We start from the raw sequence: 55,989 nt of genomic DNA on the forward strand, positions 1-55,989 counted from the left end.
CGGGAGCGACTGGTTTGACTGGATGCTCTGGCAAGAGGCGAACCCGCAGATCATCCCCCATGACAGCTACCCCGCCTTCGCGCGCGAGATGTATCTGCGGCTTGATCCGAACTTTGACCAGTTTCTGCGCCCGGAATACATCACGCGGGACAAGACGCGCATCCGGCTGGAAGAGGTCACATGGGGTGGGGTGGTCAAGGACGGTATTCCGTCGCTCGACAACCCCGACCTGATCGCGGCAGGCGCGGCGGATTATCTGCGCGGCGACGATCTGGTCTTTGGCGTCTCGATCAACGGCGATGTCCGCGCTTACCCGCTGCGGATCATGGGCTGGCACGAAATGTTCAACGAGGTGATCGGCGGCGTGCCTGTCGCGCTGGCCTATTGCACGCTGTGCGGCTCGGGCATCCTGTTTGAAACGAAAGTGGCGGGGCGGGCAAAACCATTCATATTCGGCTCCTCCGGATTTCTTTACCGCTCGAACAAGCTGATGTTTGACCGGGGCACGAACTCCCTTTGGAACCAGTATACCGGCGCACCTGTGATTGGCCCCCTTGTGGACAGTGGTATTGCGCTAAAGCAACGCCCCGTCGTCATCACCACATGGGGCAATTGGAAAGCGTCCAACCCCACCACCCGCGTTTTGTCGCTGAACACAGGGCACCGGCGCAACTACGGCTCGGGTGTTGTCTACAACGACTACTTCGGCTCACCCGATCTGATGTTCCCCGCGCAGGTGGATCAACGCGATCACGCGCAAAAAGACTATGTCTTTGCCGTCCGTCAATTCGGTGCGGCGCGGGCCTGGCCGCTGGAGGCGTTTAAAAGGACTCCGGTGATCAACGATGCGATCGCAGACACGCCCTTGCTGCTGGTCGGGGACAGCGCAACGCGCAGCGTGCGGGCCTATGAGCGGGGTGTGCGCACTTTCACGCCCGCGTCGGGCAGGATCAAGGATCAGGATGGTGTTGAATGGCAGGTCACAGAAAGCGCGCTGATCGGGCCGGATGACACACGGCTGCCGCGCGTGGCCGGTCACATCTCTTATTGGTTTGCATGGGACAACTACATGGGGGATGCAGCGACGGTTTACGACGGCTGAGCCCTGACCACAAAAAAGGGCCGCCCGAAGACGACCCTTTTTCCGTCTGATAGCGGACTTAGCCGTTCACGCTGTCTTTCAGCGCTTTGGCGATGGTCATCTTGACCACCTTGTCGGCGTCTTTCTTGAATTGCTCACCCGTGGCAGGATTGCGCACCATGCGCTCGGGGCGCTCGCGGCAATAGATTTTGCCAACACCGGGAAGCGTAACGGCACCGCCGCCGGATACTTCCTTGGTGATCAGGCCGCAGATTGCGTCCAGCGCTGCGCCTGCAGATTTCTTGTCAGTGCCCATATCTTCGGCCAGTGCGGCGACGAGTTGGGTTTTTGTCATTGGTTTTGCCATTTTCTGGTCTCCTTCGTCTGCCCGAGAATTAGGGCCTCCTACCCGTTTTGTAACGGTATGTTGTGGGAAAACACAACGAATAGTGGCCTCTTGCAAGGGAAAATCCGCCATTTTTCGCGGTTTTCAGCCCATTTCGGTACTTTGCGTTTGATCCAGGACCAAAAATCGCAAGGCGCGATCGGCCAAAGGGGGAGGCAGCACCTTGTGATTCATCCGGAACGTAAAGTGCTTTACAGGAAGGCAGTCTCGTCAAATGCCCGCAATTTCCGGCTATGAATGCGTTCTAGAGGCATCTCGCGAAGCTGTTCCATGGCCCGGATTCCGATCATCAGATGCCGCGCGACCTGCTCTTTATAAAAGTTCGAGGCCATGCCCGGCAGCTTCAATTCGCCATGCAAAGGCTTGTCCGAGACGCACAGCAACGTGCCGTAAGGCACCCGGAACCGGTAGCCGTTGGCAGCGATTGTGGCGCTTTCCATGTCCAGCGCGACGGCACGCGATTGGCTGAGGCGCTGCACGGGTCCGTGCTGGTCGCGCAGTTCCCAGTTGCGGTCGTCGTAACTTGCCACCGTGCCCGTGCGCATGATGCGTTTGAGCTCGTATCCTTCAAGCTGCGTGGTCTGTGCCACGGCCTGTTCCAGCGCGATCTGGATTTCCGCAAGCGCCGGGATCGGCACCCATGGCGGCAGGTCCGTGTCCAGCACGTTGTCTTCGCGCAGATAGGCATGGGCCAGAACGAAGTCACCCAGCGCCTGAGAGTTGCGCAACCCCGCGCAGTGTCCGACCATCAGCCACGCATGGGGGCGCAGCACGGCGATGTGGTCCGTCGCGGTTTTGGCGTTGGATGGTCCAACGCCGATATTGACCAGAGTGATGCCGGACCCATCGGGCCGTTTCAGGTGATAGGTCGGCATTTGCGGCGTCTTGGTACTGTCGGGCAAAGGCTGATCACCCGCCGTGATCTCGGCATTGCCGGTCGATACGAATGACGTATACCCGCTGTCGGGGTCATCCAGTTGCTGGCGGGCGTAGGCTTCGAATTCGGATACGTAGAACTGGTAGTTCGTGAACAGCACGTGGTTCTGGAAATGATCCGCATCCGTTGCCGTATAGTGCGCCAGTCGCGCCAGTGAATAGTCGATCCGCTGCGCGGTGAACGGGGCAAGCGGGCTTATCCCGTCCGTCGGCTCGTGCGTGCCGTTGACGATATCGTCGTTCGTATTGCTCAGATCCGGCACATCAAACACGTCCCGCAGCGGAAAGGCCGCCGCCCCTTGTTGGGGCACGGTGATGTCGGGGTTGTTGGCGACCGCGAAATGCACCGGCATCGGCGTGTTGGAATATCCGATCTCGACCGGCTGGTCGTGGTTGGCAATCAACAGACCGATCTGTTGTTCCAGATAGTTCTGGAACAGGTCAGGGCGGGTGACCGTGGTGGCGTAAATACCGGGGTCCGCGACGTGCCCAAAGCTGAGCCGCGTGTCAACGCGGGCATAGGTAGAGGTTCGGAACCGGATTTCGGGATAAAATGCCCGAACTCGCCCTTCCGGTGCGCCATGTTCCATGGCGTTCTGGAACTGACCGCTCAGGAACTGGACCGCGTCGTCATAAAGGTCCCGCAAGCGGGCGACGGCCGCGATGGCGTCGTGAAATTCAGTGTGGCCGTGACCGGCCTGTTCTAGGGTTTTCATGTTGTTGGCTCAAGTATGGGTATGAATTCAAAGCTGCGCACATCGACCAGTCCAAGGTCAGAAATGCGCAATTCGGGGATGACGACAAGCGCCAGAAGCGAGTGTTGCATATAGGCGTTGTTGAGGGTGCAGCCACAATCCACCATGGCCTGCACCAATGCATCGGCCTTGGCCGCCACCTCGCGCGCCGGACTGTCGGACATCAGGCCCGCGATGGGCAGTTCAACCAGTGCCAGTTCTTCGCCGTCGCGCCAGATGGTGACGCCGCCACCCACCTCGGCCAGTCGGTTGGCCGCCAGCGCCATCTGGTCCCGGTCCGTGCCGACGACGATCATGTGGTGGCTGTCATGGGCGACGGTCGAGGCCATGGCCATTTTGCCCTGATAGCCAAATCCGGCGACCAGCGCATTGACGACGCCGCCTGTGGCACGGTGTCGTTCGACCAGCGCGATCTGGCACGTATCACCGTAGCTTTCGACCTTGCCATCGCTCACTGGCATGTCTCGTTTCAGCGCCTTGGTCGGGGCCTGATTTTCCACGACACCGATCACATTGGCGGTGACCGAATTGCGCCCCTCTGGTGCGGCAATCTCGAAATCTGCGGCGGTTTTGGGCGGACCCACGTGAATGGTCTGGCGCGCGCTGTCCGGCCAGTCGAGATGTGGACAATCCACAGTCAATGCTCCGTCAACCGCAACTGTCTTGCCGCGCGCAATGACGTGCTCAATCGGCAGGCTCTCCAGATCCGAAGTCAGGATGACATCCGCCCGACGCCCCGGCGTGAGTGATCCGATCTCGCGTTCCAGCCCGAAGTGGGTGGCCGTGTTGATCGTCGCCATCTGCAGCGCCACCAGCGGATCACATCCGCAGGCAATGGCGTGGCGGACAACGCGATTCATATGCCCTTCGTTCACGAGGGTGCCGGAATGGCAATCATCGGTGCACAGGATCATGTTGCGCGGGTCCAGCCCCTTTTCGGTGATCGCCGTGATCTGGGTTTCCACGTCATACCAGGCCGATCCTAGGCGGATCATCGACCGCATGCCTTGCCGCATCCGCGCAATTGCATCGGCCTCGACCGTGCCTTCGTGATCGTCCGCCGGGCCGCCAGCCACATAGGCGGCAAAGTCCGGCCCCAGATCGGGCGAGGCATAGTGCCCGCCCACCGTCTTGCCTGCGCGTTGGGTCGCCGCGACCTCGGCCAGCATTTGGGGATCACCCGCAGCCATTCCGGGAAAGTTCATCATCTCGCCAAGGCCGATGATGCCTGGCCACGCCATCGCTTCGGCCACATCCTCGGCACTGATCTCGTATCCTGTCGTTTCCATCCCCGGGGCGGAGGGTGCACAGGATGGCATCTGCGTCCAGATGTTCACGGGCTGCATCAGCGCCTCGTTATGCATCAGGCGCACGCCCTTCAATCCCAGCACATTGGCGATCTCGTGAGGGTCGGTGAACATGCTTGTCGTACCATGCGGGATGACGGCAGCGGCGAACTCGGCCGGGGTCAGCATGCCGGATTCGATGTGCATGTGCCCGTCACACAGTCCGGGGATCATGTAGCGCCCGTTGGCCTCGATCACCTCGGTTTCAGGGCCGGTGCAATAGCTGGCATCGGGCACGACGCAGGCGATGCGGCCTGCCTTGATCGCGATATCATGACCCGGCAGCGCCTCGCGGGTGTGCACGTTGACCCAGATACCGCCGCGAATGACAGTATCGGCGTGCGCGCGCCCGGCAGCCACATCAACAAGGTCCGGGGCGGTGTCTGGCCAGCTTGGAAAAGGAGGGGAAGAAAGGTCGTGTTCCATGACCCAATATTTCACCGAGCCCAAGGGGCTGCAAGCGATATTCCCGCAACAAGGCAGGGAACTGCCTGAGGGGTTCAGCCGTTGTCCCGCATGACAGAGGCCACGCATATCCCCGACAGCCTGATCTGGTACGCCGATGACCAGCCCGGCATCAGGCGCAAACGGGCGGGCCGTGGGTTCAGCTATGTCGCCCCAGATGGGACGCGCATCGACCAACGCAGCGAACGCGCCCGGATCGAGGCACTGGCGGTGCCCCCGGCCTACGAAGATGTCTGGATCAGCCCACGGCCCAACGGCCATCTGCAGGCCACCGGATATGACGCACGCACCCGCAAACAGTACAGGTATCACCCCGACTACAGCGCCTTTCGGGCGCGCACAAAATTCGACGACCTCGCCCGCTTTGGTGCGCATTTGCCCGTGATCCGGCGGCGCGTGCATGCGGCCCTGACCGAGGCACGCGGGGACGAGGAATTCGCTATCGCAGCCGCCCTGCGCCTGATGGACCGGGCATCCCTGCGCGTTGGCACGCCTGATTATGCGACCGACAACCAGACCTATGGGGCGACAACGTTACGGGCGCGTCACCTGCGTCTGGATGGCAACTTGATCAGGCTCGACTACACGGCCAAAGGTGGTCAGCGGGTGCGCAAACGGTTCAACGACCGCACCCTGATGCGGGCATTGGAAAAGATGGACGACCTGCCCGGTGGCGCGCTCATGCAATATGAGGACGCAAATGGCACCCTGCGCCAGTTGGGCCCGGAACAGGTCAACAGGTGGCTGCGCGGCATCACCGATCAGGACGGGCTGACGGCCAAGACGTTTCGCACATGGAACGGATCGGCAACCGCCCTTGATACCGTTCTGCGCAGCGAGACACCCGTGACGATCACCCAGATGGCCGAAGCCGCAGCCAAGGCCCTGCACAACACCGCCACGATTGCGCGCAACAGCTACATCCACCCGGATGTGATCGCCTTGGCGGGATCAGACGAAAAGCTTGACGTGCCCGACACGCCAACTGGCTTGCGCCAAAGCGAACGGGCCTTGCTGGCGCTTCTCACTTGACCCCGCGCGCCCGTCACGTGACGGTCAGCGCATGGATTACGACACGATAGATGCAGATGGATTCGGGCGCGGATTGCGGGGGATCGGGCTGAACCTGCTGGTACGGGATGTAGGCGTCGAGGTGGCTTTTCTCAAAACTGTGTTTGGCATGAAAGCACACCAGCCCACCGCGGACTTTGCCATCATGACGTACGGGGATCAGGTGTTTCAGTTGCATAGCGACGGGACGTATCATGCAAACCCTTTGCTGGGATTGGTGCCCGAAAACCCACCGCGCGGAGGCGGTATCGAGATCCGACTCTATGACACGGACCCCGAAGACGCTTGCACGCTGGCAGAAGCCGCAGGCGGAACGATCCTGCAGGAACCGACAGACAAACCCCATGGCCTGCGCGAAGCGTATATCCTATGTGAGAACGGATATGCATGGGTGCCATCGCGGGCAAAGGATGCCGAATAGGTCGACTCCCACATAGGAATCAGGGTTGATCCGCGCGGTCGCCGCCGTGCAGGCTTGCCTCAGACACAATCGGAGAACGCCCCCATGACCCTCACAGACATCCGCCCCAACATGGACCACTGGCAGGAACGTGTGGACCTTGCCGCCGCGTTCCGCTGGACGGTGCGCCTGAACATGCACGAGGCTGTGGCAAACCACTTTTCCCTGTCGATCAATGAGGATGGCACTCGGTTTCTGATGAACCCCAATCAGATGCACTTTTCCCGCATCAAGGCGTCCGATCTGATTGTCGTCGATGCTAACGACCCGGCCAGTATGGAGGGCCCGGATGCACCCGATCCGACGGCGTGGGGGCTGCATGGCGGTATGCATAAATTCTGCGCCCATGCGCGATGTGCGATGCATGTGCATTCGCCCTATGCCACCGCGCTGGCCGCGCTGGCCGACAGCACCTTGCCCCCGGTCGATCAGAATGGCTGCATGTTCTATGACCGCGTGGTTGTCGACGGTGACTATGGCGGGCTTGCCTTTGAGGAAGAAGGCGAACGCTGCGCCAGGATGTTCGACGACCCGAAAAAGAAGGTCATGGTCATGGGTAATCACGGCATCATGGTGCTGGGCGACACGGTGGCCGACACGTTCAACCGCATGTTCTATTTCGAACGGGCCTGCCAGACTTACATGCTGGCCTTGCAGACGGGCAAGCCGCTGCGCCTCATTCCGGACGATATCGCGGAAAAGACGGCCCGCGAAATCGAGGAATATCCCGAACAGGACGAACGCCACCTGTCAGAACTCAAGGCCATTCTGGACGAAGAAGGTTCGAACTACGCGAGTTGAGGTGTCTGTCAGGCCTTGCGGAAAGCCAGCAGAAGCGCGGTGTCACGCGCATGGGGGCCTGTCGCATGGTCGGCGTAGATTGCGACTTCGGTCTCGCTCAGCGCATCGATCCGCGGGGCGAGGTCTGCCATCTTTGCGGCGAATCCGGCAGTGACATAGTGCTGCGTGTTGACCGACAAAACGATCCAGCCGCCGGGGCGAACGGCGGACAGCACCGCATCGATACCCTCGGCCCCCACATGACCGCTGGTGAACGTCCCGGAACTGACCGCACCCTGATACAAGCCGTCGCGGAGCGGAATCCCCTCAAGAATATTGGCGGTGAAAAGGTGGCGATACTCACCCTTGGCACGCGCCTGTTCCAGCATCTCGGGTGAGATGTCGGTGCCGTCCACCGGGCGAATGCCCCGATCGGCAATGGCCGCCCCGCACAGACCCGTACCCGCACCCACATCAAGTACAGGACCAAACCCGCCCATCAGCGCATAGTGCCGTGCGACCTCAAGATGCAGGACATATCCATTGGCGATGGCAAAGCCATGGTCATAGCTGTCCGCCCACGCCGCATACAGCGCGACCGAGTCCTCGGGCGTTTGAAGCGCGTAGGCGCGTTCCAGATCAGGATCATCAGACATACGGCAATTAGGCGGAATGGCGCATCTGATGGCAAGGGGCTTGTCCACGGGCGCACCAATTGGCACCTATGTCCCATGACAAAAACACTCCTTTCCTTCGGGCACGGGTTTTCGGCGCGCAGCTTGAGCAGACTGCTGTTGCCGCAGGGCTGGCGGATCATCGGCACCACCCGAAGCGCAGAGAAAGCCGAGGCGCTGGCCGCGACCGGCGTCGAACCGGTGATCTTTCCGGGTTCGGATATGGCGGACGCAATTGCCGGGGCCACGCACTTGCTGATCTCTGCCGGGCCGGACGCAGAGGGCGACCCGGTGCTGCGCGAGGTCGGTGATCTGATCCGCGCGCACGCAAATCGCTTTGAATGGGCCGGATACCTGTCCACGACCGGTGTATACGGCGACCATCAAGGGGGCTGGGTCGATGAAACCGCCCCACTGACCCCGGCGACAAGGCGAGGACAATGGCGCGTCGAGGCAGAGGCGGCGTGGTCCGCCATTCCCGGTCTTCCACTACACATCTTCCGCCTCGCCGGGATTTATGGCCCCGGGCGCGGCCCCTTTGCCAAGGTGCGTGGCGGGACGGCACGCCGGATTATCAAGAAAGGGCAGGTGTTTTCCCGCATTCACGTCGATGACATCGCCCAGGTGGTCGCCGCCTCAATCGCGCAGCCCAATCCGGGCGCGATCTACAATGTGTGCGACAACGACCCTGCCCCGCCGCAGGACGTGATCGGGCATGCCGCAGAGCTGCTGGGCCTGCCACTGCCCCCCGCGATGGATTTCGAAACGGCCGAAATGACGCCGATGGCACGCAGTTTTTATGCCGAAAGCAAACGGGTCAAGAATGACAGGATCGGGGACGAGTTGGGCGTCACGCTGATCTATCCCACCTACCGCGAGGGACTGGCCGCACTTCTGGCCGAAGAAACGACGTAGGTCAGGCAGAAATCCGGGGGCGCGTCACCCGGTAGATCGCTGTACCCAGCACGCCAAAGACAACCAGCAGGCCCAGCGCAGTTCCGGCATTCACCACATAAAACATCGCCCTCTCAGGCAGTTCCATGTTGTTGAGGAATGGATAGGGTAACCCGCTGGTCACTGACCCGGCAGGGCGTTCATTGAACCGCTGCACGAACAATTCGGCCCATGCCACATAGGCCGCGATGATCGCCATCAGCGGCAGGATAGCCCGCCAGACCCGCCGGAACACCGCGCCGATGAAAAGGGCATCAATGATCTGCAGCGCCGGGCCCAGTCCGTGCAGATAGTATTCCAGCCACCAGATGATCGGACCACCGTTGTTCACCAGGGCGGGATCCGTGAAATAGAGGCGCCAGTAGAGAAACACGACCATCACGTTCAGCACAGCGGCGGACATTGCAGTCACCTCGTGCCGGCGCGTGATCCGATGTTCGCTGAGCGCCAGCATCCGGCTGGCGGCGTAAAAGGACAGGAACAGCGCCCAGATCGTGAGGTATCGGAAAGGTCCACCCGGGCCGGTCCATGACCCGAACAGGATCTGATACAGGCAATATCCAGCGGCCAGAAGAAACACGAGCCAACGGTAATAATGGACGGGGCGGCTGTGGATGTTCATGCCCGCAGGGTGGCGCACTGGGGCCGTTCGCGCAAGCGTCAGGCGCGCGCCTCACCAAGTGACGCCACGCCAAGCACGCTCAGCACTTTGGCTTCGATCTGTTCGGCGTTCATGCCCGCAACCGCGTACATATCCGCGGGGTTGGCCTGATCGATGAACGTGTCCGGTAACACCATTGAGCGGTATTTGAGGCCGCGATCAAATACGCCCTCCTCTGCCAGCAGTTGTGCGACGTGACTGCCGAAACCGCCCACGGCCCCTTCCTCGATGGTGATCAGTGCGTCGTGGCTTTCGACCAAATCAAGGATCAGGTCGCGGTCCAGAGGCTTCGCAAAACGTGCATCGGCCACAGTTGGCGTGATCCCCTTGGCCGACAGGTTCTCAGCGGCTTTTTCCACTTCGGACAACCGGGTGCCAAAGCTGAGGATTGCAACGCCTTTGCCTTCCCGGATTATGCGCCCTTTGCCAATTTCGAGGGGCGTGCCGCGATCAGGCATTTCGACCCCGGTGCCTTCGCCACGCGGAAAGCGGAATGCGATAGGGCCGCTGTCATGGGCCGCAGCCGTGGCGACCATATGCGCCAGTTCCGCCTCATCCGCAGCGGCCATGACGACAAATCCCGGCAGGTTCGCAAGGTAGGCGACATCGAATGCCCCTGCATGGGTGGCCCCGTCTGCGCCAACAAGCCCAGCGCGGTCGATAGCAAAGCGCACAGGCAAGCGTTGGATCGCCACATCATGCACCACCTGATCGTAGCCGCGTTGCAGGAAGGTGGAATAGATTGCGCAGAACGGTTTCATCCCGCCAGCCGCCAACGCCGCGGAGAAGGTGACCCCGTGTTGTTCAGCAATGCCTACGTCAAAGCAGCGGCTGGGATAGCGTTCGGCAAAAAGGTTAAGGCCCGTGCCATCAGGCATCGCGGCGGTCACGGCGCACACCTTGTCATCAGCCTGTGCCTCTTTGATCAGGTGTTGAGCAAACACCGACGTATAGCTGGGCGCGTTGCTGGGAGATTTCTTTTGCGCGCCAGTCACCACGTCGAATTTAGCCGTCGCGTGCCCCTTGTCGCGCGCAGTTTCAGCAGGCGCGTATCCCTTGCCCTTCTTGGTCAGCACATGGATCAGAATTGGCCCCGTCGCGCGCGCCTTGACCGTACGCAGAACCGGCAGCAACTGATCCATATCATGCCCGTCGATGGGGCCGAGATAGCTGAAACCCAATTCCTCAAACAGGGTCCCGCCCACGGCCATGCCCTTGAGCATCTCCTTGGCCCGTTTGGCACCCTCGCGGAAGGGTTCGGGCAGCATGCTGACGGCGCCCTTGGCCGCGGCCTTGAGGTCGTGAAACGGGTTCTGTGCGTATAGGCGCGACAAATAGGACGACATCGCGCCCACAGGTGGGGCAATCGACATTTCGTTGTCGTTCAGGATCACGATCAGGCGTTTGCCAAGGTGGCCGGCATTGTTCATCGCCTCGTAAGCCATGCCCGCGCTCATTGACCCGTCGCCAATCACCGCAATCGCGTCACCCGTGCCCTCAGGTGGTGTGCCGCCCAGATCACGTGCCACGGCAAAGCCTAAGGCTGCACTGATCGAGGTCGAGGAGTGGGCCGCGCCAAACGGGTCATAGGGCGACTCAGAGCGTTTGGTAAAACCGCTCAGCCCATCCTTCATCCGCAGGGTGCGGATACGGTCGCGCCGCTCGGTGAGGATCTTGTGGGGATAACACTGGTGGCCCACGTCCCAGATCAACTTGTCCCGGGGGGTGTCGAATACCGCGTGCAAGGCGATAGTCAGCTCAACCACACCCAGACCCGCACCAAGGTGCCCGCCAGTCACCGACACCGCCGAAACCGTTTCGGCCCGCACCTCGTCCGCGATCTGGCGCAGCTGCGCATCCGAGAAGCGTTTGAGGTCGGCAGGGCGCTGCACCGTATCCAGCAGCGGGGTCTTGGGGGCGTCAGTCATAATTGTCTTTCACGTCTTGCGGGTCACGACAAAGCGGGCGGCATCCCGCAATATGTCTGCTTTTCCCTGATACACACTTAAGGCATCACATGCCTCAGTCACCAGCGCATCGGCGCGACGTATCGCCTCGTCCAGTCCCAAAAGGGAGACGAAGGTTGCCTTACCCGCGTCCGCATCCTTGCCTGTGGCCTTGCCCAGCGTGGCCGCATCGCTGGTCACATCGAGCACATCATCAGCAATCTGAAAGGCCAGACCCAGCGCACGGGCATATGCCTGCAACGGGGCAAGATCGGCCTGCGCCATGCGCGCACCAGCGGTGGCCGACCATTCAATCAACGCACCCGTCTTGCCACGCTGCAAGGCGGTGATCTCGCCCAAGGTGAGCGGAGTGGTCACGGTTTCCGCCGCGATATCGAGCGCCTGGCCCATCACCATGCCTTGAGGGCCCGAGGCGCGGGCGAGGGACAGCGCGAGATCAGCGCGTACCTCGCCACTGCCCACACGCGGATCGCTGACCATTTCGAAGGCGAGCGTTTGTAGCGCATCGCCTGCCAGCACCGCCGTGGCTTCGTTCCATTTGACATGCACGGTGGGCGCGCCGCGACGCAGATCGTCGTCGTCCATGCAGGGCAGATCGTCGTGGACCAGCGAATAGGCGTGCAGCGCTTCGATTCCCGCCGCGGGCCAGATCGCAGCCTCGGCAGTGATCCCATGCAAACGCGCGCTTTCCAGCACCATGAACCCGCGCAGACGTTTGCCACCATTGGTCGCGTGCGCCATGGCCCGGATCACCGGCAGATCGCCCATGTCGCCAAGAACGGAATCAAACTGCGCCTGAATGGCGCGGCCTGATTCTTTCAGATGGTCGTGGAACACGTTCAGAGATCGCTGACCGGCTTCAAACCGGTGGGGTTGCCGTCGCCATCCAGCGTGATCGCGGCCACCTTTTCCTCGGCCTCTTTCAGCTTGGTCTCGCAGCGCGACTTGAGCGCAGCCCCGCGTTCATAAAGCGTGATCGAAGCATCCAGCGCCACGTCACCCCGTTCCAACTGGCCCAGAACCTGTTCCAGTTCGGCCATCGCCTCTTCAAAGCTCATTTCATCTACGGGGCGGTCTGTCATGCGGCGGCCTTTATCAGCGATTGAACGTGGGCGCGGGCGCAAGCCGCCAGCGCGTCGAGATCATAGCCACCTTCCAGCACCGACACCACCCGGCCCTTGCACAGCGTTTGTGCAGTTTCCGTGATCATGTCCGTCAGGCGCGCAAAGGTGTCGACACTCCAATTCAATTGCGCCAGCGGATCATCCTGATGGGCGTCAAACCCGGCAGAGATCAGGATCAGATCGGGTTTGTGTCCGATCAGCGCGGGGATCACCTGACGCTTGTACTCCGCAATCGCATGTGCCCCATCCGTGCCTGGTGCGAGGGGTAGATTCAGCACCGTGCCATGCGGCCCACGATCCGACGCCGCGCCCGTTCCCGGCCAAAGCGGCATCTGCTGGCTGGTCACAACCAACGCACGCGGATCGTCCTGCAACAGCGCTTGGGTACCATTGCCGTGATGTACGTCGAAATCGACCACCGCCACGCGGTCCAACCCGTGCATTTCAAGCGCATGTTTGGCCGCAATGGCGACATTGCCAAAGATGCAGAACCCCATGGGCAGTTTCTGTTCGGCGTGATGCCCCGGCGGGCGCATGGCGACAAAGGCGTTTGTGACTTCCTCGTCCAGAACCATGTCGACGGCTTTGACCGCCCCGCCCGCCGCGCGCCAGATGGCGTTTTCAGACGTTGGGCACAGGAAAGTTTCGGCATCGGTTTCGCGATCAAGACCGGCATAGCCGTGCGTCGGTATCCTGGAGCGCACAAAGTCGATGTAGCTTTGCGGATGGCAGCGCGCTATGGCGGCATCATCGGCCAGCGGCGGGTCCACCCGAAGAAGGTCAATGTCCTCAAGGGCGCGCTGGACATAGGCCAGACGCGCCACTTGTTCCGGCATGCCCGGCGGGTTGACGTGCAACAGGCCGTCAGCATGGGTGAGAAGAGCCGTTGTCATGGTGTCATCATTCCAAAAACCGGGATCAGTCCGGCGCCAGCATATAACCCGCCCCGCGCACCGTTTGCAGATAGCGGGGCTGTTTCGGGTCGGTTTCGATCTTGCGGCGCAAGCGCGTGATCTGCACATCGACCGCGCGTTCCTGCGCCTGTCCGCGATCACGACCCAGGTCCTCGACCAGCTTGGCGCGGGTGATTGCCTCGCCCGGTTGGGCGGAAAAGATCTTCATCAGCTGCATCTCGGTCGCGGTCAGGCGCACAAGGTCTTCGCCCTGCCACAACTCGCCGCGCTCCATGTCATAGCGGATCGGACCGAGAGTCAGGATTTTTGGCGTCGCCTCATCCTCGGGAATGTCCGGGACGCGGCGCAGGATCGCATTGATGCGCAGCAGCAGTTCTTTGGGCTCGAAAGGTTTGGGCAGATAGTCATCCGCTCCGGCCTCAAGCCCCTCAATCCGGTTTTCGGTGTCACCCTTGGCTGTCAGCAGCAGGATCGGGGTTGCATGGGTTTCGCGCAAGGCGCGGCACAGGCTAAGCCCGTCCTCGCCCGGCATCATCACGTCCAGCACGATCATGTCGAAATCGAGGCCCGCCAGAATGCGGCGCGCATGTTCTGCACTGCGGGCGGCAGTGACCAGAAAGCCGTGGCGCATCAGGAACTTCTGCAGCAGCGTCCGGATCCGCTCGTCATCATCCACGATCAGCAGATGGGCATCAAATGTGGTCATGTGCCGCTCTCCTTCAGACGTGTGTAGGCGCGTTGCATTTCGCTGTCCATCATCGCCTCAAGCACTTGACGGAAACCTGCCACTGCCTCGGGACCCGCATCGCGGAAGGCGGCACGCATGCGTGCCCGCTGGGCATCCGACAGGCGGCCTTCAAGGGCGCGCCCCTCGTCCGTCAGGTACAAATGCCGCTCGCGCTTGTCGATGCGACCCACGCGGCTTTCGACCAGACCGTCAGAGATCAGCGTGCGCAGGACCCGGTTCAGCGATTGCTTGGTGACCCCAAGGATATTGAGCAGGTTGTTGACCGTGGTGCCCGGCGCGCGGTTGATAAAGTGGATGGCGCGGTGATGCGCGCGTCCGTACGCCATGTCGGCGAGAATGCGATCGGGGTCGGCGGTGAACCCGCGATAGGCAAAGAACATTGCCTCGATCCCCTGGCGCAATTGTTCGTCCGTCAGGAACAGCAGGTTTTCCCCGCTGATCGCGGCACTTGGGCGTCCGTCGGCCATGCTGTCCCCGTTACTTTACTGATCGTTTTGCGGGCAGTTTAAGTCAGCCTTGTTGACATTCCAAGGGCGAAGCGATATCGAATCGCAGGTTTTGCGCAACTTTATGTCCGTTACGGCCCTAATTGCGCAATTTTCGCAAATTGGGAGGCTAAGATGGCTGGCTATGATGATCGCGACGGTAAAATCTGGATGGACGGCCAACTGGTCGACTGGCGCAGCGCCAATGTCCACATTCTGTCCCACGCCATGCACTATGCCAGCTCGGTCTTTGAAGGTGAGCGCGCCTACAACGGCAAGATTTTCCTGAGCCGCAAGCATTCCGAGCGGCTGCACTTTTCCGCCGGAGAGCTGGATTTCCAGATCCCCTATACCGTGGACGAGATCGAGGCCGCCAAGCAGGAAGTGCTGACCGCTCAGGGCCTGACGGACGCCTATGTGCGCGCCGTTGCATGGCGCGGCGCAGGCGAAGACATGGGTGTTTCATCCGCCCGCAACCCGGTCCATCTGGCCATCGCGGCCTGGGAATGGGGCAGCTATTATGGTGACGCCAAAATGAAGGGCGCCAAGATCGACATCGCCAAATGGAAACGCCCAAGCCCAGAGACCATTCCGGTTCATGCCAAGGCCGCAGGTCTTTACATGATCTGCACCACTTCCAAACACGCCGCCGAGGCCAAGGGCTGTTCAGATGCGCTGTTCATGGATTATCGCGGTTATGTGGCTGAATGCACCGGTGCGAACATCTTTTTCGTTAAGGATGGTGAAGTGCACACGCCCAAGGCCGACGTGTTCCTGAATGGCCTGACACGCCAGACCGTCATCGGTATGTTAGAGGATCGTCAGATCAAGGTGCACGAGCGGGTCATCATGCCGGAAGAACTCGAAGGGTTCGAGCAATGCTGGCTGACCGGCACCGCCGCCGAAGTGACGCCCGTAGGCCAGATTGCAGACTACAACTTTGAAGTCGGATCGATCACCCGCGACATTGCCGAAGGGTACGAAAAGATGGTGCGTGCATAGGTCTCGTGGACTTTGACGCATTTGCCGAGGCGTGGGAGGCCGCATGGAACTCCCACGATCTTGACCGAATTCTGGCCCACTATTCCAACACTGTAACCTTCCGGTCGCACAAGGCGATGCGGCTGGTCGGCACCGGAGAATTGCAGGGCAAGGCTGCATTGCGGGACTATTGGGCCAAGGCACTGGCCGCGCAACCTGACCTGTCCTTCGTAGTGGTCGATGTGCTGCACGGGCACGGAATGATGGTGATCACCTATCGCAACCAGCACGACGTGCTGGCGGCGGAAACCCTGCGCTTTGGGCCGGATGGTTTAGTGGTCGAGGCGTCGGCGTGTCACGCGCCTGTACGCTAAGGCTGTCGCCTGTAAGACCAGCAAAGTTGGGGGCCGTATCCACTGTCACCCCAACGGCGCGCAGATCATCTATGGCGGCCCTACTATTGGCATCAGGTCCTGGGCCGGGCTGGCGCAGGATCACCCGCTCAATGCGTCCGGGATGGCGCAGTGCTGCGTCCAGATAGACATGTGCGTCATGCTGCCCGGTATCCCCGATCAGCACAAAGGGCAGTGTCGGGTTCGCCGCCAGCAGCGTGTCGATGGCCGCCCCCTTGTGATCACCATGGGTGCCGGTAATGAACTGCGTTTCCGACAGCCCCAGATCGCGCAGAAACATTGGTGCCCGCAGCAATCCGTGACGTTCAAAAATTGCGCGCAAAAAGTGAAACAGGTTCCATGGCGAGGAACTGACGTAGAACACCGGGTTGCGCCCGTCATGCAGGTGGTCAATCAGCGCTATGCTGTCGGCAAAGATTTCGCGGGTCAGTGCGTTGCCGGTCAACGAGGTCCAGAGGTTGCGCGCGAGCGAGTAGGCCCCCGTTTCAAGCATCGTGTCATCGATGTCCGAAATAATCCCGCGCCTGGCATCGGGATGGGGCACTTGCGCCTCAAGCTGTGCTGAGACGCCTGCAAGATCGACAAGGTCGGCAGTGTGCGTGATCCAGCCTATGTCCTGTGACTGGCGTGGCAGGGTGAGGGTGAAATACCCCTCTTCATCGGACAGCGCAGTGACCCCGGCGGCGCGGACCTGAACGCCCCCGACCTCATCCGTGGCAAACAGCGACAACATCTGGCGAAAGTTCGTCCACCGGCTTTGATCCGGTTTGGGCTGACCCCGGCGCTGCGCGCTGAGCACGCGGCCCCGCAGGATGATCGTGTCTGGCGTCGCATAGCCGAGGTAGGGTTCGATCAAGGGCTGCTGTGCCTGTCGCCGCTTCAGGCGGTCAACCAGACGTTCGATGGGGTGCAACACGCGGGCGAGAGTTGTTTTGATGCTCATGCAGGCTCAATGCGCCACAGGGTCGTTTGTTCCGTCTACCCTTTGGGGTCGGTCACCTGCCGTGCCTTGCGTCGGTCCATCCCCAACTGCCGTTCGCGCCAGATGATCAGAATGCCGCCCAGCACCACCAGCGTCGCCCCGGCGACCATGTTAAGCGTCGGCACCTCGGCAAAGACGAAATAACCGATGATCGCCGCAAAGATCAGGGATGAATAATCAAACGGGGCAAGCATTGACGCCCCGCCAAAGCGATAGCTGGAGGTGACGAGGATTTGCGCCACGCCCCCCACCAGACCTGCGCCAATCAGCAAAGCGATGTTGAAAGTCGACGGGATCACCCAGCCAAATGGCAGGCTCAACAGGCTGAGCAAGGTAGCCGTCAGTGAAAAGTAGAACACGATGGCGGCTGTGTGTTCTGTCTTGACCAATGTGCGGATGTGAATCTGCACGAAGGCGCGCAGGATCGATGCCCCCAGCACACAAAGCGCACCGATGGTCCCGGCAGTGCCGAGCATATCGGCATCGACACTCAAGCGGGGCCAGATCACGATCATCACCCCCACAAGGCCCAGCGCGACGGCGCTGATGCGGAACAGGCGCACTGTTTCCCCTAGCATCACAGCCGCCAGAATGACCGTAAACATCGGCGTGGCGTAACCGATGGCCGTTACTTCGGGCAGCGGCAGCAGGCCCAGCCCGGCAAATGTCAGAGCCATAGCCGTGGTGCCGAAAAGCCCGCGCCAGATGTGACCGGCAAGGTTCACCGGAATTAAAGCCTCGCGCAGATCACCGCGGTGCCAGATCCACGCAAGAATGATAGGCATGGCAAAGAATGAGCGGAAGAACACGGCCTGTCCGGCCGGCACGGTCTGCGTCGCTTCCTTGATCATCGCCGCCATGACCATGAACAGAAACACCGCCATCAGCTTCAAAGCGATGGCGGTGCCCGGTTTGTTTTGTGTCGTTGGCGCAAGCATGTCCCGAACCCATGGGCCGTAGATGCACGCTTGGCAACCGTCAATTGATGGCGGCAACACCCAAAGGCACGCTGAACTTCAGGCACCAGATGTAGATTTCATTATAGTCCGCAGGGTCCACGCCCGCAGGCACCACAAAGGATTGCTGGCCGTTAAGCGATTTCAGCAGGCCCATGCCGGTGGCAGTGTCGTATTTGCCATCCTTGCCAAAGCCCACTCGTGGGTCGGGCGCGCCGTCGAGGCTGAAGTCTTCGCCCAGCACAACGGTATGGCTGCCATCGTCATTCTTGATGACTTCCACGCCGCCAGTCGTGATGTGATCGGATGCACCGACAAAGGTGCCCGAGGCGACGCTGCCTGCATTTGCCGAAACAGCAGCGAAAGAGATAAAGCCCGCGAGGGCGATGGCGAGGATGTTTTTCAGTATCGAGATCATGTCGGTGTCCTTTGTCGGGTTCGGGGTTGGTATGACAAACATCTAGCGTAAGGAACCGAACAGTACAAAACACGTTTATGTGAGTTCTGGACTAACCAGTTCCGAACGCTATATTAGGGCGCAAGCAGATGGAGAAACACCGATGGGCCGCCCCCGTTCCTTTGATACCGATGACGCCATAGAAAAAGCGATGCAGGTCTTTTGGACCCACGGCTATGAAGGTGCGTCGCTGCCTGACCTGCTCGACGGGATGGGGCTGACCCGTGGAAGTCTTTACAAGGCGTTTACCGACAAAAAGACGCTCTTCCTGAAAGTCCTCGACCATTACGAGGGTAAGGCCGTGCGGGCGGGCGTCACGCTGTTGACCGACGCGGGCATTCGCGACGGCGCAGACCGCATCATGGCGATGTTCACCAATTCATACCGCACCGTAACCGAAGGTGACCGGCGCGGATGTCTGCTGTGCACCGCCGCTGCTGGGCCCAGCATGTATGACGACGAAATCGCGGCTGCCGTGTCACAAGGGCTCGGCGCGCTGCGCGATGGCATCGATGTGGCACTGAAAGCATCGCCAAAGCACGCAGGCTTGTCAGAAGAGGATCGCGGCGCATTGGCCGACATGCTGATCGCCCAATACATAGGGCTGCGCACAATGGCGCGTGCCCGCATCGACGCGGATACGTTACGCAATGCAGTGCGGTCCGTCGGAGTGATGCTGGCCTAGCCGATCGGGCCGCGCACGCCGCCGGTCTGTCCTCGGTCCAGAAGCAGGTGATCAAGGATCACGCAGGCCATCATCGCCTCGCCCACCGGAACGGCGCGGATACCCACGCACGGATCGTGACGGCCTTTGGTGATGATTTCGGCCTCTTGGCCCGATTTGGTGATCGTCTTGCGCGTCTGCAGAATGGACGAGGTCGGTTTCACCGCGAACCGCACAACGACGTCCTGCCCTGTCGAAATACCGCCAAGGATACCACCCGCATGATTGGACGAATATTCAGGGCCATCTGGCCCCATCGCAATCTCATCCGCATTTAATTCACCCGTCAGCATGGCCGCCGACATACCTTCGCCGATCTCAACTCCTTTGACGGCATTTATGCTCATCATTGCTGCCGCCAGATCGGTGTCCAGCTTGCCATAGATCGGCGCGCCAAGACCTGCAGGCACATTGCGCGCAACGATCTCGATCACCGCACCGACGCTGCTGCCCGACTTGCGCAGACCATCCAGGTACTCCGCCCAAGTTTGCGCAGCTTTGGCATCCGGCACCCAGAACGGGTTCTGGTCGATCTGGCCCCAGTCAAAGGCGTCCCGATCAATCTCGTGCGCGCCCATACGGGTCATGTAACCCTTGATCTCGATTCCGGGTACCAACTTGGCCAGTGCCGCACGGGCCAGACCACCTGCGGCCACACGGGCAGCGGTTTCGCGGGCAGAGGACCGCCCGCCACCACGATAGTCGCGAATGCCGTATTTCTGCCAATAGGTGATGTCGGCGTGGCCGGGGCGGAATTTCTCGGCGATGTCGCCGTAATCTTTCGAACGCTGGTCAGTGTTCTCGATCATCAACTGGATCGGCGTACCGGTGGTCTTGCCCTCGAACACGCCGGACAGAATACGCACCTCGTCCGCCTCGCGCCGCTGCGTAGTGTATTTGTTCTGGCCCGGTTTGCGCTTGTCCATCCACTGCTGGATGAACGCCTCGTCAATTTCGACACCCGGCGGGCAGCCGTCGACCGTCGCGCCAAGGGCAGGCCCATGGCTTTCGCCCCAGGTGGTGACGCGGAATAGATGGCCAAAGCTGTTGATCGACATCGGCAGGCTCCTTGCTCGGTCCCCGTCTAGCGGTGCGGCATCATCGGCTCAAGGCGTTTTCCGCTTGCGGGCGATGTGCGCCCGCTTTACCTTTGCCCTACCTCGGGGTGCTGGAAACAGCTGAGATGCACACGCGCGAACCCGTTGAACCTGAACCGGTTAGAACCGGCGGAGGGAAGGTTGAGCATTTCATCCTCTTTCGCCGTTCGACGCATAGAAAAAAGGATGACCCATGCGAAGAACACTCATCATGGCTGGCATTGTGCTGGCGTCCCAGGCCGCCGCTGAAACACCCGTTCTGACGGTATATGCGGGCGACTATTTCACCTCTGAATGGGGTCCCGGTCCCAAAATCGAAGCGGGTTTCGAGGAAATCTGTGACTGCGATCTGCAGTTTTCCACGGGCGATCTGATGCCCCGTCTTTTGCTGGAAGGCGAGAGGACCAAAGCGGATGTCGTGATCGGTCTGACCACGGATGTCACCGCGAAAGCACGTGCAACGGATTTGTTTGCACCCCACGGCCAGAACACCGCGGACCTGACCCTGCCTATCGCGTGGGACGATGACACGTTCCTGCCGTTCAATTACGGGCACACCGCTTTCATCTATGACGAAACCCGCATCGATACGCCCCCGGCGAGCTTTGAGGATCTGCTTGCGATGGACGACGACATCAAGATCGTCATTCAGGACCCGCGCACCTCGATCTCGGGCCTTGCGCTCGTCTTGTGGGTGCATGCGGTCTACGGCGATGAGGCGGACGCAGCATGGGCCCAACTCGCCCCCAAGATCCTGACCGTGACCAAGGACTGGTCGGCCAGCTACGGTCTATTCACCGATGGCGAGGCAGACATGGTCCTCAGCTACACCACTTCACCCGCCTATCACATGTTCGCAGAAGAGGATTTCAACAAGAAAGCCGCGATCTTCCCCGAAGGGCATTATTTCATGGCCGAAACCGTGGGAAAGGTTGCGCAAACGGACGTGCCCGAATTGGCCGACGCCTTCATGGATTACGTGATGAGCACGGATTTTCAGGCGATGATCCCGACAGCGAACTGGTCCCTGCCCTCGGCTTTGCCGCAGGATCAGTGGCCCGAAGGCTGGGCGCAACTGCCGCTCCCTGAAAAGGTGCTGTTCTATTCCGAGGCCGAAGCTGCGCAGATACAGGGTGAGGCCATCGAGACATGGCGCGCAACGCTCAGCCAGTAAAAACCGGAACGATCACGGGGCCAGTTGCGGCGGGAACAGTCTTTGCGCTGATCCTTGCCGCGCTGGTGGCCGTGGCCAGCAAAGCGACGTGGCCTGTCAGCTTTGGTGTCGCGGACTGGGCGGCGCTACGGTTCACCGTCTGGCAGTCGTTCCTGTCGGCGCTGTTCAGCGTGATTTTTGCCATCCCTGTGGCGCGCGCACTGGCACGGCGACGGTTTTCCGGACGCAGCGTGCTGGTTACGTTGCTGGGCGCCCCTTTTATCCTGCCGGTGATCGTGGCAGTGATGGGCCTGCTGGTCGTGTTTGGACGCGCGGGATGGGTCAGTCAGTGGCTTGGGCTGCTGGGCCTGCCACCGCTGTCGATTTACGGGCTGCAAGGCGTTGTTCTGGCGCATGTCTTTTTCAACATGCCGCTGGCCACCCGCCTGATCCTGCAAGGCTGGCAGGCTATTCCAGCCGAACAGTTTCGCCTGGCTGGGCAGTTGGGCCTGCCCCCGATGGTAATGTTTCGCACACTGGAATGGCCGGTGCTACGGCAGGTGGTGCCCGGTGCCTTTGCCCTGATCTTTGTCATTTGCCTCACCAGCTTTGCCGTCGCGCTCACTTTGGGCGGCGGGCCGCGGGCAACGACCATTGAACTGGCGATCTATCAGGCCTTCCGCTTTGAATTCGATCTGGGGCGGGCCGCTGTCCTCAGCCTTTTGCAATTGGTTGTGGCCGGATCAGCGGCAGTGGCCGCCCTATGGATACTGCCACCGATCACTGCGCAAATGGGCCGCGACCAGCCCGTGCAACGCTGGGATGCGCAAGGCACTGGACTGCGGCTGCTTGATGCGGCGTGGATCGCGATGGCATCCGCCTTTTTGCTGATCCCGCTGGGGGCCATCGTTGGATCAGGTGTTGTCGGTCTGGCACAGATGCCCGTGCAAGTCTGGCACGCGGCCTGGACGTCGATCTGGGTTGCGACCCTGTGCACCACCGTGCTGGTGGCGCTTGCGCTTCCGATCTCGGTCTGGCTGGCGCAGACGCGCTGGGGCGGGGCGGAGGCGCTCACGCTGATCGGGCTGGCCGCCTCCCCCTGATGATCGGGACGGGGTGGTTCATTTTGATCAACCCCTTTGCCGCGCCCGCGGACCTCGCTCTTGTTGTCACGGCACTGGTCAACGCAACGATGGGCCTGCCCTTTGCTGTGCGCATCCTGATTCCTGCGATGCGGCAAGTGATGAACGACTATGGGCGGCTCAGCGCCGGTCTGGGCCTGTCGGGCGTCGCCCTTTGGCGCATCGTCATCCTGCCACGTGTGCGCACGCCACTGGGCTTTGCCGCGGGCTTGTCGGCGGCGCTGTCCATCGGGGATCTGGGCGTTGTGACCCTGTTTGCCGACAATGACCGGGCGACATTGCCCTTGCAGATGTACCGCCTGATGGGCAGTTACCGGACAGATGCAGCAGCAGGCGCAGCCCTTTTGCTGCTGACCCTCGCGTTGGGGATGTTCTGGATGTGCGATGCATGGGGGCGACGACATGCTGAAGGTTGACGGGCTGCACATCACGCAAGGCGCATTTGAGCTTAGCGCCACCTTTGAGGTCGCCAAAGGCCAGCGTGTGGCCGTCATCGGCCCGTCAGGTGCGGGCAAGTCGACACTGCTGAACGCGCTTGGCGGATACATCGACAGCATCGGAACCATCCGTGTCGATGGACAGGATGTCAGCACGGCCGCGCCTGATCAGAGGGGCATCGCGATGCTGTTTCAGGACGGCAACCTGTTTCCCCACCTGACGCTGTCGCAGAATGTGGGCCTTGGCTTGCGTCCGGCGCTGCGCCTCGACAGCGAGGAACAGGCGAAAGTCGCAGCCGCACTCGATAGCGTCGGACTGGCCGCGTTTGGATCGCGCAAGCCCGGCGACGTGTCAGGCGGGCAGCAAAGCCGCGCGGCTCTGGCCCGTGTTCTGGTACAGGGCAAGCCCCTGCTCTTGCTTGATGAACCCTTTGCGGCCCTTGGCCCTGCGCTGAGGGGCGAGATGCTGGACCTGACCAGCACCGTGGCGCGTGAAACCGGCGCCACAGTGCTGATGATCACCCACGCTCCCGAAGATGCCGAACGCGCAGCGGATCAAGTGATCTTTGTCCATGACGGACGTGCCGAGGCACCCCGCCCGGTGGGCGAGATCATGTCCAACCCACCGGAGGCTTTGCGCGCCTATCTAGGCCGCTGAGCGCAAGGCGCGCCGTGTTTCAAGGATACCAAGTGCCGCTTGCGCCGCCTCGCGTCCTTTGATCACGAAATGATCGCCATAAATGCCCATGTGATGCGCGGTTTCCTGAAACTGGTGCGGCGTCAGCGACACCGACAGGACAGGCACGCCGGTCTTGAGGCCGACCTGCATCAATCCGTCGACCACAGCGGAGGCGACGAAATCATGGCGATAAATGCCCCCGTCCACCACAAGGGCGGCACAGGCGATGGCGTCATATCGCCCCGTTTCAGCGAGGGTCTGTGCCATCAATGGCATCTCGAACGCACCGGGCACGTCATAGCTGTCGACCTGCGCGGGCAGGATCAATTCGGTAAAGCCCTGATATGCGCGGTCGACGATATCGGCATGCCAGCGGGCTTTTACGAATGCGAAGCGGGTGTGTGTCATTGCAAATCTCCTTTAGGTTCAGACACGTCACCCAAGGCGATTGCGTGCAGTGGCACACGCCTGTCCGGCGCGCGCCTGCACGTTCTCTTTCATCCGGACTGTGACCGTCGGCTCAGGCCTCTCACCTGATCTGCTAGACCCTCGCCACTGGCGAAGCGCTCGCGGGCTCGCAGGTCGTGCCTACATACCGCCGGTGGGGAATTCCGCCCCGCCCTGAGAACAGCAGCAGGTTGCCAAGCCGCGCGCGCAGAGGCAAGAGGGACGCGACGTAGAATGGACAAGACCGATGCACCCCAACCCCGTTTTCCATGACCAGACCGCACAGGCGAACCTTGCCTTTGCACATGCGCGGGCTTTCGGCATTCTGGCGGTGAACGGCGAGGCCGGGCCGCTGATGGCGCATGTGCCATTTCTGATTGATGAGGATGCGAGCCACCTTCATCTGCATCTTGTGCGCTCCAACTCGATCGCACGGGCGCTCAAGGCCCCGATGGCGGCGCGGATCGCGGTCAGTGGCGCGGATGGCTATGTCTCTCCTGACTGGTACGAAGTGCCCGATCAGGTGCCCACATGGAACTATGTCGCCGTGCATCTGACAGGAACACTGGAACTGCGCCCCCATGAGGAAATGCGCGCGCTGCTGGACCGCCAGTCGAAACACTTCGAAGATCAACTTGAACCCAAGCGCCCGTGGAAAACCGACAAGATGACGCCGGAAGTGCTCGATCGGATGATGCGCCAGATCGTGCCCTGCCGGATGAAGATCGAGGGCGTCGATGGCACATGGAAACTGAACCAGAACAAACCCGACGATGTGCGCCTGCGCGCCGCCGACTATATGGATGCCTATGGGATGGGCAGCGAAACGCGCATCCTGGCCGGGCTGATGCGTGGGGCCGATAGACAGGACTGAACACTCTGCTACGCTGAACCGAAATCAGACAGGATACGACATGAAGCTCTACTACTCGCCCGCCTCCCCATTTGCGCGCAAAGTCGTTGTTTTACTTCACGAACTGGACAAAGCGGATGCTGTTGAACTGGCGCAGGTGACCACCACGGCACTGGACTCGGATGCGAGCCTGACGGCAGCCAATCCACTGGCCCGGATACCTGCGCTTGAGCGGCCAGAAGGCGTGACGCTGTATGACAGCCGGGTGATCACCGCCTATCTCGATGACCTGTATCAGGGCGGCCTTTACCCGACCGGCGCGCGCCGTTGGGAAACGCTGACGCTCGAAGCCACGGGCGATGGCATCATGGATAGCGCTGTGTCCATGGTTTATGAAGTTCGCCTGCGCGATGAGGCGCAACAGTCGCAGGACTGGATCGAAGCGCAGTGGAGCAAAGTCGACCGGGGTCTGGATGCGCTGAACACCCGCTGGATGAGCCATCTGTCGGGGCCCATCGGCGCTGGCCACATTTCAGTTGGCAGTGCGCTGGGGTATCTGGATTTTCGGCACGGGCCGCGTGAATGGCGCAAAGGGCGTGAAGCACTGGCGGGCTGGTATGACGGGTTTGCAGCACGCGCATCGATGACCGCAACAGCGCCCTGACCGGGATTGCGCAAGAAAAATGACGCGCGGGGCGTCACGTCTGCGAAAAAACGACTCCCCGATTGGCCCGCGCCCAAACACAGTCGGACGCTTTGCGCACTTTCGAAGTTGAAAACCGACAGCCCGGTCCGTGAGTCTTAACAAAGGGTTAAACAAGACCCCTGCGACCACGTGTGCCAGATTGCACGCTGGACGTGGCCTACGGACAGCGCTAGATAGCTTTTCAATGTCGGTGGCGCGTTTCGCGCGACCTGATCTGTCATTGACCCTTTGTGGTCGCTTGGAAACTGGAGAAGTCCCCGTGTCCCACGCAGAAGAAGAACATGACGGCGACCGCCGCGATTTCCTGTACTACGCCACTGGCGGTGCGGGCGTCGTGGTCACAGGTGCAGCCGTATGGCCGCTTGTGAACCAGATGAACCCCTCTGCCGACGTGCGTGCGGCCAGCACGATGCGCGTGGATGTGGCTGACTTGCAGCCGGGCTCGCAATTGCGGGTTCTTTTTCTGGGCAAACCCGTCTTCATCCGCCGCCGGACAGAAGACGAGATTGCCGAGGCGCGCGCAGTTGAACTGGCCGATTTGCCCGACACATCGTCGCGCAATGCCAACGCCGAAGGCACCGACGCCCTTGACGTGAACCGCAGCATTGACGAGGCGGGCGAGTGGCTCGTTATGACCGGCGTTTGCACGCATCTGGGGTGCATTCCACTGGACAATGCGGGCAATTTCGGCGGCTGGTTCTGCCCCTGCCACGGCTCGCACTACGATATTTCCGGGCGCATCCGCCAAGGTCCCGCGCCTGAAAACCTGCCGATTCCGCAGGCAGAGTTCGTCGATGACACCACAATCTTGCTTGGTTAAGGGAGAAAACGACCATGGGTGGAATTCCTCACGACCACTATGAACCAAAGGCGGCCTGGGAAAAGGGCCTCGCCAAGCGGTTGCCAATCGTTGGCCTGATGTACGACACGCTGATGATCCCAACCCCCAAGAACCTGAACTGGATGTGGATCTGGGGCATCGTGCTGACGTTCTGCCTTGCGTTGCAGATCATCACCGGGATCGTTCTGGTGATGCACTACACGCCGCACGTCGACCATGCGTTCTCCTCGGTTGAACACATCATGCGCAACGTGAATGGCGGGGCAATGCTGCGCTATCTGCACATGAACGGCGCGTCACTGTTCTTTGTCGCTGTATATGCACATATTTTCCGCGGTCTCTATTACGGTTCCTACAAGGCGCCACGCGAGATCACGTGGGTGATTGGCATGCTGATCTACGTTCTGATGATGGGCACCGCCTTTATGGGCTACGTGCTGCCATGGGGTCAGATGTCGTTCTGGGGTGCCACCGTGATCACCGGCCTGTTCGGTGCGATCCCGTTCATCGGTGAGGCGCTTCAGACCTGGTTGCTGGGCGGACCCGCCGTGGACAATGCCACGCTGACCCGCTTTTTCAGCCTGCATTATCTGCTGCCCTTCGTCATTGCGGGTCTTGTGATCCTGCATATCTGGGCTTTCCACACCACGGGCAACAACAATCCCACGGGTGTCGAAGTACGCCGTGGCTCGAAAGAGGAAGCGGCGAAAGACACGCTGCCCTTCTGGCCCTATTTCGTGATCAAGGACCTGTTCGCGCTTGCCGTGATCCTCGTCGTGTTCTTTGCGGTTGTCGGCTACATGCCCAACTATCTGGGCCACCCGGACAACTACATCGAGGCCAACGCGCTTGCGACGCCTGCACACATCGTGCCCGAATGGTACTTCCTGCCGTTCTACGCCATCCTGCGTGCCTTCACGGATGAGGTTTGGGTCGTGCAACTGGCAGGCTTCCTGACCGGTGGCATCGTGGACGCCAAGTTCTTTGGTGTGGTTGCGATGTTCGGTGCGATCGTTGCGATGGCGCTGGCGCCATGGCTCGACACATCGTCGGTCCGCTCGGCCCGCTACCGCCCGATGCTGAAGTGGTGGTTCTGGCTGTTGGTTGTCGACTTCTTTGTTCTGATGTGGGTCGGTGCACGGCCAGCCGAAGAGCCATACAACACGATCTCGTTGATCGCGTCGGCCTACTGGTTCGCCTACTTCCTCGTGATCCTGCCGCTGCTTGGCGTGATCGAGAAGCCGGATGCGCAACCTGCGACCATCGAAGAAGACTTTGCCGCACACTATGGTGGTGGCGATGCGGGTGCAGCCCCATCGACACAACCCGCGGAATAAGGAGAGACTGCAAATGTTCAAGAAACTTGCAGCAAGTGCGGTGGTGGCAGTCATGCTCGCCACCGGAGCCTCGGCCGCTGGCAAGGCGGGCGGTCATGTGGAAAACGTCGACTTTTCCTTTGACGGTCCGTTTGGGTCCTACGACCAGAACCAGTTGCAGCGCGGTTTGCAGATCTACACCGAGATTTGCGCCGCCTGTCACGGTCTGAAATTCGTACCCCTGCGCACGCTGAGCGATGAGGGCGGCCCCGGGCTGCCTGAAGATCAGGTGCGGGCCTATGCCCAGTTCTATGAGGTGTTCGACGCCGAACTGGACGATTTCCGCCCGGCAAACCCCAGCGATCATTTCCCTGAGTCCAACCTGGAAAACGCCCCTGACCTGAGCCTGATGGCTAAGGCGCGGGCCGGTTTCCACGGTCCTTATGGTCTGGGCATCAACCAGTTGATGAACGGGATCGGTGGCCCTGAATACATCACAGCCCTGCTGACCGGGTACACCGGCGAAGAAAAAGAAGAAGCAGGTGCGATTCTTTACGAAAACACCGTCTTCCCCGGTGGCTGGATCGCCATGGCACCTCCGCTTTATGGTGATGACGTTGAGTTTGCAGATGGCCATGCAACGGACTTGCAGCACCTGTCCGAGGACGTGTCTGCGTTCCTAATGTGGACAGCAGAACCCAAGCTGGCGGCGCGCAAACAGGCAGGTTTTGTCGGCGTTGTGTTCCTGACCATTCTGTCGGTGCTTTTGTACCTGACGAACAAACGCATTTGGGCACCGGTCAAGGCGCGCTACAAAAAGTAGACGCAGCTCTGCATACGAATTTTGAGAAAGCCCTGCCTTTTTGCGGGGCTTTTTCTTTGCCCGCCCGACGTGCCGATGGCGATGGAGATGGCGATGGTATCAGGCGATGAGCTGTGTGCCTGAATTGGACAGAATCCGCGTTGTCACGATCTGCCCTTCGACCTGCGGTGCGTCCAAACGAACCTCGGCAAAATGTTCGGTGCGGCCCATCGTCGGGTTTTCCATCAGGATGCGGTGCGTTTTGCCAACCTGTGCGTTCAGGTGCTTTTCTACCTGGGCCTGCCCAGCGGCGCGCAACCGTGCCGCCCGATCCTTGATCGCTTTGCCATTCACCTGCGGCATACGCGCAGCTGGCGTGCCCGGGCGTGGCGAGTAGGGGAACACGTGCAGCCAGGTCAGATCACACTCCGACACCAACGCCAGAGACTGCTGGAAATGCGCCTCTGTTTCCGTCGGGAACCCCGCAATGATGTCAGCGCCGAACGTCATGTCCGGGCGCAGCCTGCGCGCCTCCTGTGCAAAGCGGATCGCATCATCGCGCAAGTGCCGCCGCTTCATCCGTTTCAGGATCAGATCGTCGCCATGCTGCAAGGACAGATGCAAATGCGGCATCAGACGCGGTTCGGTGGCAATGGCTCGCATCAGGGCTGCGTCCACCTCGATTGAATCGATGGAGCTGATACGCAAGCGCGCCAGATCGGGCACCAGTTTGAGGATCCGCAGCACCAGATCACCCAATCGCGGTTCTGAAGGCAGATCAGCGCCCCACGAGGTCAAATCGACCCCGGTTAGCACCACCTCGTTGAATCCGCGATCCACCAGACGCTTGATCTGATCCACCACCACGCCCGCAGGAACCGAACGCGAATTGCCGCGCCCATAGGGGATGATGCAGAAGGTACAGCGGTGATCGCACCCGTTTTGAACCTGCACATACGCCCGGCTGCGGGTGCCAAATCCGTCGATCAGATGACCGGCCGTTTCGGTGACCGACATGATGTCGTCCACCTGTACGGGCTCTGTGCCGAAATCACCTGCGAGGCCTGCCCAAGTGCTGGCTTGCATCTTTTCGGTATTGCCGATGACGACGTCCACTTCGTCCATAATAGCGAACGTCTCGGGTTCGGTCTGGGCCGCACAGCCCGTCACGATCAGCTTGGCGTCCGGGTGTGTGCGGCGCAGTTTGCGAATGTCTTGACGGGCCTTGCGCACGGCCTCTGCGGTCACCGCGCAGGTGTTGATCACGACGGCATCCTGCATGCCGGCCTGCGTGGCCAGCTCCTCCATCGCCTTGGTCTCATAGGCGTTCAGGCGGCAGCCGTGATTAGAGAAAACAGGCGCGTTCATAGCGAGTCGAGAAAGCTTTGGGTCAGCACACCGTCAAAGACATGCGCAGTGGGCCCGGACATCCAGACACCGTCATCCCGCCAGTCGATGCTGAGCGTACCCCCATCAAGGTCAATGCGCACAGCACGTCCGGTCAGCCCCTTGCGGGCTGCCGCCACGGCGACAGCACAGGAGGACGAACCAGAGGCCAGCGTGATCCCTGTGCCACGCTCCCAGACGCGCATACGGATGTGGTCGGGGCCAATCACCTGGGCGAATTGCACATTAATGCGTTCGGGAAACAGCGGATGAACCTCGATCCGTGCGCCTTCGGTGGCCAGATCAACGGCAGTCACATCATCAACAAAGAACGTGCAATGCGGATTGCCCATACCCGTCGCAACCGGCGCCCCGTCGATGGGCAGGGCCAGCGTATCGACGTCATGCGCCAGCGGGATGTCTTGCCAGTCAAGCAGCGGCACGCCCATGTTGACAGATGTCACCCCATCCGCGGTGCGGACCGCCTGCAAGGCGCCACGCCCGGTGACATCAATGCTGAGCGTGTCGGCACCGCTCAGGTCCATCTCACGCGCTGCGATACAGCGGGTGGCGTTGCCACAGGCCGCCGATTGCGAGCCATCCGCGTTGTAGAAGGTGATTGTCAAATCGCGCCCTTCGGTGATCACCGCAAGCTGGTCAAATCCAACCCCGCGATGCCGATCCGCAAGCGCCTGCAACAACCGTTCTGTCACGGCAACGGGCCGCACACGTGCATCCACAACGACAAAGTCGTTGCCCAGCCCGTGCATTTTCATGAAAGGCCAATCAGAGAAGGAAGGTTCATGCATTGCGCGCATATAACGCCACGCATTTGGGGAATCCAGTATGTCGCAGAAAAACAGGACAGAATCGGCTTGACCCGACGGACTGCCCTTTCTAGATAGGCCGCCTAGTGGGGCCGTTAGCTCAGTTGGTAGAGCAGCTGACTTTTAATCAGCGGGTCGCAGGTTCGAACCCTGCACGGCTCACCATTTTTCTCAACGACAGATGCACCGCAGTGTTCGTTTATGTGATCGCCCTCGCTGCGCTCGTGACGATTTTCCAGTGAGTCCTGACCCTTAGTCGCAAATGTGGCACCCACGTATTTAAGTTTTTTGTACGCAAACCGCTCTGGTCGTTTGGTGCCACCGCGCGCGCTTTGTGTCTCTTTTCTTGCAATCATAGGCAAGATACAGGACACTTTTTTGGCGCGCGTTAAAATTCATTGTCATTCAGCGACATCCAGCCACGTGCACACAAAGTCAGGGAGGCACCGTTCCGTGCAGAGCGACAAGAAACGTATCGACACGATGGAAGAACTGGCCGTCGCAATCGGCGTATCTCGTCCAACCCTGTCACGCTATTTCCAGGACCCGGAGCGCGTCAGCCGCACCTCGCGGGACCGTATCGCGCAAGGTCTTGAGCGTGTTGAATATGTTCCGAATTTTTTTGCCACACGTCTCAATCGCAAATCGACCGGCATGATCGGGGTCATCATCCCCTATCTGAATGATCTGTTCTTCACCAAGCTACTCGAAGCCATTGAACGCGCCGCGATGGAAGCCGGATTTACAGTCATCACCCAGTGTTCGCATTCCGACCCGCTGATCGAAGCGCGTGCCGCCGAGACATTCATGTCGATGAGCGTGGATGGCGCCCTTGTTGCCCCGTTGGGCAATCACAGCGACATGAAAGTGCACGACCGCCTGCGATCCCGCCTGCCCTTTGTGCTGTTCGATTCGCGTCCAAAAAACATGCCGGACGTCGATTTCGTAGGGACAAACCACGACCAGAGCACGGGGCTTGCCACGGAATATCTGTGCCGCGTCGGTAAGCCACCCGTCTTTCTTGCCATGCCGCGCGTGAACTTCAACGCGATGGAGCGCGAGCATGCCTATATCGCGAAAATGGACGAGTTGGGTCATGAACCGCAGATCATCGGCACGGAAATGATACAGGACAACGGTCTGTTTGAGGCTCATGGAGAGGCGGTTCTGGACAGGGAGTTCGCTGCGGGACGGCTGATCGATTCCTCCATCCTCTGCGTAAACGATCGGGTGGCTATTGGCGCGTTGCGCGCGGCTGCGTCACACGGGCTGGAACCCGGCAGCAAGCGTGTCGGTGGGTTGCGGATCATGGGCCACGATGACTACCCACTGTGCCCTTACACGGTGCCCAGCCTTACCACCGTCGCTCAGAACGTGGACGAAATCGGGCGCACGGCGGTGTCTCGCTTGGTGGGGGCAATACACGCAAAAAAATCGCCGGAAGAACAATTCGTAAAACTGTTCGATGGTGAAATCAAAGTGCGCGGATCCGCCTGACCACGTAAACACTCGGTGGCATCGACGCCTAAGTATTTGAAGCGCTTTGGGTGAACACGCGTCAATATTATCAAACAGGCCCGGCTTTGATCGCCGGGCACAACTGAATCTGGCCTACTCGGCCATCTGGCGATCCACCTGCTGTTCCTCGTTGATCATCGCCTGAAGCTGCCGACGGAACCGCAACTGCCCGCCATCAATGGGCAAATCGATGTGTGGCGACGTTTTGTTGGCCATGCCGATCTGCACTTGATTCAGTACGTCGCGGTCTTCTTCGAACGCGTGTTGGACATCCTCGCTCATCATCTGCGACAGGGATTCGTCATCCGCGCGAATATTGCGCAGCTGGAACCAATAGTAACGCGTCTGGGACTCGGTCACCGGCGTCATAAAGTTGTAGCTGTCCATGATGAACGTCTTGTCATGCAATGGCCCGTCCGGCCCACCCGTGCCGGCTGGCGTGAACACCGCTTTGATCAGCGCATGGCTGGGATAGCGCACTTCGTAGTGCTGCAGTCGGTCGCAATTGCCGTCGAACTCAACCACTTTCTTGTAAAACGGGGCCGGTTCATGATCCATCATCCAGCGGTGCACGATCACACCTTCGTCGGTTTTGGTCACGCGCAACGGCGTATCCTTGGTGGCATCGGTGGCAAAGCTGCTTTGGTGGACCCAGGCCACATGCGTCGGGTCCAGCAGGTTGTCGCACATCAAAAGATAATTGCAGTCCAGTTCCATCGCCGCACCGCGATTGATGCCCCATGCCGGGTTGTCGTAGTTTTCGATTTCGAAGATATCGTTTGGATCAGCCAAGGCCGGATTGCCCATCCAGATCCAGACCAGCCCGTATCTCTCGTGCAGTGGATAGGCATGTACGCGCGCCTCGGATGGGATGCGCCCGGTGCCCGGTGCCCAGACGCATTGGCCCGCGCAATCAAAAGTCAGCCCGTGATAGCCGCATTCGACCGTGTCGCCCTTGATCCGCCCTTTGGAGAGCGGCAGCTTGCGGTGCGGGCAGGCGTCCTCCAGCCCGACCAACTCGCCACTTTCGAGGCGAAAGATGCAGATCTTTTCGCCGAGTACCGTGATTTGCTGAAGATCACGCATTACCTCGTGATCCCATGCGGCGACGTACCAGGCGTTTTTCAGAAACATGATTTACCTCGACAGAATGCCCGGCAGGTTTAACCCCTGTTCGCGGGCACAATCCAGTGCCGTGTCATATCCTGCATCGGCGTGGCGCATGACGCCCGTGGCCGGATCGTTCCACAGCACATTGGCGATGCGCCGGTCTGCATCCTCTGTCCCGTCACAACAGATCACCATGCCCGAGTGCTGCGAAAAGCCCATGCCGACCCCACCACCGTGATGCAGCGACACCCAGGTAGCGCCCGAGGCGACGTTCAGCATGGCGTTCAGCAGGGGCCAGTCGGACACCGCGTCCGAGCCGTCCTTCATCGCCTCCGTCTCGCGGTTGGGCGACGCGACGGAGCCGGAATCAAGATGATCGCGCCCGATCACAACCGGAGCGGAGAGTTCACCGTTGCGCACCATCTCGTTGAAGGCGAGGCCCAGCTTGTGCCGCACGCCCAACCCAACCCAGCAGATACGTGCGGGCAACCCCTGAAACGCGATCCGTTCACGCGCCATGTCGAGCCAGTTGTGCAGGTGCGGGTCGTCCACCAGTTCTTTGACCTTCGCGTCGGTCTTGTAGATGTCCTCGGGATCGCCGGACAGCGCGCACCACCGAAATGGCCCGATGCCACGACAGAACAGCGGGCGGATATAGGCAGGCACAAAGCCGGGGAAGGCAAACGCGTTTTCCAGCCCCTCCTCTTGCGCGACCTGCCGGATGTTGTTGCCGTAATCGAGCGTGGGCACGCCTGCGTTCCAGAAATCGACCATTGCGGCGACCTGCACTTTCATCGACGCGCGGGCGGCCTGTTCCACGGATTTGGGGTCACTTTCCTGTTTGGCGCGCCATTCGGCGACACTCCACCCTTGCGGCAGATAGCCGTGGATCGGGTCGTGGGCGGAGGTCTGGTCGGTGACGATATCTGGCCTGATCTCGCGCTTGACCAGCTCGGGGAAAACATCCGCCGCATTGCCGATCAGCGCAACGGATTTGGCCTCACCCGCCTTGGTCCAGGCGTCGATCATCGACAGCGCGGTGTCGAGATCATGCGTTTTCTCATCCACGTAGCGGGTGCGCAGGCGGAAATCAGCGCGGGTCTCGTCACACTCCACCGCCAGACAGCAGGCCCCGGCCATGACTGCGGCGAGCGGCTGTGCGCCACCCATGCCACCCAGCCCGCCAGTTAGTATCCAGCGCCCGGTCAGGTTGCCATCATAGTGCTGACGCCCGGCTTCCATGAACGTCTCGTAGGTGCCCTGCACGATGCCTTGCGTGCCGATATAGATCCAAGACCCGGCGGTCATCTGGCCGTACATCGCCAGCCCGCGCTTATCGAGTTCGTTGAAATGGTCCCACGTTGCCCAATGCGGCACGAGGTTGGAATTGGCGATCAACACGCGCGGCGCATCTTTGTGGGTGTTGAACACACCCACCGGTTTGCCCGACTGCACCAGCAGGGTCTGGGTGTCTTCAAGGTCTTTCAGGGCCGCGACGATGCCATCAAAATCCTCCCACGTGCGCGCCGCGCGCCCGATGCCGCCATAGACAACCAATTCGTGCGGGTTCTCGGCCACGTCTGGATGAAGGTTGTTCATCAGCATCCGCATCGGGGCCTCGGTCAGCCAGCTCTTGGCTGTGATCTCGGAACCTGTCGGGGGAAAAACATCGCGGACGTTGTGGCGCGGGTTGTTCATTGAGTCGCTCCTGCGGTTGGGACGAGGGAAGCAAGTGTTGTCAGAATGCGAGTAAGGTGGTGGCGCAGCGCATCAGCCTTGGTTGGGTCGTAGGTCCACGGCGCATGTTCCGCCTCAAGGTAGGTGGACTGGGCGAGCTCCAACTGGATCGCATGCACGTTATCTGCCGGTCGACCATAGTGGCGCGTCGTCCAGCCGCCCTTGAACCGGCCGTTCAGAACGCATGTGTAGCCCGACGCTGTTTTGCAGATGTCGTTAACAGCCTGCTCGATTTCCGGCGCGCAGGTCTTTCCCCGATCTGTGCCGATGTTGAAATCAGGCAGCGTGCCATCAAACAGGAATGGAATACGCGACCGTATGGAATGGCAGTCGAACAGGATTGCCACTCCGTGCAAGTCGCGAATGCGCGCGATCTCGGTTTCAAGCGCGGCGTGATAGGGCGTGTGAAACGCACTCAACCGCGGAGAAATCGCAGACTCAGTCGGCGGTGTGGTCCAGATATTCTGCCCGTCAAAATCGGTCAGAGGCACCAGTGTCGTCGTGTTCTGGCCGGGATACAGGCTGACGCCCGCAGGATCACGATTGGCATCAATGACGTAGCGGTGAAAATTCGCACGTACTGTCGTGATGTCCGGCAACAGACCGGCATAAAGCCGGTCAATGTGCCAATCCGTATCTGCCAGGGCGCGCCCGGCTTCATTCAGATCAGCGGCAGTGTCGGGTGGCACATGAGTTCCCGCATGGGGGAACCCGAGGATGATCGGGCTGGACCCTTTGCGCACCGAAACGGGGGTCATGCGACGTCCCCCCTGACGAATCCGGGCAAATCCACTGCAATACACAACGATCCAGTCGCAACCATCCTTGCGGCGGCCTCGATACAAGGAGCCATATAGCGATCCTCGGCGATTTCAGGGACGTCGCGGCGCAGCACGGCGATGACGGATTGAAGCGGCGCACTGGTCGGCAAGGGCGCGCGAAACGCGATCCCTTGGGCTCCACAAATCGCCTCGACCCCAAGAATGACGTTTAGGTTGGCGTTCATCCGCTCCAGCCGACGGGCGGCATGGGCCGCCATGCTCACGTGATCCTCCTGATTGGCCGAGGTCGGCGTGCTGTCTGTGGTGCAGGGGTTGGCCAGATGCTTGTTTTCGCTCATCAGCGCTGCCGTCGTCACCTCGGCAATCATCAGCCCCGAATTCAATCCGGGATTCGGCGTCAGGAACGGGGGCAGGTCAAAGGACAGGGTCGGGTCCACCATCAGCGCGACACGGCGCTGCGCGATGGCCCCGATTTCCGAAATCGCGATGGCGATCTGATCGGCGGCAAAGCCCACGGGTTCAGCGTGAAAGTTTCCGCCCGACACGATCAGATCATCATCGACCAGCACCAGCGGGTTGTCGGTGACAGCGTTCGCTTCGATTTCAAGTGTCTGTCCGGCAAAGTGCAGCAGGTCCATCGTGGCGCCAGTGACCTGCGGCTGGCATCGGATGCAATAGGGGTCTTGGACGCGTGTGTCGCCGGCGCGGTGGCTTTCGCGGATTTCAGACCCTTCCATCAACGCCCGCTGTGCGCGGGCCACTTCGATTTGCCCCGCATGGCCGCGCAATGTGTGAATGGCGTCTTGCAATGGCGCGGTTGAGCCCATGATCGCATCCGTGGACAGCGCACAGGTGATCACGGACGTCGCTGCATTGGCCCATGCCCCCCACAGACCGACCAGCGCGCAGGCGGTCGAGAATTGCGTGCCATTGATCAACGCCAAACCTTCCTTTGGGCCCAGAGTGATGGGCGACAATCCGGCCCGTGCCAACGCTTGCGCCGCTGGCAGACGCTGCCCCTCATGAATCGCTTCCCCTTCGCCCATCATCGCTGCCGCCATGTGGGCAAGCGGGGCCAGATCGCCAGAGGCCCCGACAGACCCTTGCGAGGGGATGACCGGCAGAACATTCTTCTCCAGCATTGCCTCGATCAGCGCGACGGTGGTCATGGCGACACCAGATGCACCGCGCCCCAGCGACAACAGTTTCAGCGCCATCATCAGGCGCGTGGTTGCGGCGTCCAAAGGCTTCCCCACGCCACAGCAGTGAGACAGGATCAGGTTGCGTTGCAGTTGTACGACATCGCGCGGGGCGATTTTCACGCTCGCCAGTTTGCCAAAACCTGTGTTGATGCCATAGACCGCCACGTCCCCGGCAGCGGCGCGGGTGACTGCATCTGCAGCAGCCTGAATGCCCGCATGTGCAGAGGCATCAAGCGTGACAGCCCCTTGCCCGGACCAGATGGCGCGCAATTGTGCTAGCGTGGCCACCCCGGGCGTGAGGATCATAGCACCCCCTGAATATGCGGGCATGCAGCGGATTGAACCCGATGCGATAGGCCAGTTCAGCAGGCTCAGAAACGTCCCAGACACATAGATCGCCCTGCGCACCCGCGACGATCCGCCCGCAATCCGGCACGCCCAGCGCAGCAGCAGCATGCGCGGTGACGCCCAGTAACGCCTCAAGCGGGGTCATACGAAACAGGGTGCAGCCCATGTTCATCGCCAGCAAGAGCGAGGTCATTGGTGAAGAGCCGGGGTTGCAATCCGTGGCCAGGGCCATGGGAACTCCATGGGTGCGGAAGGCATCAACCGGCGGGCTCTGCGTTTCACGCAAGGTGTAGAATGCGCCTGGCAGCAGCACGGCAACGGTGCCGGATTTTGCCAATGCGCGCGCGTCCTCTTCGGTTGCGTATTCCACATGATCCGCGCTGAGCGCGCCGTAGTGCGCCGCCAGTGCAGTGCCGCCGGTATGTGACAGCTGTTCAGCGTGCAGCTTGACTGGCAGGCCAAGGGACACCGCCGCATCGAACACCCGCGCGATCTGGCCTGTGTCAAAGGCGATCCCCTCGCAGAACCCGTCCATTGCATCCACCAGCCCTTCGGCGAACGCAGCGCGCAAGACGGGGATGCAGACGGTGTCGATATACTCATCTGCGCTGCCTGCGAATTCAGGGGGATCGCGTGTGCCCCAAGGAAACTGGTACGAACCTCAATCGGGCGAACCTGCGCGATCCGGCGGGCGACACGCAACATCTTCAACTCGGTTTCTAGGTCAAGACCGTACCCCGACTTGATCTCGATCAGCGTGACCCCTTCGGCAATCAGTGCATCGACGCGCGTGAGGGCATCATTCAGAAGATGGTCGATGCTCGCAGCCCGCGTGGCCCGCACGGTCGAGATGATCCCGCCCCCCGCTTTGGCCACTTCGGCGTAGCTTGCCCCGTTCAGGCGTTGCTCGAACTCCGCCGCGCGGTTGCCTGCGAACACGACATGGGTGTGGCAGTCGACCAGCGCGGGCGTTACCAACCGACCGCCAAGGTCATGAGCGGTATGGCTGGAAAACACATCCGGCACCTCGGCCAGTGTCCCGACCCACCGGATCGTCGACCCCTCAAGCGCAATTGCGCCGCTTTCGATCAAGTCGAAATCGTCGTTGGAGCGCAGCGTTGCGATCTTGGCGTTGGTCAAAAGCATGGGCACGACTCAGTTGCGATATACCTCTTTTAATGTTTTTATGTGCGTACATAATAATCTGTCAAGCGAGGCGGTGATGCAAACGATCTGGGCGGAAACGGCCTTGTTGCCGGATGGCTGGGCGTCGGCTGTTCGGGTGGACGTGCTGGATGACGGGCGGATCGGTGCCGTCACAAAACAGGTGGAGCCGACGGGCACACGCGTGCCGTGCCTGTTGCCCGCCCCGGTCAATGTGCACAGCCATGCGTTTCAGCGGGCGATGGCAGGATTGACCGAAAGGCGCGGACCACACGCCAGCGACAGTTTCTGGACATGGCGGCAGCTTATGTTCCGTTTTCTGGACCGTCTGACACCGGATCATATCGAGGCGATCACCGCGCTTGTCCAGATGGAGATGCTGGAGGCCGGATACGCCACCAACACCGAATTCCACTATCTACACCACCGGCCGGGCGGCGTGCCTTACGACAACCCTGCCGAGACATCGGTCCGCATCTGCGCTGCCACTTCCCTCACCGGGATCGGTCTGACCCTGCTGCCTGTTCATTACGAATTCGGAGGGTGCGACGGGCGTGGGCTTGGCCCGGGACAAATACGGTTCGGCAATACGCTGGACCAGTTTCAAACCCTGCACGAAGCGGCATGTGACGCTATGCAACACCTGACGCCGGACGCAAATCTGGGCGTCGCACCGCATTCGCTGCGTGCGGTCAGCGCGCAGGATCTGGCGACATATGCGACACTTTTCCCCAACGGCCCGATCCACATGCACCTTGCCGAACAACGCGCAGAAGTAGAGGAAGTCGAGCACCATTGGAACGCCCGCCCTGTCACATGGGCGCTGGACAACATGGACCTGTCCGACCGCTGGTGTCTGATCCATTGCACGCAGATGACACCGGACGAAACGAGCCGGCTGGCGAAATCCGGGGCTATCGCCGGTTTGTGTCCGATCACCGAAAGCAGTCTGGGCGACGGCATCTTTGACGCTGTGCGGTGGTGCGACGCGGGCGGTACCTTTGCAATCGGGTCCGACAGCAACATCCGCATCGCGCTTGGCGAGGAGTTGCGCACGCTGGAATACTCCCAACGCTTGCGCGACGGATCGCGGGCGGCATTGGCGACGGCTGATACATCGACCGGACGGCGCATGTTCGATGCGATACTGCATGGCGGAGCGCGGGCAGCAGGGCGTCAGACCGGACAGATCACGGCAGGATTTTGGGCCGACCTGATGACGCTCGATACCACGTCCGAGCACTTGTACGACCGCGCTCAGGATGCCACGCTGGATGCATGGATTTTTGCGGGCGACGATCGTCTTGTGAAAGACGTATGGGCGGCGGGGCGGCACATGGTGCAAGACGGAACACATATCAAAAGGGCGCAGATCGTGGCCGCCTACAAAGGCACAATTGATGCGCTGAAGGATGCGATATGAACTCGCTTGTTTTTCGTAATTGGCAAAGCGTGCAGGACGAGGTGTTGCGCCGCATTCGGACCCGTATGTGGAAGCCTGGGGAGCTGATCCCGAACGAGGCTGATCTTGCGCAGGAATTTGGCTGTGCGCGCTCGACTGTGAACCGCGCCTTACGCGCCGTGGCAGAGGCGGGCCTTCTGGATCGGCGGCGCAAGGCAGGCACGCGCGTGGCGGCCCAACCCGTCGCAAAGGCCACACTCAACATTGCCGTGATCCGGCGCGAGGTCGAGGAGCGGGGCCGCAAGTACAGCTATCAGCGTATCACCCGTGATCTGCGCACCCCACCGCTGGACGTGAGCGCGGCCATGCGCACACCTGCGAAAACCGCGTTGATGTATGTGCGTGCGCTGCACCTTGCGGATGACGCACCCTATGCACTGGAAAGCCGCTGGATCAATCCGCACGTGGTTCCGGGCGCACAGAACGAGCCGTTCCAGAACGTCAGCGCGAATGAGTGGTTGTTGCAGAATGCGCCATATACCCACGGCGAGATTTCGTTTTCCGCCCTTGAGGCAGAGGCTGAGGACGCAGCCGTTTTAGCCTGTGCGCAGGGTAGCGCCCTGTTTGCGATTGATCGCCTGACCTGGGATGACGACGCGTCGGTGACCAAAGTGCGCCTGCTGTTTGCCCCGGGTCACCAGATGCGCACGGTGCTTTAGTACGGCAATCCGACATAGTTCAGAGCCATGGCCGCCTGCGCCTCGGCGCTGTCACGCAGCAAGGCCAGTTCGGCCAGTTGCATCTTTTTGTCGAAATCCGTCTGGTCAGGATAGTGGTGCATCAGGTTGGAAAACCACCAGCTGAACCGTTGCGTTTTCCAGACCCGCGCCAGCGCCTTTTGCGAATAGGTGTCTATGCCGTGGCTGTCGCCGTCCGCATAAAACTGCCGCAAACCCTGATTGAGATAATGGACGTCAGACGCTGCCGTATTGAGACCCTTGGCCCCGGTCGGTGGCACGATATGCGCCGCGTCCCCACACAAGAACAACCGCCCCCACCGCATCGGTTCAGTCACGAAACTGCGCAACGGCGCGATGGATTTCTCGATACTTGGGCCTGTCACCAGTGTCTGCGCGGCAGCGTCCGGAATACGGCGGCGCAATTCGTCCCAGAACGCGTCATCGGACCAGTTGTCCGGACTGTCCCCGTTTGCACACTGGATATAATACCGGCTGAGTTGCGCATTGCGCATCGAACACAAAGCAAAGCCACGGTCGGAATTCGCGTAGATCAACTCGTCATTGACCGGTGGTGTTTCCGAAAGAACGCCCAGCCAGCCGAAGGGATAGACCTTTTCATAATCGGTGCGCACGGAGTCTGGTATCGTTTTGCGACTGACGCCGTGAAACCCGTCGCATCCAGCAACGAAATCACAGTCAATGCGCGTCGTCGCCCCGTCCTGTTCAAATGTCACATAGGGTGCCAAGGTGTCGGCATCATGGATCACGACGTTGTCGACTTCGAACCGCGTGTCACCACCCATCGCCTCACGCGCCTCGTAGAGATCGCGAGTCAATTCGGTTTGCCCGTAAACGACAACAGTCGCATCCGTATGTTTCGAGAAATCGACGCGAAACATATCGCCGTCATAGGCAATCAGCGTGCCGTCATGCACAAAACCTTGGGCCTTCATGCGGGCATCGACGCCCGCCTCGCCCATCAGTCCGACAAGGCCGCGTTCAAGCACGCCGGCGCGGATACGGCCCAGCACATAGGCGCGCGACTTATGCTCCAGAACAACAGTGTCGATCCCCGCCTTGTGCAGAAGCTGGCCAAGTAACAGCCCGGATGGCCCACCGCCGACGATCACAACTTGCGTACGCATGTACCCTGCACATCTCCCTTTGCCAGACGCTACACGCCACCTTCAAACCGGCGCAACCTCGAAAGCGCTATGTCAGCTTTCCGGGGCGCACCCACCCGCGGCGATCCGGTCATCGATGTAGTGATCTAGAGCGGCAAGCCGATCACCGTCACCCGCTGGGGGAATAAAGTCACGCAGGATGCCCTGCCAGATCCCTGTCGCACGCGTGGTTGCGTCGACGCTCCCGCGTTCCTCCCACGTGCCGATATTGGCAAAATCAGCGACAAGCGGTTCGTAGAATTCGGTCTGATACCGCTCCATCGTGTGTGCCGCACCGAAAAAGTGACCGCCCGGCTGCACCTCTTCCAACGCATCCATCGCAATCCCGCCCTCATCCGCCGCAGTGGCCGTACAAAGCTCGGCCATCATCTGAAGCACTTCGACATCTGTGATCAGCTTTTCGTACGAGACTGTCAGCCCCCCTTCGAGCCAACCCGCGGCATGCAGCGTCACGGTGGCCCCGGCAAGCAGACAGCCCCATGTACCGAATTGCGTTTCATTGGCGGCCTGCACATCGCCAAGGTTCGCCGCCGACCCGGAGGCGCACCGCCACGGCAGACCGATGTGGCGCGCCAGTTGTCCAGCGGCAAGCGACGCCTTGAAATGCTCAGGCGTGCCAAAGATCGGCGCGCCGGATTTCATATCCACATTCGAGGTGAAGGTGCCGTAACAGACCGGCGCACCGGAGTTGATCAACTGTCCAAGGGTGATCGCGGCCAGCGCCTCGGCATGGGACAGGGTCATGGCCCCCGCCACAGTGATCGGCGCCATCGCCCCCATCAGCGTAAACGGAGTGATGATCGCCATCTGGCCCGCGCGCGCGAAATCCATCACCCCTTGGGCCATCGGAATGTCGAGCTGACGAGGTGAGTTGGTGTTGATGATGGTGTAGCAATGCGAATGCGCGGCGAAATCACTGTCCGAAATGCCACGCGCGATCTGCAACATCTCGAAGGCTTCGCGCACCTGCCCTGCCCCACGGGCGTAGATGAACGGCACCTTGTCCGTCAGTTCCATCTGTCCCTTCGTCATCGCATAATGCCGCAGGTGGATCGGCACATCCTGCGGTTCGACCAGTGGCGGTATCATGTGCAGGACATCAAAGTGCTGGGTCAGCGTGATCAGTTCGCGAAAATCCTGTTCCGTGCCCGGCCGGCGACCCCGTTCCAAGTCAGTCGCGTGCGGGCACCCGGCGCCGGGTTGAAACACCATCGAACCAAGCTCCATCAGCAGATTGCGGTCCGGGTTGCCCGCGATCAGGGGGAACGATTTGGGGGCCGTGGCAAGTGCGGCTTTAACCATGTCGCGCCCGATATGCACCATTTCTGTGGTTTCATCGACGCGCGCACCACCTGTCTTGAACGTGGCACGAGCCTGCCGGTGCAGCACCTTCACGCCCAGCCGTTCAAGCACATCCAAAGCCGCATCATGGATCGCGGCAATGCGATCGTCCGAGAACACGTTCATCGGTGGGAACGGGTTGCGCAAATTGCGGTAATCCGTGTGGCGCGTCTTGCTGGGGGTGCGCCGCGCCCGCGTCTTTTGGGGCGTCTGCTCATCCTCTCATAGCTTTGCCCGCGGGGTCATAAGGCGAGGCGGCGATGACCTTGGCGGCGCGTTCCACCCCCACGATGTGAACCTTCAGGTCAGTCCCTTCACCGCTGTGTTCGGTGTTGACCAGCGCCATGGCCAACGACTTGCCAAGCGTATGCCCATAGCCCCCCGAAGTGACAAAGCCGACCTTTTCGCCATCTTTCCATACCGGCTCATAGCCCGACGCATCTGCACCGTCCGCGTCGATATCCAGCGTCACCTGCATCTGCGCAGGGCCATTTCCGTCCCGTTCAGCCACTGCCGCTGCCTTGCCGACAAAGTCCTTGTCCCAGTCGATCCAGCGATCCATGCCCGTCATTCCGGGCGTATAGCCTTGGGTAAATTCCGCAGACCAGATGCCGAATGACTTTTCCAGCCGCAGGGAGAGGAGGGCGTTAAAACCAACCTCGACCATTCCCTGATCCGCGCCAGCGTCCAGCAGGGTTTTGCGCAGGGTGATATGATCGCCCATACGGCAGTGTATCTCGTACCCCATCTCGCCTGTGACAGAGAGCCGCCCAACCTTGCAGCGCAGCATCCCGATGTCGAAATCTGCACACCCCATAAAGGACAGATCGCCCACCGGGCCATCCGTCAGTTTTTCGATCACGGCCTTTGAGTTCGGCCCCGAAAGGGAGAATCCAGCCACTTCTTCGCCCAGATCGCGCACCGTGACCCCGTCCATTATGTGATCGTCAAACCAGCGCATGTGCCATGTGCGCAAGTAGTAGCTGCCCATGATCCACCATGTGCCGTCGCCCCAGTTGAAGACTGTAAGATCGCCCTTCAACCGCCCATCTTCGCCCAGCATCGGGGCCAGCCGTGCGCGGCCCGGCTTGGGCAAGCGCGAGGCCATGACGCTGTTCAACCAGGCTTCGGCATTTTCGCCCGACACTTCGAAGCGGGAAAAGCCGGTGATGTCGAGCAGGCCAACCTTTTCGCGCACTGCCTTGCACTCAGCAGCCACGATGTCGTGGGCGTTTGAGCGTTTCAGCGACGGCGTTTCCTTGAACCCTTTTGGGGCAAAGTAAAGTGGCACCTCCAGATCCCAGCTTTGGCCCCACTGGCACCCGGCGGCCGTCATATCGGCATAGGCAGGGGCAGTTTTCAGCGGGCGGCCCGCGGGCAATTGCTCGTTCGGATAGGTCATCACGAAGCGACGGGAATAGAACTGGCCCGTGGTTTCCTTGATGTACTGCTTGTTCTCGGCCCAAACGCCGTAGCGGGCGATATCCATGCCATAGACATCCGCCTCTGGTTCACCATGGATCATCCATTCGGCCAGCGACTTGCCCACACCGCCCCCTTGCAGGAACCCGGCCATAACCGCGCAGGCCGACCAGTATCCGCGCTTGCCCGGCACAAGGCCGACCAGAGGATTTCCGTCGGGTGAGAAGGTGAAGGCCCCGTTGACCCACGTCTTGACCCCGACATCCTGCAAGGCCGGGTAGCGCTCGAACCCCATGATCAACTCTTTTTCGATGCGGTCCGGGTCTTCCTGCTGCAACTCAAACCCGTACTCCCACGGCGCGCCATCCATGTTCCAGTGCTGGTGGTCGATCTCGTAGATGCCCAGCAGCACACCTTTCTGGTCCTGACGCAGATAGGTGAACCCTTCGAGATCGACGGTCATGGGCACTTCGAAGTCGATGTCCTCCAGCGCCGGGATCGTGTCGGAGATCAGGTAGTGGTGGTTGAGCGGAGAAACCGGCAGTTCGATCCCTGCCATGCGCCCCACCTGCTTGGCCCAGAGACCGGCGGCATTGACCACATGTTCGCAGGTCACGGTGCCCTTTTCGGTCACAACCTCCCAGCCCTCAAGCGTTTGGTTCAACTCCAGAACCCGGTTGTGTTCTACCACCGTCGCGCCGTGTTTCTTGGCCGCCCCGGCATAGGCATGCACCGTGCCCGTGGTGTCGATGTACCCCTCGCGGTCCGCCCACATGCCGCCCAGCAGACCGTCGCCAGACATGATCGGGTTCAGCTCCACTGCCTCTTCGACAGTAACAAGGCGACAATCCTCGATCCCGATGGATTGGAATGTGCGGTAGGCCGATTGCAGCCACTCCCAGCGATCCGGGGTTCCGGCCATGGTCAGACCACCGGTCATGTGCAATCCGATGTTCTGGCCGGATTCGGCCTCAATTTCGCTCAGCAAATCGATGGTGTAGGCCTGAAGCTGTGCAATGTTGGGGTCCGCATTCAGCGCATGGATTCCGCCGGCGGCATGCCAGCTTGATCCGGCTGTCAGGACCGAGCGTTCGATAAGGCACACATCGCTCCACCCCATCTTGGCGAGATGGTACAGAACCGACGTGCCCACGACACCGCCACCAATCACAACAACCCGGTAGTGCGAATTCATACCTGTCCCCCGTCACAAAGCGTGGGGAAAGGGTCTTGCACGGCGTCCGGCAAGTCCAATGGTTTCACGACATCTGGGCGACAGCCTGCGACGCACCGATCAAAGCGCGATGCCGGTCAAATGGCGCAACATCGCCTCGGTCAGGCGATCCTTGACCCGGTCATAACGTGTGCTCGGCACCGGGGTTGAAATCGCATAGATGTCGCCGCGCGGGTCGCGCATAGCGTAACCAATGGCACTAACCCCTTCGGTATGTTCATTTTCATCGCGCGCCAAAGCGCCCTGCCGGATGGCTTCGACTTCACGCAGGACTGTGGCAAGGGGCTTGGCCCCGTGTTGACCCAGCTCAGCCAGGATCAGTTTGGTCGCAAGCGCTGGATCCATGACCGCAAGCGCCGCCTTTCCATTGGCCGTGGTAGTCAAGGGAAAGCTTTCGCCAATGCTGGACACCGTGCGCAGACGCTGACTGCCGACGATCTGATCGATGAACAGCATACGGGCGCCGTCCAGGATCGCCAAGTCCACCGTCTCTCCAGTCTCATCCGCGATGCGTTCCATCACGGGGCGAATGCGGTCGCGCGCATCGGTTGCTGCGGCTTGCGCAAGGCTTTGGATTTCAGGCCCCAACCTGATTCCCCCATATCCTTTGTCCGATGAAATGAACCCCTCGATCGTCAGCGCCGCAACGATCCGCTGTACCGTAGAACGGGGCAAATTCACGCGAGCAGCAATTTGCCCAAGGCTCAAGCCATCTGTTTCTTGGGCAAGGGTACGCAGGATGTCAGCAGAGCGAGAAATAACCTGAATACCTTGTATTTGCTTCACTTCTTGCCTTCCCATCGCAATGCTACGCTGATGCTATCCGTCGTGTACCACTGTTCGGACCCTATGAAACGACGCGGTGTAAATCAACGCTTGACCGCAATACGGTACAAGTTCCACCATATCCCGAAACACCTATCACCGCTTTTGGGAGGAACGGATGGTCGTCAATATTCGCGGAATCGATTTTCAGGAAAACGACAACAACGACATGGGGCTGGAGTTTGTGAACCTCAGCCACCGCTACGGATTCCAGTGCCCGAACTGGCCGTATTTCAAGGACGTGCAGATCGACCGCAAGCATTACATGGCGAAGTCCGGCGTGCTGTCCCAGACCATTACGACCACGATGCACGTGACCACCCATATCGACGCGCCCGCCCACGTGGTGCAGGGCACACCCTTTATCGACGAAGTGCCGCTGCCGCATTTCTTTGGCTCGGGCCTCGTGGTGAGCATCCCCAAGAAAAAATGGGAACAGATCACGGCGGACGATCTGGAAAAAGCCTGCGGTCATGCCATTCGCAAGAACGATGTGCTGATCATCAACACAGGCTGGCACAAGCAGTACGAGGACGGTGACTACTTTGCCTATTGCCCCGGTCTTGTGCCTTCGGCAGCCGATTGGATGGTGGAAAAAGGGATCAAGGTTGTGGGCCACGACACCCAAGCCAACGATCACCCGCTGGCCACCGCCATCGGCCCGCAACGCAATGGCCCCATCCTGCCGCATCTGGAAAAGGAATACCTTGAATGGTCCGGCGGCACCCCGTGGGAAGTTGACTTTCCCGAGTGGGAACCCGTGCACCAGAAATTGTTCAAGAACGGTATTCTGGGCATCGAGAACGTGGGCGGTGATCTGGATCGCGTCACCGGCAAGCGCGTCACCTTTGCCTTCTTCCCCTGGAATTGGGATCGGGGCGATGGCTGCATTATTCGGCTCGTTGCCATGATGGACAAGGATCAGGGATACCGCATCGAGGCAGGCGAGGACTTCTGAAATGCACGTCAAACGCTTTGCCGATGCAACGCAATACGAGGCCCCGAACCATTGGGGTGTCACAGGGCTTCGGTTGCAAGGCTTTGAAGAGGGCGGGCCAGAAAACCAGTGGGTCGGCTTTTCGCAATTCCTGCCCGGTGGTGGCGCAGGCCCGGACGCAACGCCGTTCGAAAAGGTCTATGTCGTGATCGAGGGTGAGATGACTGTGACCATCGACGGCACCGACACAGTGCTGAGTGCGATGGACAGTTGCACGATCCCGCCGGGCGAGGTCCGCAAGATCGAGAACCGCAGCAACCATGTCTGCAAGATGCTGGTGGTGATTCCCTATCCCGAAGGAGGGCGTCCATGAGCCTTGATAACCCCCTGTCCTTCTTTGATGTCTCGGGCAAGGTCGCGCTGATCACGGGTGCTTCGGGCGCGTTTGGCGCGGTCGCCGCGCGCTGCCTGTCCGGGGCCGGGGCCAAGGTTGTCTTGGCCGCCGGAAATGCGGACGCCATGGCCGACGTGGCAGCCACCTGTAAAGGCGACACGCACCAGATCAACGCCCGCCCCGACAGCGAAGATGCCTGTGCCGCGCTGGTCGAGGAAGCCGTCGCCACCTTTGGTCGTATCGACATTCTGATTGTTGCGTCCGGCATGAACAAGGTGGCCAAGATCGGGGATATGGAGCCTGCGACCTTCGAGGGTGTCATGGATGCAAACGTCACCCAAAGCTGGCTGATGGCCCGCGCCGCAAGTGCGCGGATGCAAGCGCAGGGGGATGGCGGCAAGATCGTTCTGATGTCTTCAGCCCGCGGACTGCTGGGCCATCCTGCGGGTTACACCGCCTATTGCGCGTCCAAGGCTGCTGTGGACGGGATCACCAAGGCGCTGGGATGCGAGTTGGGGCCGATGGGCATCACGGTCAACGCCATCGCGCCCACGGTTTTCCGCTCGCCCCTCACTGCGTGGATGTTCGAGGACACCGATCAGGCGCAGACCGTTCGCAACGGGTTCCTGACCCGCGTGCCCAAAGGGCGCTTGGGCGAGCCCGAAGATCTGGCCGGGCCGCTCCTCTTCCTGTCCTCAAAGGCGTCGGACTTTTACACCGGACACATCCTTTATGCCGATGGCGGGTACACGGCGGGATGACCAAGAACCAGCAAATCGCGGTGATTGGTGCGGGCCTTATGGGCCACGGTATTGCGCTCACCTTTGCCCGTGCGGGTCAGTATGTTGCCCTGCATGATCCGAACCCGGACATGCTGCGCAGCGCGCCGTCGCGGATTTCAGACAGCATGGCCCTTTTGGGCGCAAGCGAGACCGAGATCGCCAAGGCGCTCAAGCGGATAGAACTGTGCGACACGGTAAAGTCCGCAGTGAGTGACGCGGCATATGTTTTCGAGGCGGCACCGGAAAAGCTGGACCTCAAGCAGACGATTTTCGCCGAAGTCGAGGCCCACACGCCCGAAGACGCGGTTCTGGCATCGAACACATCCGTCATCCAGATCACCAGGATCATGGGCGGCCTGAAGTCCCGTCACCGGGCGCTTGGCACGCACTGGTGGAATCCGCCGCACATGATCCCATTGGTCGAAGTGGTGAAAACGGAATGGACGGATGCGGCCATCGCCCAAGGCATGATCGAGTTGCTCGCGGATGCGGGCAAGACGCCAGTGATGGTGGAAAAGGATGTTCCCGGCTTTATCGGCAACCGCCTTCAACACGCCCTGTGGCGCGAGGCGATCAGTCTGGTCGAGAACGGGATTTGCACGGCCAAAGCGGTGGACGATGTGGTCAAGGCGAGCTTTGGCCGCCGCCTCGCCGTGCTTGGCCCCCTTGAAAACGCCGATCTGGTGGGCCTTGAGCTGACGCAGGACATTCACCGCCAGGTCTTGTTCGATCTGGATGCGCGCCCTGACCCGTCGCTCCATCTGCAGACGTTGCTGGATGCGGGCCACACCGGCATGGCCGCAGGGCAAGGGCTGCGCAGGTGGGCCAAGGGCGATCTTGAGGCCACCAAGGCGCGCGTCGCACGTCATCTGGCACAGCTTGAACACATTCTGGAGGCGGACGGCTGAAACACCAAACCCAAATCCGGAAACGCATCGGATTACAGGAGACTGCAAACCATCGGCACGGAGATATCGTTTTGAATGCATGGTTTCATCTGCAAGGGTGAGACATTCGACATAACAAACACCTGCGCAAACGCGGGGAACGACACGAAAAGACATGATTTCTCAGGGAGGAAAGAAATGAAAACCAACACCACAAGACGTCACGTCCTTGGCGGGCTTGCAGCGACTGTCGCAGCACCCGCAATTCTGACATCGACGCGGGCGTATGCGCAAAATCCCACGATCAGGGTTGGCTTTGTCACGCCTTCGACCGGGCCACTGGCCGGGTTTGCAGAGGCCGACGATTACATCCTCGAAGGGCTGCGCGCCAAATTCGCAGGCGGTGTGACCAACAACGGCAAGTCCTACAATATCGAGATCATCAAAAAGGACAGCCAGTCCAACCCCAACCGCGCCGCAGAAGTGGCCGCGGAGTTGATCCTGTCGGACGAGGTCGACATCATCACCGCCGCCGCGACGCCCGACACCACGAACCCTGTCGCCGATCAGGCCGAGATCAACGAAGTGCCCTGCGTCACAACCGACGCGCCATGGCAGCCGTACTTCTTTGGCCGTGGCGGCAATCCTGCCGAGGGCTTTCGCTATACCTACCACTTCTTTTGGGGGCTTGAGGATGTGATCGCCAACTTCACCGGCCTGTGGAACGACGCAGGTGTGGCCAAAAAGGTCGGCGGCTTGTTCCCCAATGATGCCGACGGCAACGCATGGGGTGACCCGCAACTTGGCCTGCCCGGCCCACTTGCCGAACAGGGCTTCGAACTGGTTGATCCCGGCCGCTTCCAACCGCTGAACGACGACTTTTCCAACTACATTGCCGCGTTCAAGGATGCGGGTTGCGAGATTGTGACAGGCGTCATGATCCCACCGGATTTCGGCACCTTCTGGAGCCAGGCAGCACAGCAAGGTTTCAACCCCAAGGTCGCGACCATCGGCAAGGCACTGCTGTTCCCCTCGGCAATCGACGCCCTCGGGGATCGCGGCATTGGTCTGACCACTGAAATCTGGTGGTCTCCCAACCATCCGTTTAATTCTTCGCTCACAGGGACGTCTGCAGGCGAATTGGCCAGCGGGTTTACCGCCGCCACGGGTCGCCCCTGGACCCAGCCTATCGGGTTCAAACATGCGCTGTTTGAGGTGGTGGCCGATGCCATCACCCGCTCGGAGGATCTGGAGGACCCGGATGCAAATGCCGCAGCGATCCAGGCCACGAACATGTCCACCATCGTCGGTGACGTGAATTGGTCAAACGGCCCAGTGCCGAACGTGTCCAAGACACCCCTTGTGTCCGGTCAGTGGCAAAAGTCCGGGGACGGAGTCGAACTGGTGATCACCAACAACAAGCACGCGCCCGCGATCCCCGTGGGTGGCGAGTTGCAGTTGCTGGGATAAGCCACGCCTATGTCCGCCCTGCTGTCCATCTCGGGCCTCAAGAAGTCGTTCGGCGCTGTCGTGGTCGCCGACGACACCAGCTTTGACGTCGCCCAAGGCGAGGCAGTTGGCATTCTGGGGCCCAACGGGGCGGGCAAGACATCCCTGTTCAATCTGATCACGGGGGCGCTTGGCCCAGACGCCGGGCAAATTGCTTTTGCGGGTCAGGACATCTCGACAACCTCAGCCGCGCGGCGCTGCAAACTGGGCATCGCGCGGTCATTTCAGGTGCCGCAGCCCTTTGGCGGCATGACGGTATTTGAAAACGCACTGGTCGGTGCAACGCAGGGCGCCGGGCTGCACGGCCATGAGGCCGAGGCGCATGTGCTGGCCGTACTGGAGGACACCGGCCTGCTGCCCAAGGCCAACATCCGCGCCGGTGCGCTGTCCCTGCTGGATCGCAAGCGCCTTGAGATGGCGCGGGCACTGGCGGCCAAACCGAAACTGCTGCTGCTTGATGAGATTGCGGGTGGACTGACAGATGCCGAATGCATCGCATTGATCGATACCATCAAACGCGTGCACGCGGGCGGCACCACGATCATCTGGATCGAACATGTCGTGCACGCCCTGCTCGCCGTTGTTGAACGGCTGATCGTCATCGACTTTGGCAAGAAGATCGCAGAAGGGCCGCCCAAAACCATAATGGACAGCCCCGAGGTCAAGGAAATCTATCTGGGAGTCGATCCGGATGTCTGAACCCCTTTTGAAACTGAACGGGCTCGATGCACATTACGGCGACTTTCAGGCCCTGTTCGGCGTCGACTTGGAACTCGCCAAAGGCGAAGTGATTGCCATCATCGGGGCCAACGGGGCAGGCAAGACGACACTGATGCGCTCAATCTCGGGATTGCTGCGCAACGCTGCGCAGCAGGTGCAGTTCAACGGGCACCCCATCGGTGCGCTGCGCGCAGATCAGGTGGCCTACGCCGGAATCGCACTGGTGCCCGAGGGGCGGCAGTTGTTCCCATCACTTTCGGTTGAGGAAAACCTGCGGCTTGGCAGCACGGTTGGGCGCGCGGGGCCGTGGTCACTTGATGCGGTCTATGACCTCTTTCCCATCCTCAAGGAGCGGCGCAACCAGCCGTCCACCTCGCTGTCAGGCGGGCAACAGCAAATGGTGGCCATCGGGCGCGCGCTGATGTCCAATCCGGACCTGATCCTGTTTGACGAGATCAGCCTGGGCCTTGCCCCAGTCATCATCAAATCCATCTACGAGGCGCTGCCAAACATCATCAGCGGCGGCATGACGGCCATGATCGTCGAACAGGACATCACCAAGGCGCTGGCCGTTTCGTCCCGTGTCTACTGCCTGCAAGAGGGGCGCGTGTCGCTGACGGGCCGGGTCGAGGATATCACCCGCGACCAAATCACGGCCGCCTATTTCGGAGTGGATGCATGATCGAATGGGTCAACGCAGTGGTGCAGGGCATCCTGTTGGGCGGGCTATATGCGCTTTTTGCCGCCGGTCTGTCGCTGATCTTTGGGGTGATGCGGCTGGTCAATATCGCCCATGGCGATCTGATCATTCTTGCTGCCTATCTGGGTCTCAGCACAACTGTCCTGCTGGGCATTCATCCGTTTGTCGCCCTGCTGATCGTCATGCCCGCCATGGCCGGGATTGGCTATGTGCTGCAGCGCGGGCTTTTGAACCGAACGCTTGGTGACGACATTCTGCCACCCCTTCTGGTCACCTTCGGACTGTCTGTGATCGTGCAGAACGCCCTGCTCGAAGGCTACACTGCCGATCCGCAAAAGCTGAACGCGGGGGCCATCGAAACGGCCAGCGTCGCTGTGGGTGGTCTGTCGCTCGGTATTCTGCCGCTGCTGACTTTTGGCATGGCCATCGTGGTGATCGCCGGGCTGCAATGGATCTTCTATTCCACCGCTTTGGGCCGGGGCTTTCGCGCGGTTTCGGACAATCAGGACATCGCGCAGTTGATGGGACTGAACAAGGCGCATGTCTTTGGGATGGCCATGGCATTGGCGCTTGCCGTCACCGCCATTGCGGGCATCCTGCTGGGCGTGCGCACCAGCTTTGATCCGGCCATCGGCGGCGGGCGTCTGATCTTTGGGTTCGAGGCTGTGATCATCGGCGGGCTTGGCAACATCTGGGGGACGCTGGCAGGGGGCGTGATCCTTGGCGTGGCACAGACCATCGGGGCCAAGATCGACCCGGGCTGGCAGGTTCTGGCCGGGCACATCGCCTTCCTCGTGGTCCTTGCCGTGCGGCCCAACGGCCTGTTCCCGAGGGTTGAGCATTGAGCACGCCCGCCGTCACCCGCGCCACCCGTGCCAGCCGCATCGCGATGATCATCGCGGCCCTCGCCCTGATTGTTCTGGCCCTTGCCCCGTGGTGGGCCGGGCGCGCCGATCTGCGGCTGATGGGCGAGATTTTCCTATACCTGTCGCTGGCCTGCCTGTGGAACTTAATGGCGGGCTATGCCGGTCTTGTGTCCGTGGGCCAGCAGGCGTTCGTGGGCTTTGGCGGTTACATGCTTTTCGCCCTTACCATATTCGGCGGGCTGCACCCGATTGCGGCAATCTTATTGGCGGGTGTGTTGGCCGCTGCCCTTTCGGTGCCAGTGGCCGCCCTGATTTTCCGACTCAAAGGGGCCTATTTCGCTATCGGCACTTGGGTCGTGGCCGAGGTGTTCCGCCTGACATTCGCGCAAATATCCGCGCTTGGCGGTGGATCGGGCACGTCGCTGCCCGTTGGCATCGTACGCTCCCTCGCGGACTCGCGGTCTGGTCGCGAGGCGCTCAGCTATTGGCTGGCCTTGGGGGCCGCTGTCACAGTCATCACCTGCGTCTACCTCTTCCTGCGCTCACGTCGCGGGCTTGCTCTTACCGCGATCAGGGACAGCGAAGTTGCGGCCTCCGGCCTCGGCATCGACATCTGGCGCACCAAACTTGAGGTCTATGTCGTCACGTCGGCCTTCACTGCCGTCATCGGCGGGTTGCTGTTTCTGCAAAAACTGCGCATCTCGCCCGATGCGGCCTTCAGCGTGAATGACTGGACTGCCTTCGTGATCTTCATCGTGGTCATTGGCGGCATCGGAACTCTTGAAGGGCCAATCATCGGCACCATCCTGTTTTTCCTGCTGCGCGAGACGCTGGCAGACTTTGGCACAATCTATCTGATGGTGCTGGGCGCAGTTGCGATCGTTGTGATGCTGAAAGCGCCAAAGGGAGTCTGGGGCCTAGTACGCGACCGCTTTGACCTCGAGCTTTTTCCGCTCAGCTACCGTGTGAACACGAAACAAAAAGGCGACTGACCCATGGCCAAGACGAAAACGATCATCACCTGCGCAGTCACCGGGTCGATCCACACGCCCACCATGTCGGACCATCTGCCGATCACGCAGAACGATATTGCCGAACAGGCCATCGCCGCCGCCGAGGCAGGCGCGTCGATCCTGCACCTGCACACACGTGACCCTGATGATTTTCGCCCCTCGGTCGAACCTGACCACTACGCCCCGATTTTGGCGCGGGTGAAACAGTCAACCGATGCGGTGCTGAACATCACCACCGGCGGTGCACCCACCATGCTGATCAAGGAACGGATCAAGGCCGCGACCAAGTTTTCACCCGAGATGTGCAGCCTCAACATGGGGTCGATGAACTTTGCCTTTCACCCGCTGGCCGGGCGCTATGACTCGTGGAAATTCGACTGGGAAAAGGACTATGTCGAAGGGTCAGAGGCGAACATCTTTCGCAACACGTTCGCCGATATTCGCGAGGCCGCCGAAACCCTCGCCCCGCATGACATCAAGTTCGAACACGAGTGTTACGACGTCGGCCACCTCTACAATCTGAAATTCTGCATGGCGCAGGGACTGTTCAAGGCGCCCGTGTTCATCCAGTTCATCTTTGGCATCCTTGGTGGGATCGGGCCCGAAGTCGACAATCTGATCTTTATGAAACGGACGGCGGACCGCCTGTTTGGCGATGATTACCGCTGGTCCGTTCTGGGGGCAGGTGGCGCGCAGATGCCGTTGGCCACCACGGCCAGCCAGATGGGCGGCAACGTGCGCGTCGGGCTGGAGGACAGCCTGTTCATCAATCGCGGAGAGTTGGCGACCTCTAATGCTCAGCAAGTCACCAAGATCAGGCGGATCGTCGAGGATCTGGGCAATGAGGTCGCCACGCCGGATGAAGCGCGCGACATCCTTGCGCTGAAAGGCGGCGACCGGGTCGCATTCTAAACCTGCCCGTCGAAATGCAGCGCGTGCGTTGCATCATGCAGCATCTGCACGACGTGATAGATGCCGAATACGGGCAGTCCTGTTTCGGCCTGAACTGCGGCGGCGTAGGGCTGCAGGTTCGTACACTCGAAGACCAACGCACCCAAATCCGGCACGTCCCGATGCAAGGCACGCACGATGTCGACGACTGCGCTTTGTGTCGTTTCCACATCCAGCGATTCTGCCCCACGGAGG

At 60.7% G+C, this 55,989-nt stretch carries 55 protein-coding genes, 1 tRNA gene, 2 pseudogenes and 2 riboswitches (2 of these 60 running past the window's edge); of the genes and pseudogenes, 30 read left to right on the forward strand and 28 right to left on the reverse strand.

Going from position 1 to position 55,989, the window contains the following annotated elements; all coding sequences use genetic code 11:
• Nucleotides 1–1,102 carry the 3' portion of a DUF3179 domain-containing protein gene (locus tag ACERZ8_RS04505; protein WP_407590937.1) on the forward strand. Its footprint begins 266 nt before the window's first position, so the window shows 1,102 of its 1,368 coding nt (coding positions 267–1,368); its start codon lies beyond the left edge, outside the window; its stop codon occupies nt 1,100–1,102.
• Between the two features lie 58 nt (nt 1,103–1,160).
• On the opposite strand, the gene ACERZ8_RS04510 is transcribed toward ACERZ8_RS04505, so the two are convergent.
• From ACERZ8_RS04510 to ade, 3 genes are all read right to left on the reverse strand, one after another.
• Nucleotides 1,161–1,448 carry an HU family DNA-binding protein gene (locus ACERZ8_RS04510; protein WP_407590938.1) on the reverse strand — a complete coding sequence of 96 codons (288 nt, stop codon included), beginning with the start codon at nt 1,446–1,448 and terminating at the stop codon, nt 1,161–1,163.
• A gap of 230 nt (nt 1,449–1,678) precedes the next feature.
• A complete protein-coding gene (locus tag ACERZ8_RS04515) occupies nt 1,679–3,139 on the reverse strand; it encodes an AMP nucleosidase (RefSeq protein ID WP_407590939.1) in 1,461 nt (486 codons plus the stop codon).
• The gene (gene ade / locus ACERZ8_RS04520; protein ID WP_407590940.1) at nt 3,136–4,950 is read right to left on the reverse strand and encodes an adenine deaminase; all 1,815 of its coding nucleotides are present in this window, start codon (nt 4,948–4,950) and stop codon (nt 3,136–3,138) included. Before ade ends, ACERZ8_RS04515 begins: the two co-directional genes overlap by 4 nt.
• Before the next feature lie 90 nt (nt 4,951–5,040).
• Between ade and ACERZ8_RS04525 the strand changes: the two genes are divergently transcribed.
• The 3 genes from ACERZ8_RS04525 (at nt 5,041) to ACERZ8_RS04535 (ending at nt 7,321) form a co-directional block, all read left to right on the forward strand.
• Nucleotides 5,041–6,021 (forward strand): DNA topoisomerase IB, encoded by a 981-nt coding sequence (locus ACERZ8_RS04525; protein WP_407594159.1) that lies wholly within the window; start codon nt 5,041–5,043, stop codon nt 6,019–6,021.
• Between the two features lie 31 nt (nt 6,022–6,052).
• The gene (locus ACERZ8_RS04530; protein WP_407590941.1) at nt 6,053–6,481 is read left to right on the forward strand and encodes a VOC family protein; all 429 of its coding nucleotides are present in this window, start codon (nt 6,053–6,055) and stop codon (nt 6,479–6,481) included.
• Nucleotides 6,482–6,565: 84 nt separating this feature from the next.
• The gene (locus ACERZ8_RS04535; protein ID WP_407590942.1) at nt 6,566–7,321 is read left to right on the forward strand and encodes a class II aldolase and adducin N-terminal domain-containing protein; all 756 of its coding nucleotides are present in this window, start codon (nt 6,566–6,568) and stop codon (nt 7,319–7,321) included.
• Nucleotides 7,322–7,329: 8 nt separating this feature from the next.
• Here ACERZ8_RS04535 and ACERZ8_RS04540 read toward each other — a convergent pair whose 3' ends face one another.
• Nucleotides 7,330–7,956 carry a class I SAM-dependent DNA methyltransferase gene (locus ACERZ8_RS04540; protein WP_407590943.1) on the reverse strand — a complete coding sequence of 209 codons (627 nt, stop codon included), beginning with the start codon at nt 7,954–7,956 and terminating at the stop codon, nt 7,330–7,332.
• A 75-nt stretch (nt 7,957–8,031) separates the two neighbouring features.
• Between ACERZ8_RS04540 and ACERZ8_RS04545 the strand changes: the two genes are divergently transcribed.
• Entirely contained in the window at nt 8,032–8,889 is an 858-nt protein-coding gene (locus ACERZ8_RS04545) for an SDR family oxidoreductase (RefSeq protein WP_407590944.1), read from the forward strand.
• A gap of 1 nt (nt 8,890) precedes the next feature.
• Here ACERZ8_RS04545 and ACERZ8_RS04550 read toward each other — a convergent pair whose 3' ends face one another.
• Genes ACERZ8_RS04550 through ACERZ8_RS04580 form a run of 7 tightly spaced genes read right to left on the reverse strand, consistent with a single transcriptional unit; the run spans nt 8,891 to nt 14,809 of the window.
• Nucleotides 8,891–9,550, reverse strand: coding sequence for an androgen-induced gene 1 family protein (locus ACERZ8_RS04550; RefSeq protein WP_407590945.1), 660 nt, complete (start codon nt 9,548–9,550; stop codon nt 8,891–8,893).
• Between the two features lie 38 nt (nt 9,551–9,588).
• A complete protein-coding gene (dxs, locus tag ACERZ8_RS04555; protein WP_407590946.1) occupies nt 9,589–11,517 on the reverse strand; it encodes a 1-deoxy-D-xylulose-5-phosphate synthase in 1,929 nt (642 codons plus the stop codon).
• Between the two features lie 9 nt (nt 11,518–11,526).
• Complete coding sequence (locus ACERZ8_RS04560) at nt 11,527–12,393, reverse strand: polyprenyl synthetase family protein (RefSeq protein WP_407590947.1); 867 nt, start codon at nt 12,391–12,393, stop codon at nt 11,527–11,529.
• A gap of 2 nt (nt 12,394–12,395) precedes the next feature.
• On the reverse strand, nt 12,396–12,638 hold the full coding sequence (locus tag ACERZ8_RS04565; protein ID WP_407590948.1) for an exodeoxyribonuclease VII small subunit: 243 nt from the start codon (nt 12,636–12,638) through the stop codon (nt 12,396–12,398).
• Nucleotides 12,635–13,573 carry a histone deacetylase family protein gene (locus ACERZ8_RS04570; protein ID WP_407590949.1) on the reverse strand — a complete coding sequence of 313 codons (939 nt, stop codon included), beginning with the start codon at nt 13,571–13,573 and terminating at the stop codon, nt 12,635–12,637. Before ACERZ8_RS04570 ends, ACERZ8_RS04565 begins: the two co-directional genes overlap by 4 nt.
• 25 nt (nt 13,574–13,598) lie before the next feature.
• Complete coding sequence (locus ACERZ8_RS04575) at nt 13,599–14,300, reverse strand: response regulator (protein WP_407590950.1); 702 nt, start codon at nt 14,298–14,300, stop codon at nt 13,599–13,601.
• On the reverse strand, nt 14,297–14,809 hold the full coding sequence (locus ACERZ8_RS04580; protein WP_407590951.1) for a MarR family winged helix-turn-helix transcriptional regulator: 513 nt from the start codon (nt 14,807–14,809) through the stop codon (nt 14,297–14,299). Before ACERZ8_RS04580 ends, ACERZ8_RS04575 begins: the two co-directional genes overlap by 4 nt.
• A 153-nt stretch (nt 14,810–14,962) precedes the next feature.
• On the opposite strand from ACERZ8_RS04580, the gene ACERZ8_RS04585 reads away from it, so the two are divergent.
• A complete protein-coding gene (locus tag ACERZ8_RS04585) occupies nt 14,963–15,829 on the forward strand; it encodes a branched-chain amino acid aminotransferase (protein ID WP_407590952.1) in 867 nt (288 codons plus the stop codon).
• A 5-nt stretch (nt 15,830–15,834) separates the two neighbouring features.
• Nucleotides 15,835–16,182, forward strand: a complete 348-nt coding sequence (locus ACERZ8_RS04590; protein ID WP_407590953.1) for a nuclear transport factor 2 family protein — start codon at nt 15,835–15,837, stop codon at nt 16,180–16,182.
• Here ACERZ8_RS04590 and ACERZ8_RS04595 read toward each other — a convergent pair.
• Genes ACERZ8_RS04595 through ACERZ8_RS04605 form a run of 3 tightly spaced genes read right to left on the reverse strand, consistent with a single transcriptional unit; the run spans nt 16,079 to nt 18,577 of the window.
• Entirely contained in the window at nt 16,079–17,164 is a 1,086-nt protein-coding gene (locus tag ACERZ8_RS04595) for a phosphatase domain-containing protein (RefSeq protein ID WP_407590954.1), read from the reverse strand. The genes ACERZ8_RS04590 and ACERZ8_RS04595 overlap by 104 nt on opposite strands.
• Before the next feature lie 35 nt (nt 17,165–17,199).
• A complete protein-coding gene (locus ACERZ8_RS04600; RefSeq protein WP_407590955.1) occupies nt 17,200–18,141 on the reverse strand; it encodes a DMT family transporter in 942 nt (313 codons plus the stop codon).
• 40 nt (nt 18,142–18,181) lie between these two features.
• Nucleotides 18,182–18,577: a DM13 domain-containing protein gene (locus ACERZ8_RS04605; protein ID WP_407590957.1), complete on the reverse strand. Its 396-nt coding sequence runs from the start codon at nt 18,575–18,577 to the stop codon at nt 18,182–18,184.
• A 142-nt stretch (nt 18,578–18,719) separates the two neighbouring features.
• On the opposite strand from ACERZ8_RS04605, the gene ACERZ8_RS04610 reads away from it, so the two are divergent.
• A complete protein-coding gene (locus ACERZ8_RS04610) occupies nt 18,720–19,301 on the forward strand; it encodes a TetR/AcrR family transcriptional regulator (protein ID WP_407590958.1) in 582 nt (193 codons plus the stop codon).
• Here ACERZ8_RS04610 and aroC read toward each other — a convergent pair.
• Nucleotides 19,298–20,398 (reverse strand): chorismate synthase, encoded by a 1,101-nt coding sequence (gene aroC / locus ACERZ8_RS04615; RefSeq protein WP_407590959.1) that lies wholly within the window; start codon nt 20,396–20,398, stop codon nt 19,298–19,300. The two genes, ACERZ8_RS04610 and aroC, sit on opposite strands and share 4 nt — an antisense overlap.
• 93 nt (nt 20,399–20,491) lie before the next feature.
• A riboswitch (TPP riboswitch) is annotated at nt 20,492–20,592 on the forward strand.
• A gap of 38 nt (nt 20,593–20,630) precedes the next feature.
• Here aroC and ACERZ8_RS04620 point away from each other — a divergent pair.
• The 3 genes and pseudogenes from ACERZ8_RS04620 (at nt 20,631) to ACERZ8_RS04630 (ending at nt 23,827) form a co-directional block, all read left to right on the forward strand.
• Complete coding sequence (locus tag ACERZ8_RS04620) at nt 20,631–21,611, forward strand: thiamine ABC transporter substrate-binding protein (protein ID WP_407590960.1); 981 nt, start codon at nt 20,631–20,633, stop codon at nt 21,609–21,611.
• Nucleotides 21,587–23,148 (forward strand): annotated as a pseudogene (locus ACERZ8_RS04625) (thiamine/thiamine pyrophosphate ABC transporter permease ThiP). The gene ACERZ8_RS04620 and the pseudogene ACERZ8_RS04625 overlap by 25 nt, the downstream one beginning before the upstream one ends.
• Nucleotides 23,135–23,827, forward strand: a complete 693-nt coding sequence (locus tag ACERZ8_RS04630; protein ID WP_407590961.1) for a thiamine ABC transporter ATP-binding protein — start codon at nt 23,135–23,137, stop codon at nt 23,825–23,827. Before ACERZ8_RS04625 ends, ACERZ8_RS04630 begins: the two are co-directional and overlap by 14 nt.
• On the opposite strand, the gene ACERZ8_RS04635 is transcribed toward ACERZ8_RS04630, so the two are convergent.
• Complete coding sequence (locus tag ACERZ8_RS04635) at nt 23,816–24,256, reverse strand: 6,7-dimethyl-8-ribityllumazine synthase (protein WP_407590962.1); 441 nt, start codon at nt 24,254–24,256, stop codon at nt 23,816–23,818. The two genes, ACERZ8_RS04630 and ACERZ8_RS04635, sit on opposite strands and share 12 nt — an antisense overlap.
• A gap of 77 nt (nt 24,257–24,333) precedes the next feature.
• A riboswitch (FMN riboswitch) is annotated at nt 24,334–24,481 on the reverse strand.
• 61 nt (nt 24,482–24,542) lie between these two features.
• Here ACERZ8_RS04635 and ACERZ8_RS04640 point away from each other — a divergent pair.
• The 5 genes from ACERZ8_RS04640 (at nt 24,543) to ACERZ8_RS04660 (ending at nt 28,834) form a co-directional block, all read left to right on the forward strand.
• Nucleotides 24,543–25,169, forward strand: a complete 627-nt coding sequence (locus ACERZ8_RS04640) for an FMN-binding negative transcriptional regulator (protein ID WP_407590963.1) — start codon at nt 24,543–24,545, stop codon at nt 25,167–25,169.
• 40 nt (nt 25,170–25,209) lie between these two features.
• A complete protein-coding gene (locus tag ACERZ8_RS04645; RefSeq protein WP_407590964.1) occupies nt 25,210–25,812 on the forward strand; it encodes a glutathione S-transferase in 603 nt (200 codons plus the stop codon).
• Between the two features lie 301 nt (nt 25,813–26,113).
• The gene (gene petA / locus ACERZ8_RS04650; RefSeq protein ID WP_407590965.1) at nt 26,114–26,674 is read left to right on the forward strand and encodes a ubiquinol-cytochrome c reductase iron-sulfur subunit; all 561 of its coding nucleotides are present in this window, start codon (nt 26,114–26,116) and stop codon (nt 26,672–26,674) included.
• A gap of 14 nt (nt 26,675–26,688) precedes the next feature.
• A complete protein-coding gene (locus ACERZ8_RS04655) occupies nt 26,689–28,032 on the forward strand; it encodes a cytochrome b (RefSeq protein WP_407590966.1) in 1,344 nt (447 codons plus the stop codon).
• 13 nt (nt 28,033–28,045) lie between these two features.
• Nucleotides 28,046–28,834 (forward strand): cytochrome c1, encoded by a 789-nt coding sequence (locus ACERZ8_RS04660; RefSeq protein WP_407590967.1) that lies wholly within the window; start codon nt 28,046–28,048, stop codon nt 28,832–28,834.
• A 99-nt stretch (nt 28,835–28,933) separates the two neighbouring features.
• Here ACERZ8_RS04660 and mtaB read toward each other — a convergent pair whose 3' ends face one another.
• Together mtaB and dapF are read right to left on the reverse strand one after the other, a co-directional pair.
• The gene (gene mtaB / locus ACERZ8_RS04665) at nt 28,934–30,181 is read right to left on the reverse strand and encodes a tRNA (N(6)-L-threonylcarbamoyladenosine(37)-C(2))-methylthiotransferase MtaB (RefSeq protein ID WP_407590968.1); all 1,248 of its coding nucleotides are present in this window, start codon (nt 30,179–30,181) and stop codon (nt 28,934–28,936) included.
• Nucleotides 30,178–31,017: a diaminopimelate epimerase gene (dapF, locus tag ACERZ8_RS04670; protein WP_407590969.1), complete on the reverse strand. Its 840-nt coding sequence runs from the start codon at nt 31,015–31,017 to the stop codon at nt 30,178–30,180. Before dapF ends, mtaB begins: the two co-directional genes overlap by 4 nt.
• A 98-nt stretch (nt 31,018–31,115) precedes the next feature.
• Here dapF and ACERZ8_RS04675 point away from each other — a divergent pair.
• Both ACERZ8_RS04675 and ACERZ8_RS04680 read left to right on the forward strand, forming a co-directional pair.
• Nucleotides 31,116–31,191: transfer RNA gene (locus ACERZ8_RS04675), tRNA-Lys, on the forward strand.
• 288 nt (nt 31,192–31,479) lie between these two features.
• Nucleotides 31,480–32,523 (forward strand): LacI family DNA-binding transcriptional regulator, encoded by a 1,044-nt coding sequence (locus tag ACERZ8_RS04680; RefSeq protein WP_407590970.1) that lies wholly within the window; start codon nt 31,480–31,482, stop codon nt 32,521–32,523.
• Between the two features lie 114 nt (nt 32,524–32,637).
• Here ACERZ8_RS04680 and ACERZ8_RS04685 read toward each other — a convergent pair whose 3' ends face one another.
• From ACERZ8_RS04685 to hutI, 5 genes and pseudogenes are all read right to left on the reverse strand, one after another.
• A complete protein-coding gene (locus tag ACERZ8_RS04685; protein WP_407590971.1) occupies nt 32,638–33,678 on the reverse strand; it encodes an aromatic ring-hydroxylating dioxygenase subunit alpha in 1,041 nt (346 codons plus the stop codon).
• A 3-nt stretch (nt 33,679–33,681) separates the two neighbouring features.
• Nucleotides 33,682–35,352, reverse strand: a complete 1,671-nt coding sequence (hutU, locus tag ACERZ8_RS04690) for a urocanate hydratase (RefSeq protein WP_407590972.1) — start codon at nt 35,350–35,352, stop codon at nt 33,682–33,684.
• Complete coding sequence (gene hutG, locus ACERZ8_RS04695; protein WP_407590973.1) at nt 35,349–36,149, reverse strand: N-formylglutamate deformylase; 801 nt, start codon at nt 36,147–36,149, stop codon at nt 35,349–35,351. The genes hutU and hutG overlap by 4 nt, the downstream gene beginning before the upstream one ends.
• A complete protein-coding gene (hutH, locus tag ACERZ8_RS04700; RefSeq protein WP_407590974.1) occupies nt 36,146–37,681 on the reverse strand; it encodes a histidine ammonia-lyase in 1,536 nt (511 codons plus the stop codon). Before hutH ends, hutG begins: the two co-directional genes overlap by 4 nt.
• 4 nt (nt 37,682–37,685) lie before the next feature.
• Nucleotides 37,686–38,869: pseudogene (gene hutI, locus ACERZ8_RS04705) on the reverse strand (imidazolonepropionase); the annotation flags it as partial.
• A 76-nt stretch (nt 38,870–38,945) separates the two neighbouring features.
• Here hutI and ACERZ8_RS04710 point away from each other — a divergent pair.
• Both ACERZ8_RS04710 and ACERZ8_RS04715 read left to right on the forward strand, forming a co-directional pair.
• On the forward strand, nt 38,946–40,310 hold the full coding sequence (locus tag ACERZ8_RS04710) for a formimidoylglutamate deiminase (RefSeq protein ID WP_407590976.1): 1,365 nt from the start codon (nt 38,946–38,948) through the stop codon (nt 40,308–40,310).
• Complete coding sequence (locus ACERZ8_RS04715; RefSeq protein WP_407590977.1) at nt 40,307–41,008, forward strand: GntR family transcriptional regulator; 702 nt, start codon at nt 40,307–40,309, stop codon at nt 41,006–41,008. The genes ACERZ8_RS04710 and ACERZ8_RS04715 overlap by 4 nt, the downstream gene beginning before the upstream one ends.
• Here the strand turns inward: ACERZ8_RS04715 and pobA are convergent.
• From pobA to ACERZ8_RS04735, 4 genes are all read right to left on the reverse strand, one after another.
• A complete protein-coding gene (pobA, locus tag ACERZ8_RS04720) occupies nt 41,005–42,174 on the reverse strand; it encodes a 4-hydroxybenzoate 3-monooxygenase (RefSeq protein ID WP_407590978.1) in 1,170 nt (389 codons plus the stop codon). The genes ACERZ8_RS04715 and pobA overlap by 4 nt on opposite strands.
• A 72-nt stretch (nt 42,175–42,246) precedes the next feature.
• Entirely contained in the window at nt 42,247–43,701 is a 1,455-nt protein-coding gene (locus tag ACERZ8_RS04725; protein WP_407590979.1) for a trimethylamine methyltransferase family protein, read from the reverse strand.
• Nucleotides 43,702–43,768: 67 nt separating this feature from the next.
• Entirely contained in the window at nt 43,769–46,171 is a 2,403-nt protein-coding gene (locus ACERZ8_RS04730; RefSeq protein ID WP_407590980.1) for a GcvT family protein, read from the reverse strand.
• A gap of 99 nt (nt 46,172–46,270) precedes the next feature.
• Nucleotides 46,271–47,011, reverse strand: a complete 741-nt coding sequence (locus ACERZ8_RS04735) for an IclR family transcriptional regulator (RefSeq protein ID WP_407590981.1) — start codon at nt 47,009–47,011, stop codon at nt 46,271–46,273.
• Between the two features lie 142 nt (nt 47,012–47,153).
• Here ACERZ8_RS04735 and ACERZ8_RS04740 point away from each other — a divergent pair, with 142 nt between their 5' ends.
• The 10 genes from ACERZ8_RS04740 (at nt 47,154) to ACERZ8_RS04785 (ending at nt 55,755) form a co-directional block, all read left to right on the forward strand.
• Complete coding sequence (locus ACERZ8_RS04740; protein ID WP_407590982.1) at nt 47,154–47,993, forward strand: cyclase family protein; 840 nt, start codon at nt 47,154–47,156, stop codon at nt 47,991–47,993.
• A 1-nt stretch (nt 47,994) separates the two neighbouring features.
• A complete protein-coding gene (locus ACERZ8_RS04745; protein WP_407590984.1) occupies nt 47,995–48,345 on the forward strand; it encodes a cupin domain-containing protein in 351 nt (116 codons plus the stop codon).
• Nucleotides 48,342–49,127 carry an SDR family NAD(P)-dependent oxidoreductase gene (locus ACERZ8_RS04750; RefSeq protein ID WP_407590985.1) on the forward strand — a complete coding sequence of 262 codons (786 nt, stop codon included), beginning with the start codon at nt 48,342–48,344 and terminating at the stop codon, nt 49,125–49,127. The genes ACERZ8_RS04745 and ACERZ8_RS04750 overlap by 4 nt, the downstream gene beginning before the upstream one ends.
• Nucleotides 49,124–50,056, forward strand: a complete 933-nt coding sequence (locus ACERZ8_RS04755) for a 3-hydroxyacyl-CoA dehydrogenase family protein (protein WP_407590986.1) — start codon at nt 49,124–49,126, stop codon at nt 50,054–50,056. Before ACERZ8_RS04750 ends, ACERZ8_RS04755 begins: the two co-directional genes overlap by 4 nt.
• 177 nt (nt 50,057–50,233) lie before the next feature.
• Nucleotides 50,234–51,505, forward strand: a complete 1,272-nt coding sequence (locus tag ACERZ8_RS04760; protein WP_407590988.1) for an ABC transporter substrate-binding protein — start codon at nt 50,234–50,236, stop codon at nt 51,503–51,505.
• Between the two features lie 9 nt (nt 51,506–51,514).
• On the forward strand, nt 51,515–52,243 hold the full coding sequence (locus tag ACERZ8_RS04765; protein WP_407590989.1) for an ABC transporter ATP-binding protein: 729 nt from the start codon (nt 51,515–51,517) through the stop codon (nt 52,241–52,243).
• Nucleotides 52,236–52,946, forward strand: coding sequence for an ABC transporter ATP-binding protein (locus tag ACERZ8_RS04770; RefSeq protein ID WP_407590990.1), 711 nt, complete (start codon nt 52,236–52,238; stop codon nt 52,944–52,946). The genes ACERZ8_RS04765 and ACERZ8_RS04770 overlap by 8 nt, the downstream gene beginning before the upstream one ends.
• A complete protein-coding gene (locus ACERZ8_RS04775; RefSeq protein ID WP_407590992.1) occupies nt 52,943–53,809 on the forward strand; it encodes a branched-chain amino acid ABC transporter permease in 867 nt (288 codons plus the stop codon). The genes ACERZ8_RS04770 and ACERZ8_RS04775 overlap by 4 nt, the downstream gene beginning before the upstream one ends.
• Entirely contained in the window at nt 53,806–54,822 is a 1,017-nt protein-coding gene (locus ACERZ8_RS04780) for a branched-chain amino acid ABC transporter permease (RefSeq protein ID WP_407590993.1), read from the forward strand. The genes ACERZ8_RS04775 and ACERZ8_RS04780 overlap by 4 nt, the downstream gene beginning before the upstream one ends.
• 3 nt (nt 54,823–54,825) lie before the next feature.
• On the forward strand, nt 54,826–55,755 hold the full coding sequence (locus ACERZ8_RS04785; protein ID WP_407590994.1) for a BKACE family enzyme: 930 nt from the start codon (nt 54,826–54,828) through the stop codon (nt 55,753–55,755).
• On the opposite strand, the gene ACERZ8_RS04790 is transcribed toward ACERZ8_RS04785, so the two are convergent.
• On the reverse strand, nt 55,752–55,989 hold the 3' portion of the coding sequence (locus ACERZ8_RS04790) for an aspartate/glutamate racemase family protein (protein ID WP_407594160.1). It continues 416 nt past the right edge of the window; 238 of the gene's 654 nt are visible here — the last part of the coding sequence; the start codon falls outside the window, past its right edge — the gene reads right to left on this strand; the stop codon is at nt 55,752–55,754. The two genes, ACERZ8_RS04785 and ACERZ8_RS04790, sit on opposite strands and share 4 nt — an antisense overlap.

Source organism: Tateyamaria armeniaca (assembly GCF_045797845.1).
GTDB lineage: Bacteria > Pseudomonadota > Alphaproteobacteria > Rhodobacterales > Rhodobacteraceae > Tateyamaria > Tateyamaria armeniaca.

Bases quoted from the DNA above. Each gene is read 5' to 3' on its own strand.
- ACERZ8_RS04775 (WP_407590992.1), top strand. From the start codon at position 52,943: ATGATCGAATGGGTCAACGCAGTGGTGCAGGGCATCCTGTTGGGCGGG.
- dapF (WP_407590969.1), bottom strand. From the start codon at position 31,017: ATGCGCGCAATGCATGAACCTTCCTTCTCTGATTGGCCTTTCATGAAA.
- ACERZ8_RS04565 (WP_407590948.1), bottom strand. From the start codon at position 12,638: ATGACAGACCGCCCCGTAGATGAAATGAGCTTTGAAGAGGCGATGGCC.
- ACERZ8_RS04575 (WP_407590950.1), bottom strand. From the start codon at position 14,300: ATGACCACATTTGATGCCCATCTGCTGATCGTGGATGATGACGAGCGG.
- hutG (WP_407590973.1), bottom strand. From the start codon at position 36,149: ATGACCCCCGTTTCGGTGCGCAAAGGGTCCAGCCCGATCATCCTCGGG.
- ACERZ8_RS04515 (WP_407590939.1), bottom strand. From the start codon at position 3,139: ATGAAAACCCTAGAACAGGCCGGTCACGGCCACACTGAATTTCACGAC.
- ACERZ8_RS04600 (WP_407590955.1), bottom strand. From the start codon at position 18,141: ATGCTTGCGCCAACGACACAAAACAAACCGGGCACCGCCATCGCTTTG.
- ACERZ8_RS04630 (WP_407590961.1), top strand. From the start codon at position 23,135: ATGCTGAAGGTTGACGGGCTGCACATCACGCAAGGCGCATTTGAGCTT.
- ACERZ8_RS04635 (WP_407590962.1), bottom strand. From the start codon at position 24,256: ATGACACACACCCGCTTCGCATTCGTAAAAGCCCGCTGGCATGCCGAT.
- ACERZ8_RS04755 (WP_407590986.1), top strand. From the start codon at position 49,124: ATGACCAAGAACCAGCAAATCGCGGTGATTGGTGCGGGCCTTATGGGC.
- ACERZ8_RS04620 (WP_407590960.1), top strand. From the start codon at position 20,631: ATGCGAAGAACACTCATCATGGCTGGCATTGTGCTGGCGTCCCAGGCC.
- ACERZ8_RS04550 (WP_407590945.1), bottom strand. From the start codon at position 9,550: ATGAACATCCACAGCCGCCCCGTCCATTATTACCGTTGGCTCGTGTTT.
- ACERZ8_RS04605 (WP_407590957.1), bottom strand. From the start codon at position 18,577: ATGATCTCGATACTGAAAAACATCCTCGCCATCGCCCTCGCGGGCTTT.
- mtaB (WP_407590968.1), bottom strand. From the start codon at position 30,181: ATGAACGCGCCTGTTTTCTCTAATCACGGCTGCCGCCTGAACGCCTAT.
- hutH (WP_407590974.1), bottom strand. From the start codon at position 37,681: ATGATCCTCACGCCCGGGGTGGCCACGCTAGCACAATTGCGCGCCATC.
- ACERZ8_RS04750 (WP_407590985.1), top strand. From the start codon at position 48,342: ATGAGCCTTGATAACCCCCTGTCCTTCTTTGATGTCTCGGGCAAGGTC.
- ACERZ8_RS04740 (WP_407590982.1), top strand. From the start codon at position 47,154: ATGGTCGTCAATATTCGCGGAATCGATTTTCAGGAAAACGACAACAAC.
- ACERZ8_RS04525 (WP_407594159.1), top strand. From the start codon at position 5,041: ATGACAGAGGCCACGCATATCCCCGACAGCCTGATCTGGTACGCCGAT.
- ade (WP_407590940.1), bottom strand. From the start codon at position 4,950: ATGGAACACGACCTTTCTTCCCCTCCTTTTCCAAGCTGGCCAGACACC.
- ACERZ8_RS04530 (WP_407590941.1), top strand. From the start codon at position 6,053: ATGGATTACGACACGATAGATGCAGATGGATTCGGGCGCGGATTGCGG.
- ACERZ8_RS04660 (WP_407590967.1), top strand. From the start codon at position 28,046: ATGTTCAAGAAACTTGCAGCAAGTGCGGTGGTGGCAGTCATGCTCGCC.
- ACERZ8_RS04710 (WP_407590976.1), top strand. From the start codon at position 38,946: ATGCAAACGATCTGGGCGGAAACGGCCTTGTTGCCGGATGGCTGGGCG.
- ACERZ8_RS04610 (WP_407590958.1), top strand. From the start codon at position 18,720: ATGGGCCGCCCCCGTTCCTTTGATACCGATGACGCCATAGAAAAAGCG.
- ACERZ8_RS04760 (WP_407590988.1), top strand. From the start codon at position 50,234: ATGAAAACCAACACCACAAGACGTCACGTCCTTGGCGGGCTTGCAGCG.
- dxs (WP_407590946.1), bottom strand. From the start codon at position 11,517: ATGACTGACGCCCCCAAGACCCCGCTGCTGGATACGGTGCAGCGCCCT.
- ACERZ8_RS04570 (WP_407590949.1), bottom strand. From the start codon at position 13,573: ATGACAACGGCTCTTCTCACCCATGCTGACGGCCTGTTGCACGTCAAC.
- ACERZ8_RS04745 (WP_407590984.1), top strand. From the start codon at position 47,995: ATGCACGTCAAACGCTTTGCCGATGCAACGCAATACGAGGCCCCGAAC.
- ACERZ8_RS04655 (WP_407590966.1), top strand. From the start codon at position 26,689: ATGGGTGGAATTCCTCACGACCACTATGAACCAAAGGCGGCCTGGGAA.
- ACERZ8_RS04510 (WP_407590938.1), bottom strand. From the start codon at position 1,448: ATGGCAAAACCAATGACAAAAACCCAACTCGTCGCCGCACTGGCCGAA.
- ACERZ8_RS04785 (WP_407590994.1), top strand. From the start codon at position 54,826: ATGGCCAAGACGAAAACGATCATCACCTGCGCAGTCACCGGGTCGATC.
- ACERZ8_RS04585 (WP_407590952.1), top strand. From the start codon at position 14,963: ATGGCTGGCTATGATGATCGCGACGGTAAAATCTGGATGGACGGCCAA.
- ACERZ8_RS04765 (WP_407590989.1), top strand. From the start codon at position 51,515: ATGTCCGCCCTGCTGTCCATCTCGGGCCTCAAGAAGTCGTTCGGCGCT.
- ACERZ8_RS04595 (WP_407590954.1), bottom strand. From the start codon at position 17,164: ATGAGCATCAAAACAACTCTCGCCCGCGTGTTGCACCCCATCGAACGT.
- ACERZ8_RS04580 (WP_407590951.1), bottom strand. From the start codon at position 14,809: ATGGCCGACGGACGCCCAAGTGCCGCGATCAGCGGGGAAAACCTGCTG.
- ACERZ8_RS04685 (WP_407590971.1), bottom strand. From the start codon at position 33,678: ATGTTTCTGAAAAACGCCTGGTACGTCGCCGCATGGGATCACGAGGTA.
- ACERZ8_RS04640 (WP_407590963.1), top strand. From the start codon at position 24,543: ATGCACCCCAACCCCGTTTTCCATGACCAGACCGCACAGGCGAACCTT.
- ACERZ8_RS04730 (WP_407590980.1), bottom strand. From the start codon at position 46,171: ATGAATTCGCACTACCGGGTTGTTGTGATTGGTGGCGGTGTCGTGGGC.
- ACERZ8_RS04715 (WP_407590977.1), top strand. From the start codon at position 40,307: ATGAACTCGCTTGTTTTTCGTAATTGGCAAAGCGTGCAGGACGAGGTG.
- aroC (WP_407590959.1), bottom strand. From the start codon at position 20,398: ATGTCGATCAACAGCTTTGGCCATCTATTCCGCGTCACCACCTGGGGC.
- ACERZ8_RS04645 (WP_407590964.1), top strand. From the start codon at position 25,210: ATGAAGCTCTACTACTCGCCCGCCTCCCCATTTGCGCGCAAAGTCGTT.
- ACERZ8_RS04540 (WP_407590943.1), bottom strand. From the start codon at position 7,956: ATGTCTGATGATCCTGATCTGGAACGCGCCTACGCGCTTCAAACGCCC.
- ACERZ8_RS04735 (WP_407590981.1), bottom strand. From the start codon at position 47,011: ATGGGAAGGCAAGAAGTGAAGCAAATACAAGGTATTCAGGTTATTTCT.
- pobA (WP_407590978.1), bottom strand. From the start codon at position 42,174: ATGCGTACGCAAGTTGTGATCGTCGGCGGTGGGCCATCCGGGCTGTTA.
- hutU (WP_407590972.1), bottom strand. From the start codon at position 35,352: ATGAACAACCCGCGCCACAACGTCCGCGATGTTTTTCCCCCGACAGGT.
- ACERZ8_RS04545 (WP_407590944.1), top strand. From the start codon at position 8,032: ATGACAAAAACACTCCTTTCCTTCGGGCACGGGTTTTCGGCGCGCAGC.
- ACERZ8_RS04770 (WP_407590990.1), top strand. From the start codon at position 52,236: ATGTCTGAACCCCTTTTGAAACTGAACGGGCTCGATGCACATTACGGC.
- ACERZ8_RS04535 (WP_407590942.1), top strand. From the start codon at position 6,566: ATGACCCTCACAGACATCCGCCCCAACATGGACCACTGGCAGGAACGT.